Origin of the sequence: Candidatus Palauibacter sp., assembly GCF_965222475.1 — a bacterium.
Classification (GTDB): Bacteria; Gemmatimonadota; Gemmatimonadetes; order Palauibacterales; family Palauibacteraceae; genus Palauibacter.
Genome location: NZ_CBDCUB010000008.1, coordinates 1 through 57,671 on the forward strand (window position 1 = coordinate 1; position 57,671 = coordinate 57,671).

The following is a 57,671-nucleotide window of genomic DNA, read 5'->3' on the forward strand; positions in this document are numbered from 1 at the left end:
CCGCGGCCCGCTTCAGGAATCGTCGTCGGTCGGGCAGGTGGGGCGCGTTGGGCGTGCGAGTCGTCACGGAAACCTCCCGTGCTGAGGGCCGCCGCATCCGGGCGCGATCCCGGCGCGGCAGCCGCAGTCGTTCCGGGATCAACATACGACGCCTGACCGGGACCGGCATGGGGCGAACGCCGCGGTCTATACAGACGGAGAGGCGTTTGCCATGTTTCGAGGACGTGCCGGTGGTTCTCGCACCTGGAGGTATCATGAAGACCCGCGCCCCCGTCTCCCTCCCCTCTTTCTCCTTCCGCTTCACCTTCCGCGGCCTGTTCCAGAGCTTTGTCCCGCTTCTCGTGCTCGTTGGCGTCAGTGCGCCCGCCCCTGCGTTCGCGACCCAGCAGGCCGACGGGGCACTCCCGCTCGAGACGTGGCTCGACTGGGAGCGCCTCCAGGACCCGCAGATCTCGCCCGACGGCGGCTCCGTCGTCTACGAGCGCCAGTGGGTCGACAAGATGAACGACGCGTGGAAGACCTCGATCTGGATCGTGAACAGCGACGGGACGCGACCTCGTCACCTCCTCGACGGGTCCTCGCCGCGCTGGTCTCCCGACGGGAGCCGGCTCGCCTTCCTCGCGCCGGACGATGAAGGGAACACCCAGATCTTCGTCCGCTGGATGGACGCCGAGGGTGCGGTGTCACAGGTCACGCGGCTGACCGAGAGCCCCTCGAATCTCGCCTGGTCACCGGACGGCACCCGTTTCTCGTTCACCATGCGCATGGGGGCGGAGGAGCCGACCGCGCGTCACTGGTCCCTCTCGCTTCCCAAGCCGGAGGGGGCGACGTGGACCCCGGGGCCGCGGATCATCGAGCGCCTCGTCTATCGACAGGACCGGGTCGGATTCCTGGGGGACAAGTACCAGCACATCTTCGTCGTGCCCGCAGACGGCGGGACCCCGCGCCAGCTGACCGAGGGCGACTTCAACTACGGCGTCCCGACCTGGGAGCCCGACGGCGGGTCGCTGCTGTTCAGCGGTCTCATCATCGAGGACGCGGACTATCGCTGGCAGGAGAGCGAGATCTACCGGCTCGACGCCGAATCCGGCGAGCTGAGCCAGGTGACGACCCGCAAGGGGCCGGACACTCGGCCCGTCGCGTCGCCGGACGGGCGGATGATCGCCTACGTGGGGCACGACACGACGACGTTCGACTACATCGAGTCCGCCGTCTACGTGATGAACGCCGATGGGTCGAACCCGCGCGCCCTGACGGCGGACATGGACCGCAGCCCCGGGGCGCTGCACTGGGCCCCGGACGGGCGCGGCCTCTACTTCGACGTCACCGCGGACGGCTATCGCAACATCTACCACGCGTCGCTCGACGGCGAGGTGCGGGCGATGAGCGATGGCGCGCAGATGTTCGGCCTCAACGACGTGAGCGACGGCGGCACGGCGGTCGGGATGTGGGGCGACGCGCACGAACCCGGCGACGTCTACGCCTTCCCGCTGGACGAGCCGGACCGGCGCACCCGGCTCACCGACGTGAACGCGGACGTGCTCGCCGGCGTGACGCTGGGCGAGGTCGAGCAGATCTGGAGCGAGTCGTCCCACGACGGCCTCCCGATCCACGGCTGGGTCATCAAGCCCCCGGACTTCGACGCGTCGCGGGAGTATCCGCTCATCCTCATCATCCACGGCGGGCCGCACGGCATGTACAACGGCGGGTTCAACTTCTCCTGGCAGGAGCACGCGGCGAACGGCTACGTCGTCCTCTACACCAACCCGCGCGGCAGTTCCGGGTACGGGACGGAGTTCGGAAACGCGATCCAGTACGACTACCCGAACCACGACTTCGACGACCTCATGTCGAGCGTGGACGAGGTCATCTCACGCGGCTACGTGGACGACGGCAACATGTTCGTGTACGGGTGCTCGGGCGGCGGCGTGCTGACGTCGTGGGTCGTGGGGCACACGGACCGCTTCCGGGCCGCGTCGGCGAACTGTCCCGTGGTGAACTGGTTCAACTTCCCCAACGAGGTCGACGGCAACTACCTGCGCTGGTACGCCGACTTCCGGCAGTTCCCGTGGGAGGACCCAAGCGAGCACATCCGGCGCTCGCCGATCTCGTACGTGGGCAACGTCACGACGCCGACCATGCTCATGACGGGCGTCCTCGACCTGCGTACGCCGATGGCGCAGACGGAACAGTTCTACCAGGCGCTCAAGGCGCAGAACAAGCCGACCGCCATGGTCCGCTTCGAGGGCGAGTGGCACGGCACGTCGCGCCTGCCGTCGAACTTCCTCCGCACGCAGCTCATCCTGCGGAAGTGGTTCGAGCGCTGGGGCACCCACGACGACGATCGGACGGCCGCAACCATGCCCTGATCGTCGCTGTCCCTGAGTCGGGGCAGCCGCGCGTTCTCTGGCTGTGGGCGCGAAGCCCGCCCCGACCCAGGGAGGTGAAGGAATGCGACGAACGGTGGCCGGCGTGATGCACATTGTGCTCTTCGGTGCAGTGGCCATGGCCACCAAGCCTTCGCTCCTCGCGCAGGAGCCGGAGTGCTGGGAGGGTGAGCTCGACATGCAGGCCGTGACCCGTTTCCTGGAGGTGGGCTGCGGCATCCACGAGCGGGATGCCGAGGGGAAGACTCCTCTTCACCGGGTCGCGGCCGCGAATGACCCGGAAGCTGCCGCCGCGCTTCTCACGGCGGGTGCGGAGCTGGATTTGCGGGACGAACGGGGCGCGACTCCACTGCACAGCGCGTTCTCACCGGGCTGTGAGGCGCGGCTGGTGGAATTGCTGCTGGGACGATCGGCCAGCGTCGGTGCGGTCGATGACGAGGGCCTCACACCGCTGCACTACGCAGCGCGTTGGGGGCGGTGTACCGCTACCGTCATCAACCTCCTGCTCGAAGTTGGGGCGGACGTCGGTGCATTGGACGAAACGGGCAGGACGCCCCTCCATATGGCCGGCGACTACGGCACAGGAGCCCGCGGCACGGGCGCTCCTGGATGTGGGCGCGGACGTGAATGCTCGCGACTACGATGGGCGGACCCCTCTTCACGAAGCCGTCTTCCACGATCTCGGCATCGTACAAGCGCTCCTCGAAGCCGGTGCGGATCCTTCGGTGCACGATTTCCGGGGTCAGGCGCCACTTCACTTCCGCACCTATCACTTCGGCGACGCGATCGTCCCAAAGTCGGCCTCGGAGGAGGTCGTAAGGTCTATCGTAGTGGCTCTGTTGGAAGCGGGCGCGGACATCGGCGCACGGGACCGGAGAGGCGGCACGCCACTGCACGATGCGGCCTTTTGGGGGCCGCTGGAAGCGATCTCTGCCCTGCTGGCTGCGGGCGCGGACGTGCAGGCCCGCAACGAGTGGGGCGCCACACCCCTGCACCACGCCGCCTGGCGCTGGTCAAGCTCGGCACAGGACGCCGTCACACGACTGCTTGCGGCGGGCGCCGACATCGAGGCAAGAGATGACCAGGGCGCCACACCCCTGCGCTACGGCGTCGCGAACGGCGTTGCGAGTGCAGTCGAAGCGTTGCTGAACGCAGGTGCCGACCCGAATGCCCCTGACGATGTCGGCTTCACGACGGCGCAGACGTGTTGGAAAGAACCTCTCGACGTGCCCGCCGTTACGCGCTTCCTCGCCGAGGGTTGTGACGTGAACGCGCAGGACCGGGGAGGGCGGACGCCCCTCCACGTAGTGGCTGGACAAGCCTGTAGTGCCGAATCCCTGGAGATCCTGTTGCGCGCGGAAGCTCCGCCGGACGTGAACGCGAGGGACGAATCGGGGCGTACTCCCCTGCACGGGGCCGCTTCCTGTGGGCCGGAAGTTGCCTCATTGCTTCTCGCATATGGCGCCGACGTGAACGCCCAAGATGATGGGGGAGGCACTCCTCTTCACCTCGCTGCGGCAAGCGGGGCGGTGGGAACGGTCCAGGCGCTGCTGCAGGCGGGTACGAACGTGAACCAGCAGGATGTTCGCAGACGGACGCCCCTTCACGCAGGCGTCTATCAGGGGTTCGAGACGATTGAAGTCCTAGTGGCGGGAGGCGCGGATGTGAACGCCCGCAGCCGCGAAGGCAACGTGCCGCTTCATCTGACTTCGAATGCCCTGCCGGGCACGGCCTCCACTCCGCCTGAACTGAGCGCCTCGGAATTCGCATCCGTAGTCGAGGGGCTCCTCGCCGCCGGGGCGGACCCCGAGGCGCGGAACAACTGGGGAGAGACGCCGCTTCACACCGCGGCCGGCCGCGGGTACGCCGGGGCCGTCAAGCGCCTCCTCGAGGCCGGCGCCGATCTGAATGCACGGGACGAATGGGATCATACGCCGCTGTCCAGCGCGGCGTACGGGGGCAACCGCCCCGGCGCCCTCGACTGCCTTCTGCTGCTGTTACGGTCAGGAGCGGAGGTCGAAGCTCGCAACGAACGAGGCGAGACGCCCCTTCACCTGGCGGCGAGAACCGAGAACCCGGACGTCCTGCTGGCGCTGCTTGAGGCGGGTGCCGACATCAACGCCACGGTTGACCGGGGCGAGACCGCGCTTCACCTCGCCGTCAGCGGTCGAGCGGAACGCGACTTGATCCGGTCTCTGATCGACGGCGGAGCGGATGTGAACGCCTCGGACGAACGCGGCGATACGCCCCTGCACCATGCCGTGGACTACATGGCGCCATGGGAGGTGTTCGAACTCCTCCTCGAAGCGGGCGCGGATCTGAACGCCAGGAACGCGCTCAAACACTCCCCGTGTGAGGCCGCATACAGTCGAGAGGCTCGGGCGCACATCACGCAGCTGGACATCTGCCCGGGACGAACTTCCGCAAGTTGATCCGCGGCAGATTACCGTCCGACGGTCGGCTTGGCGGATGGAGCTTCACCGCAGGCTCGCCGCCAAGGCCAGCAGCCAGCGGATGTCAATGAACGCCTGCGTGGCCCCAGCGCCTCGGAGAGATCGCGTTATGATCGAAGGCCGATGGTCCGATCCGGAGGGCGGTCCAGGGGGAGGCGAGACCGGAGCCGCAACCGTCCTCCCCCTCGCCCGTGTCCCTTAACCGGGCAGGTCGCGCGTTGTCTTGCTGTCACGGAACGCCTGGTCCATCCGGGAGGTCATGTATGCGGAGGACGGCAGTTGGTTTGGGGCGACCTGCGATTCTGGTCGCCGTTGCAATGGTCACCGGCCCTTCGCTTGTCGCACAGGAGCCCCTGCCTCGTCCAGAGGCCATCGCGCCTCCGCAGCCCTGCTGGGAAGGGGTGCTCGATCTCCCCGACGTGAACCGATTCCTCGCGGCCGAGTTGATTCAGGTGCTCTTGGGGGCGGGCGCGGACCCGAACGCCAGGGACGACAGCGGATTATCGCCGTGCGAGATCACCCGGACGGTCGATGAGACGACCCGGGCGCATGCCGTGAGCGTCGGTCTCTGCCCCTAGCTTCACGGTCGCAGCCGGAAACACGGCAGAGTGCTTGCCACGGACCTGCTCCGCCGTAGATTGTTATACATGCGTAAAACGATCTTGGCCGTACGACTTGAGGAGGACCTGCGAGAGGCGATCAATCGTCGTGCCGCCGCAGACGGGACTACGGTGTCCGGCTTCGTGCGGGAGACGCTGCGCGCGGCCGTGGCGGACCGGCCCATCGGCGAACGGATCCGTCACCTCAGAGGCACCGTTCGTCTTGCTCGCGACGACGACGAGTGGCGGACTGCGCTTCGGAGCCGTAACTGGCGCCGGTGAGGGAATGGCTCGTCGATACGGGCCCGATTGTCGCCTATCTGGATCCGGACGATCCCGCCCATAGGGAGGTCGGCGCCCTCCTCGACCGTTCCCGGGGCATGCTCCACACGACGGGCGCCGTCGTGACGGAGGCCATGCATTTCCTCGCCCGCTCGCGCCTCGGCCCCTCGGCTCTCGCGGACTTCGTCACATGCAGCGACATGCGGGTCCACGATGCGTGCCAGCCCCCCGGGATCACGACTGCGGCGCTCCTGATGGGTCGCTACGCGGACACGCCCATGGACTTCACCGACGCGACGCTCGTCCTTCTCGCGCAGCGACTCGATGTGCGCGCGGTCCTGACGCTCGACCGCAGAGGCTTCCGCACCTACCGCACGAAGGAGGGCCGCCCCTTCCGTCTGGTACTGGATCGAGCGTAAGGGCGACGAGGCAGGGCCTCCGTTCCGCTTGCTTGACGATAGCGAATATCGATATCATAATACCATGAACCGACGCCATCAGAGAACCCTCGCCACGATCTTTGACAAGCAAACGAGAGGGAATCTGAAGTGGAAGGACGTCGAGGCGATGTTTCGGAGCCTGGGCGCCGAGATTCACGAGCGGCGCGGCTCCTTGGTGATCATCGAACTGAACGGCGAAGCGGAGACCGTCCACCGTCCTCACCCGCGTCCGGAATGCGGCAAAGGACTCGTGAAGCGGATGCGTAGCTTCCTGGAACGGGCAGGAGTCGCGCCATGATCGAGTACAAGGGATACACCGGCGTCTTCGAGTACGACGAGGACTACGAGTTTTTTGCAGGCCACGTCATCGATACCCGAGACGGCATCAACTTCGAGGGCAGGTCGGTGATGGAGTTGAAGGAGTCGATGCGACGCGCCGTGGACGACTACCTGGAGTTCTGTGAGGAGAAGGGGAGAGAGCCCAGTAAGCCCTATTCCGGTCGGGTTCTCATTAGAATCGACCCGGAACTTCACCGCGAGCTCGCCGCCAAGGCCGGCAGCCAGCGGATGTCAATGAACTCCTTCATCGCCGAGCGCCTCAGAGAGATCGCGCTCTGATCGAAGGCCTGCAGTATCCCCGGCCCGACGCTGGTGGCCGCTGTACGAACACAAAACGGTGTTTCCTGCTTGCATGTGGGTAACAATGCGGTAGATTTACCCACATGTACGACAGAATCCTGGTCCGATACCTGCAGACCACGGGTCGCAGCGCCCTTATGCTCGGGCCGCGACAGGTGGGCAAGTCTACCCTGCTCTCGTCGATCGGGCCGGACCTCTCGCTGAATCTCGCGAACCCGCGAACCTTCCGCGATTATGCGAAGCACCCGGAACGGCTGCAGCGGGAACTCGAGGCGGCACCACCGACGATGAAGACGGTCTTCCTCGACGAGGTGCAGCGCGTGCCCGCCCTGCTGGACGCCGTGCAGGTCTGCCTGGATGACCAGCCCGGCCGCTTCCGGTTTCTCCTCTCCGGATCGAGTGCGCGCAAGCTCCGGCGCGGGCAGGCCAACCTCTTGCCGGGACGAGTCCACGTCCACCACCTGCACCCGCTCCTCGCCGCGGAACTGGGACAGGATTTCGAACTCGACCGCGTCCTGGCACATGGGACGCTGCCCGGCATCTATTCGGAACGCGATTCCGCCACCCGCGCCGCCGACCTCCGGAGCTACACGGACACCTATCTTCGGGAGGAAATCCAGGCGGAAGCTCTGGTACGGAACATCGGCGGCTTTGCCCGGCTGCTGGACCTGATGGCCGCTTCGTCAGGCCGTATCCTCAACGTACAGGCGCTATGCAGGGACGCGGGTCTCGGCTACGAGACCACCCGCCGCTACATCGATGTCCTTGAGGACACGCTCGTCATGTTCCGCGTCCCGGCCTGGAGTGGTTCGAGCCGTGCGAGCCTCGTCCGCCACGCGAAGATCTTCCTGTTCGATATCGGGGTACGCAACGCGTTGCTGCGGCGGCCGCTGGACGCGCCGCTCCCCGACGAACGCGGCGTCCTGCTGGAGCACCTGATCGCCTGCGAGTTGTACCGGAGGCTGGGGACGCTCTGGCCCGAGGCCGCGCTCTACCACTACCGCACCCGGCACGGGGCCGAAGTGGATTTCGTGCTGGAGGTGGGGCGCGAGGTATGGGGCATCGAGGTAAAGGCAAGCCGGCAAGTGAGTCGGCGCATGCTGAGCGGACTGTCGTCGCTCAAAGACCGCTGCGACCGGGTCGCGCGCCGGATCGTCGTGTTCCTGGGTGAGCGCCCTCAACGGCTCGATGGGGTGGACGTGCTCCCGCTCGAGGACTTCCTCCTGCAACTCCCGACCTGAAGGCCGGCCCGCGGGGAGAAGCGAGACGGGGGCCGCAACCATCGTCCCCATCGCCCGTGTCCCTGATCCGGGCAATTCGCGCGTTGTAGGACGTAGGGATCCTCGCGCTATGATCGTTAGTCGGGAAGGGGAATCCCGGCCCCTTGCAACGGAGGCTCGACTTGCGGTTCAGCGTTCGCACCATCTTGAGGGTAGCGCTACTTCCGGCTTCCGCGGCAGCGGCTGGCGGGCCCCTCTTCGCGCAGGAGCCGGTGCCGCGCGAAGAGGTGGGTCTGCCTCGGCAGGCCTGCTGGGAGGGGGTGCTCGATCTCCCCGACGTGACCCGATTCCTCGCCGCCGGTTGTGACGTGGGGGCAAGGGACGCCGAGGGCCGCACACCGCTCCATCGCAGCGCGGGAGGTGCGGGGGGTTGGAGTGTCGTCGAGCGAGATCCGGCGGCGATCCGTGCGCTACTGGCTGCCGGCGCGGATGTACATGCCCGCGACGAAAGGGGTCGAACCCCCCTTCACGATGCGGCCGGGCAGGAAATCGTCGAGGTCGTCACGGCGCTGCTGGGCGCGGGCGCGGACATCACAGCCCAGACAGAAGAAGGGTCAACGGCTCTCCACCTGTCCGCGAGCGGTACTTGCAACCCGGAAATCGTCGCGCTCCTGCTCAACGCCGGTGCGGACCCTGGAGTGCGGGATGAGTTGGGATTCACGCCACTCCATCGGGCGCGGGCCGAACAGGTTCCACTTTTGCTGGCCGCCGGGGCCGATGCCAACGCCCGTAGCGAGGCTGACGGAACGCCGTTGCACGAGAATGTCTATGCGTCGTGCGACGAAGGCGGCTCGAGGGTCGAGGCGCTCCTGGCGGGTGGTGCCGACCTGCACGCGAGAAACGAGGAGGGCGACACGCCATTGCATCTGGCACTGGGGTGGAGTTCAGCCGCGGAACTGGAGAGTCTCCTGCGGGCGGGCGCGGCCACGGAAGCAAGGGGACATGGCGGCGACACTCCGCTGATCAGGGCTGTAAGCGGACGGCGGTCAAGATGGGGTCCCATGGAGCCCGACGAAGCCCTCGCGGTCCTCCTCGCCGCCGGTGCCGATCCAAACGCGAGCGACGACGACGGTCGAACGGCGCTGCACTTCGCCGCCGCCTTCGGCGCCACTGTGGCCATGGCGGTCCTCATCGAATCCGGGGCGGACGTGAACGCCGCGCCCGGCGCCGTCTTGGATGGGTCTGGGTTATCGTGGGGTCGTCCCAACAACGGCCGGACGCCCCTCCACGATGCCGTCGCCGGTGGAAGAGCGGCGGTCGTCGCCGCACTGCTGCGCGCTGGCGCGGACGTTGGGGCACGAGACAACGGCGGACGAACGCCGCTTCACTATCCGCACGAAGCTCGGAACGGGGCAGAACATCCGGCAGTCCTCGCCCTCATGCTGGCAGCGGGTGCGGACATCAACGCGCGTTCGGATGATGGTGTGACCCCGCTTCATTCTGCGGCCGAGCACCTGAGTCCCGAGGTCGTCGCGGCCATCCTCGCCGCCGGGGCAGATCCGCGGGCGTTGCCCGACGATGGGAGGACGGCACTCCATCGAGGCGCCGGGAAGTCGGGCGTCGTCCGGCTGCTCCTGGCTGCGGGGGCAGAGGTCGACATCCCCAACGACGACGGGTCGACTCCCCTGCATAACGCGGTCCGGTCCTGGCGAGGGCGGGCTCGTGCCCAGGCTCTCCTCGATGCGGGGGCGGACGCGAGGGCGCTGGATTCCGAGGCAAGGTCCCCCTGCGATGTCTTGCGGGACCAGGCCGAGATCACCGGCGATGTCGCCCGCGACCGGGCGGACCTGGTCGCCGCGCTCCTCGGGGCCGGCGCCGACCCGAACGTGAGAGATGTCGAAGATCACGCCCCGTTGCACCTCGCCACGCCCGGCAACGGAATTCTCGCCACTTCGCTCTGGTTCCTGGCGCCTGAGCGGCGCACCGGAGAGATCGCACGGACCGTCGAGTTGCTGCTGGAGGCGGGCGCGGAGGTGGATCCAAGAGACCGACGTGCAAGAACTCCGCTTCACACGCTGGCCGGCCATTACGAGGGGGGCGGAGCGGATGGCATCGCCGCGCTGTTGGCGACAGGGGCGGACCGCGCAGCCCGCGAGGAATGGGGTGGCACGCCACTTCATGACGCAGCGCGCGGGGGAGATCGGGAAGCGGTCTCGGTCCTGCTGGCGGCCGCCGCCGAGGTGGAGGTGCGCAACGACAAGGGTGAGACTCCGCTGCACCTGGCCGCAAAGCATAGCTGTGATTCCGGGGTACTGCGGTCCCTGATCGCGGCTGGTGCCGACGCGGGAGCGCGCGACGACTCTGGAGGCACGCCGCTCCACGGTGTCGCGACGGCGGAACACGTCACGGTACTCGTTGACGCCGGCGCCGACCCAGGTGCGCGGGCCGACGACGGCACGACGGTCCTGCACGCCGTCCCCGGATACTCAACCTGTTCGCCACGCGCCCCGGTGTTGAACGCGCTGCTCGCGGCCGGGGCGAACCCGATCGCGAGAGACGAAAACGGCGACACTCCCCTGGCGGCGGCGGCGCGCGCGGGGGAGCCCGCATTGATCGAAGCTCTGCTGGTTGCCGGTGCGGATGCGAACGTCCGCAGCCGCGACGAGGAGACGCCGCTTCACCGCGCCACAGGTGAGCCCGAGTTGCTCCGGACTCTGCTGGAGGCCGGGGGTGACCCGAACGCGCGCAGCGCCCGCGGGGAAACGCCGTTGCATGTGGCGACGAGGAACAGGAGTCCGGAGGCCGTGGACCTGCTGCTTGCGGCTGGCTCCGATGTCGCTGTTCCGGACTCCAGGGGCTCCACACCCCTTCATCACGCCGCCCGATTGACCCGGGCGGAACTCGGCATCGTCGAGGCGCTCGTGGCCGCGGGCGGGGATCTGAATGCGACTGACGGGAACGGCGACACGCCTCTCCACCGGACGGTGCACGACGGCGGCGACGCGGAGTTGATCTCCGCCCTCATCGCAGCGGGTGCGGACCCTCACATCAGGGGCGCACGTGACCTTACCCCTCTGCACCGAGCGGTCGGGATTCCGAAGCTGCTTGCGTCCTTCGTGACGGCGGGCGCCGACGCGAACGTGCCGGGGCAGAACGGCGACACGCCGCTGCACGCCGCGACGAGGGCGGAAAGCCCGGAGGCGCTTCGGATACTCCTCGAAGCGGGGGCCGACCCGAACCGCGGAAATGAAGCGGGCAAGAGCCCGGTCCACTATGCGGTGCGGCGCGGGAATCCCGTCTTCCTCGAAACACTGAGGTCGGCCGGGGGAGATATCCACCTGCGGGATACTGCTGGAGCCATGCCCCTGCACGACTGGGCCAGGGACGGTCACGATCCCGTCATTCTGCGGTTGCTTGTCACGGCGGGCGCGGATCCGAACGCGCGCACCGATGCAGGGTCGTCCCCCCTCCACCTGGCAGTGCCGAACGGGTCCAACAGTGCGACCCACGAGCAGGACACGCGCGCGGCCGTCGACAGGACTTCCGCTCTCCTCGCCGCGGGCGCCGACGTCGGTGCGCGGGACCATCGCGGGCAGACACCGCTCCACATCGCGGCGGTGATGTGGATGCCCGAACTGGTCGATGTACTGCTACAGGCGGGAGCAGATGCGCATGCGAGAGACCACAGTGGCGCGATCCCCCTCCACGAGGTACGCACCCCCGAGGCGATGAGGCTTCTCCTTCAAGCCGGCTCGTACGTCGCGGCCCGCCGCGAGGATGGCCGAACGCCCCTGCACACGGCCTGGGCGGCCGAACCCGAAGCGATCGCGATGCTCCTCGATGCCGGGGTCGATGTCACCGCGAGGGACAACAGCGGACGCACCGCCTGCGAAGTGCTGCAGGGGCGACCAAGGCTGCAGGAGAGCGACGTGTGGGAGCGCATCTGCGGTTTGCCATCGTCCTTAGGGGCCCTCCACGGGACTCGCCGACCTTGTCCGGACGGCTATTCCGCGCGGTCCCGGCGGTAACGGGAGGCTTGGTATTCCTCGATCCAGCGACGGGAGCTTCGCCAGCGGCCGTCCGGGCCTCGCACGGCCTTGAGCCGACCCCGGGCTGCCGCCATCCGCAGGGCAGGTGCCGTCAGGTCCTGATCTGCCAGTGCGGCCAGCGGGACCAGCCGGGCCGGGCCTGCTACGGCCGGTATGACGAAACGATAAAGGTTGTCGAGGATCGCCCGCGCGAGCATCTCGCCGAGTGGTCCGAAGTCGCCCCGGTCGCCTCTCCGCAACGCGGTGAGATACCGAGCGCGATCCCGCTTGTAGATGATCACCGGCGGATACCCCAGCCGCACAAGGATCAGGTTCAGGACGAGTCGGCCCGTACGGCCGTTCCCATCGAGGAACGGGTGAATCTGCTCAAAGCGGCAGTGGAGTTCCGCAAGTGCCTCCGGGAAAGCGACCGCGGCCGGGTTGATCGCGTTCGCCTCAGCCAGCCAACGGGCCATCCGGGCAGGTACGAGCGGCCACGACACCGGAATCATGCCTCCGGGAAACCGCCGGATGTCGTGCTCGCGGAAACTGCCGGGTGCCTCCCGGTCCGTCGCGTCGGGGTGTGGCGCAACCTCCCACACAGGGGCCATTGCCGAGTGGTGAATCTGGCGCACCTCCGCCAGGCTGAGGATTTCTCCGGGGTGGAACAGCCCGGCCGGGTCGAGTGCCTGCCGATACACCCACTCGGCCGCTGAACCGTATCCGCGCACCTCGAGATACTCTCGAAGTTCCCGGTTGCCGACCGCCACTCCATCCGCCAGCAGTCGTTCGACCTGCTTGAGGAGGAGCGTGTTACCCTCGATGGCGGTGGAGTGGTGAGCTTCCTCGTACCAGATTCCGCGCCAGATATCTCCAGCCTCCTCGGGTCGAGGGAGCCCGCCGAGACGTTCGCGGAGTTCGGACACCTCGGTGCGCAGCTGATGGTACAGATCGCGGCGAGGGGGACGTCCTCGTCGAGGCGTCGCGGAGTGGTTTTGTTCGTTCATAAGGCAACTAACGTAACAGAACACATTCCGGGTGCAACGTCCGGCTGGGACCTCCGACCCTCACAGCCGCAGCCGCGTCGCCAACGCCGAGCCGCGCGCGTCAGCGCAGGAAGGCGGTCTCCGAGAGGACCTCGTCGAGGTTCGAGACCAGCAGATCCGCGTCGGCCTCGGAGAAGACGAGCGGCGGCTTCATCTTGATCACATTGTGGTCGGGGCCGTCAGTGCTCAGAAGGATGCCGTGGTCGCGCATGCGCTGGACGGCGGCGTCCGCCAACGCGGCGGCCGGTTCGAGATCTTCTCCCTCGCGCACGAACTCGATCCCCGTGAACAGGCCGCGGCCCCGGGCGTCGCCGACCGGACCGTGCCGGTCGCGCAGATACTCGAGTCCGCGCAGCAGGCGTGTGCCGACGAGGGCGGCGTTCTCCCGTAGGCCCTCTTCTTCGATCACGTCGAGGACGGCCAGACCGATGGCGCAGGAGACGGGGTTGCCGCCGTACGTGTTGAAGTACTCCATCCCGTTGGCGAAGGACTCGGCGATCTCGCGCGTCGTGAGGACTGCGGCGAGAGGGTGTCCGTTCCCGATCGGCTTGCCGAGGGTGACGATGTCGGGGACGACGCCGTGCTCCTCGAAGGCCCAGAAGTGCGACCCCACGCGGCCGAAGCCGACCTGCACCTCGTCGGCCACGCAGACGGCGCCGTGCTCGCGGGCCGCCGCGTAGGAAGCCGCAAGGTATCCGGCCGGGAGCGGGATCTGACCCCCGCAACTCAGGATCGATTCGTGGAAGAAGGCCGCCGCGCCGGGCGGACGATCCCCGAACCAGGTCGGCTCGGTCTCGAGCGCCCGCGCCGCCTCTCGGACGTACCCGGCGTAGAGCGGCGCGACCTCGTTGTCCGGCCCCCGGTGAAGCCCCCGGAAGGTGTCCGGCATGGGCGCCATTCGGACCCAGGGCCGTAGGCCCTTCCCCCCGGGGCCGTTGAACTTGTACGGGCTCAGGTTCACGACCGAACTGGAGTTCCCGTGATAGGCGCCGTCGAGGACGACGGCACCGACCTTGCCGGTGTACGTCCGCGCCATGCGGAGGGCGAGTTCGTTCGCTTCGGTGCCGGAACAGACGAGGAAGCACACGTCCAGTGGGGCCGGGAAGAGGGCGGTCAACCGCTCGGTGTAATCGAGGATGGCCTCGTGCAGGTAGCGCGTGTTGGTATTGAGCGCGGCCATCTGCCGCCGCGCAGCCTCGTTTACTCGCGGGTGCGAGTGGCCGACGTGGGCCACGTTGTTCACGCAGTCGAGGAAGGGCTGGCCCTCGATGTCGTACAGCCAGCTTCCGCGCCCCCGCACGATGTGGAGCGGCCTTTGATATGAGAGACTCAGCGAGGGGCCGAGGCGGCGGTCGCGGTCCTCGATGAGCGCGGTGTGGGTGCGGGGACGGGACGCCGTCGTCTCGCCCGGGATCCGGAGCAGGTGGTCCGGGTCGGGACTCACCGCCGTCCAGGTGTCGCGCGCGCTCGGGGCACAGACGCCCGGGAACGTCCCGTCGTAGCCCAGCGGGTCGACGAAGATCTGGAAGTGCAGGTGCGGCGCCCAGTCGCCGTTGCCGGGCGGCGCGCCGATCCAGCCGAGCGTGTGCCCGGGGTCGACGAGGTCGCCCGGCGAGACGGCGTTGAGCGATTCGGGGGAGAGGTGTCCGTACAGCGTGCGGAAGCGCACCGACCCTTCGGCAACTTCCGTGCCGGGTTCGAGTTCGTGTTCGAGAATGACCGTCGGGCCGTAGTCGAGTCGCTCGGCGTTGTCGTGCACCGACACGACGCGACCGGCGAGCGGTGCGAGGACCGGTGTCCCCGGCTCCGCGAACAGGTCGACGCCGAGGTGGACGGTGCGCCACTCGTCCACCTCGTTGCCCGGCGCCCGGAAGGCCTCGCCCGTGTACCACCATCGGACCTCGTCGTAGCGCCCAATCCCGATCGCCCCGCCCGCGTCGCGCATCTGGTCGAACAACCGCTGCGAGAACGCCGAATGGTCGGTGGGATCGAAGCTCCCGCCGTCGTCGCCCGACTCGACGCTCAAGTCCAGAGTGACTATCGGTGCCACGCGCGGGTCCGGATCGAGCACAGGCGCGGCGTCCGGGGCGGCCCGCTCCAGCGCCGCGATCACGCGCCCCGTCTCGGGGCAGGGCGGGTGCCCGCACGCTTCGCGCAGCCGGTAGCGTCCCAGGTTCGGCGGCGTGCCGTCCAGCCGTTCGAGCACGTCCCAGGCGGGGGCCTGGCTGACGAGAAGGTAGTCGTTGTCCGGTTCCTGCGCGCCGCGGACCGACGACACCGTCACGCTGAGCGCGAGCCGGAGACGCGCCAACTCGTATACGACGTCGGCTTCCGCCTCGGTGACCTCGTGTTCGGCCGCATAGCCGCGGGCCACGTCGCGGAACGCGCGCAGCGGATCGCGCGTCCCGCATCCCGCGTACGCACAGGCCACCGCCAGATCGGCCACCGTCCAGGACCGGATCACGTCGCCGAAGTCCACCACTCCGACGATGTGCGGCGCTCCGTCCCGCATCCGCCCGGGGTCGACATGGATGTTGGCCGGGTTCGCGTCGTTGTAGATCACGCTCTCGCGCAACTCGGCGGCCCGCGGCTTCACGACCGCGGCGTGGCGTTCGAGGATGCGGGCGAGAATCTCTCGGCGCTCGTGCCCCGGAATCGCGGCCAGATTCTCGTCGATGAGCGAGGCCGCATGGCGCAGGTCCCAGATCATCGGTCGGTCCGCGCCGCTCACCCCCGCCGAGGATCGATCCAGGATCCCCACGAGTCGTCCGATCTGCTTCCGAAGTTCGGGACCCTGAGGCCGGAACCGATCCAGCGGGAGGCCCGGCACCGCATCCAGGAAACGGACGAAATGGCGGCTCCCGTCGAGGGCGCGTTCGATGAGCCGCCGACCACGCGCGTCGCCCTCGGATGCGGGGCGCCAGTGGGGAAGCGTGAAACAGGACTGGGACTCGGAAAGCGCCGTCAGCATGGCCGCTTCCTCCGCCAGGACCGCCCGGTCTTCGAGTGCGTTCGAGACCTTCAGATATCCGCAGACTCCTGACCCATCCGAGCCCCCGTCCGAAATCTCGAACACCCGGTCGCGCTCGCTCGCGCACTCGCGGGCCCGCCCGTCCACGCTCCAGTGTTCCAGGACGAGCCCTGCCGCAGTCTCCTCCGAGACGGACGGTCTCCCCGCCGCGTATCCGGCATCCAGCGTCTCCATGGTGGCCGAAGCTCCCACGCGGTTCATGCCCGGTCAACCGCCCCGGTTGTTGCCGCCCGGGTCCGTCGAACCGAGCTTTCGAGCCCCGGTCCAATCGCATCCGCACATGGAGAAAACGATGTCGCTCCGCTCCAAGCTTCTGGCTTCCGCCCTCATCCTGGGCGTCGCGGGCCCATCGGCCGTCACCGCGCAGGAGCGGGCGTACGCCGTCGCGTCGCCCGCCGAACTCGAACTGGAGGTCGGCGCGACCTTCCAGCTCACGGCGGAGATTCACGGGGCCGCGGAAGAGGACGCCGCTTCAAACGCCGCTTCAGAGGTGCGCTGGTTCGCGGCCGACGACGGGGTGACGGTATCGGACGTCGGCCTCGTGACGGCCGTGCGGCCGGGCGAGTCGCGAGTGGCGGCCATGTTCCGCGGCCAGCCGAGCTGGGTCACGATCCGCGTGCCCCGGCTCGAAGCCGCCCGGATCGAGGCCCGTGTCGGCGGCCCGGTCTACGTCGGGGCGACCGCCGCCCTCGAACTCGCCGCCTATACGGAGTTGGGCAGCGCCGTTGAGGACATCGAGTTCGTCTACGCGTCCGCCGACCCCGGCATCGCGGCCATCGATGAGGCAGGCCGGGTCCTCGGCCATGGACCCGGACAGACCCGCCTCACGATCTCCGCCGGAGACGCCGAGGTTCAGGTCGAGGTGACGGTCGAACCGAACCCGGCCGAGGATTACGAACTGGTCGCTGCCGGGGACGGCTCCCTTTCGACGGGAGATGTCGCCGCGCTTCAGGTCATCGGTCGCGATGGCCAAGGCCGGGAGATCGGCTTCCAGCCGTTGTGGAGCGTGACCCCGGGCGGGGCCGAGGTCCACCCCGTCGACGGCCGCGGGCTCTTCGTGGCCGAGGAGCCGGGGACGTACAGCGTGACCGCGATCGTGGGTCCCGCCATCACCCGCACGATGCCGGTCCGCGTCGAGCCTCGCCGCCACACCGCGCACCTCGAAATCGTGGGGAGCGGCATCGCCACCGCCCACCGGGCCGGCGACACATGGGTCTTCGAGGGCGTGGACGAGCGCGACTACGCCTATATCGGGACCTTCTTCCACGACTGGATGAAGGTGTGGGACGTGACCGACCCCACGCAGCCGGTGCTCACGGACTCGATCCAATTGGACGCCCGCCGCATCAACGACGTCAAGATCCACCCCAACAACCGGCTCGGGATCGTCACCCGCGAGGGGGCCTCGAGCCGGCGCAACGGCATCGTCTTCCTCGATCTCTCGACCCCGGCCCACCCCACGATCCTGTCGGAGTACACGGACACGGTGACCGGGGGCGTGCACAACGTGTGGATTCTCGGGGACGAGGATCTCGTCTATGTCTGCCACAACGGGACGAGCGAGATCGTGATCATGGACATCGCCGACCCCGCCAACCCGCGCGAGATCAACCGCTGGGTGCACGACGAGCCGGTCCGGAGCCTCCACGACGTCATCGTGCAGGACGGCTACGCCTACGCGTCGTTCTGGAACGAAGGCATCTACATCCTCGACGCGGGGGCCGGTACGCACGGCGGCACCGCGCGCGATCCGAAGCTCGTCTCGCGGTGGGTCTCGGGGCAGGGGAACACCCACGTCGCTTGGCGCCACGGCAAGTACCTGTTCGTGGCGGCGGAGATCTATCCCTCGGACTGGGACGCGAACGCGTTCGGCCCCATCGAGGCCCGCGGCTATGTGGAGGTCCTGGATATGACCGACATCGAGAACCCCGTGAAGGTCGCGCACTACACGGTGCCGGAGGCGGGCGCCCACAACCTGTGGAGCGACGATCGCGACCGGCTCTACGTCGGCTACTACCAGGCGGGGCTGCGGGTCCTCGACATCTCCGGCGAACTGCGCGGCGACCTCTACCGCCAGGGCCGCGAGATCGGCGCGATCAAGACCTCATCGCCGGAGGCCGCCGTACCGAACTGGTCGATGACCTGGGGCGCCCAGCTGTTCAAGGGCCGGATCTACACCTCCGACCTTCACTCCGGGCTCTGGATCGCCCGCCTCGTCCAGGAGGAACTCGTCCCCTGACGCACGGAGGATCGCCGCGCACTCCGGTCCGTTTGCTCCCGGTCGTCGCAGCGACTGTCGCCGCCGTCGGCGGACTCGCGGCGCAAGAGGCGTCGGACACGCTCGTTCTCGAGTCCAGCCTCACGGTCCCGGACAGTGCCCCTCACGTTCGTCCTGCAGCTCGTTCCCGGGGCGGATGGCTCGGTCTTTCTGCTCGACGCGCAGACAGACGGCGTACTGGCCTTCGGTCCGGACGGGGTGTTCCGCCGGCAGATCGGCCGGCGGGGCGAAGGTCCCGGCGAGTTGCTCTCTCCGTGGCGCCTCGGGTTGCTGGGACGGGATACGCTGTGGGTCACCGATGCGAGACGGTCGAGCGTCCACCTCTACGACGTGTCGACCGGGATGAGCCTCGAGGACTTCGGGTCGGCCGGATGGGAAGCCGCAGGCGGTGGGGGGCGGCTGCGGCCGTTCGCGGTTCTGGCCGACCATCGTGTCGTGGCGACCAGGCGGACGGAAAGCGATGCGACCGCCGAGGTGCTCGCGTTCGACTTGGCGGGACAACGGACCGGTCCCGCGGGAGTCTCGCTCTCGACCCTCGACCTGCGGGATCGATTGCTGGTGGTCCCGGTGCCGGCCGGGGGTGGCGGCCTCCAACTGCGCAACCCGTTTTCGCACAGCGACATGCTGGCCATCGATCCGTCCGGAAGACAGGTCGCCGTCATTCGGCGGCCGGAGCCGGCCGACCCCGGGGCATTCTTCGTCGTGGAACGCCACAGCGTGCCTGAAGGCGGCACGGGGTCGATCCAGGTGCCGTATACGCCGCGGCCTCTTTCAAGCAGGGATGTGCGAGCGTGGGCCGAGGCCCTCGGCCCCCTGGGGCGAATGGTCGAACTGGGCGTGTTCCCGAGCCGCGCGGCCGGGGTCGAGGCAGTCTTGGACACGCTCGATGCACCCGACTACTATCCGCCGATCGAGAACCGTGGACGCGGTATCGTAGACGAGAGCGTGCTGGTCGATTCCGGGGGCGTCGTGTGGCTTCAGGCCTCGGACCCGGCCGAGGGCGCGAACGACTGGATCGTCGTCTCACGCGAAGGAGACCAGGTCTCGCACGTGGCTGTGCCGGATGGCATCAGGCTCCTTGCCGTCCACGGTGACCGCGTCTGGGGTGAGGTGCGGGACGGTTTCGGCGTGCCGAGCGTTCACACGTACCGGATTCAGCCATCGCGCCGGTGACGAATCGATGCCTCCCGCTGCTGCACCAACCGTCCCGTGCGTGACGACCTCGTGACTTCAGCGGAGCTTTGAACGTCTACCCGGCATGAAAACGACGCCTCGGCCCATCCGTTCGGTCTGGCTCGCGAGCCTCGGCCTCGCGCCGATGTCGCTTCCCCTCGCGGCACAGGAGAGGGGGCCGCGCCTACGCGGAGTGCTCTTGGCACATTCCACCCGATCGAAATAGATGAGTCCCGCTTTGGCGGCGTGCTTTACTTCGAACGCCTCCCCGAACACGTCGCGCCTGGTCGGTGGCTGATGCGCGAGTGGAGGATTGCCCGTCCTGTGCTGGTCTTCAAGGCTCTGTACCGAGTGGGCAAATACGCCACGGTCTGGCCTCGAGCCGACCCGCTTGCGAGCAGCGGGGAGGTCCTGGCAATCGTCAGGCCCTGATACGGACGGTCGGGAGAAAGACGCCTCCGGAACGGCGATCGCGACCGACCCTCTCTACGGCTCCAACGCCTCCAGTGCGGCGAGGATGTCGGCGTTCTCCGGGCGGATGGTGTAGTCGACTTCGGTGAAGCTCCAGCGCACCGTCCCGTCCATGTCGATGACGTAGGTCGTGGGGTGCGGGATCTGGCGTCCGCGCCCGTCGTCCTCGTTGAGGAGTCCGTAGCGGTAGATGATCGCGGAGCCCTCATCGGCCAATAGCGGGAAGTCGAGCGCGTAGTCGTAGTCCTCCAGGACGCGGTCGGCCATCATCACAAGTTCTTCGGGCGTGTCGGGGGCGACGGCCAGGAGTTCGGTCCGCTCGCGCTGCTCCGGGGTCAGGAAGTCACGCAGCTCTCCGAGCTGCTTTGCGCAGTAGGGTCACCAGTGTCCGCGGTAGAAGAAGAGGACGACGTTCTTCTCTCTGCGGTAGTCCGAAAGGGTGATCGGCTCGCCGGTGCTCGCCAGGGCGGTGAAGTCGGGTGCGGCATTGCCGGCCGCCACTCGCCCGAGGTCCGCGGGTGGCAGGTCGCGGCCGTCCACGGGGCCAAGAGCGACCTGCGTAGCCTCGGCGGACTCGGCCGGCGCCTCGCCCTCCATTCCGGCTTCATCCCCCGGCGCGCAGCCGCCCAGCCCGAGGGCAAGAACTCCGCCCCCTGCGAGAAGTCGGAGGTAGCGTGCGTCCAACATTCCGTCGCTCCTTTCGAGTGTTCCACCTGCGACTCGAGTCCCCGTCCGCAGGTCCCGCAACGCTATCGATCCGCTGTCCCGGGCGACAGAAGCCTGCGGCTGCTGGCCCCAACCGCGCGGCATTCCGCGGTGTCCGCGTCGTCTTGCGCCCGCCACCGGCGGCTGGGACTATGCCACGGTTGTCCTGATCGAAGTCACTAGCCGGAGCCTGTACCATGCGTTTCAAGCCCCTCCCCTCCCGACTCGCCCTCCCTCTCGCGCTGATCTTTCTCGCGGCCACGACGGATCTCGCCGCGCAGGAAGGCGCCGAGGGCTACCAGACGCCGGCCGCAGAACTCACCGCGCTCGTTGACGCGCCCGCGACCCCGGGCGTCAGCCTGAGCCCCGACGAATCGATGATGCTGCTCACGATGCGGCCCAGCCTGCCGTCGATCGGAGAGGTGGCCGCGCCCGAACTGAGGATCGCCGGTCTGCGCATCAACCCGCGCACGAACGGCCCGAGCCGGGCCCGGCCGTCGAACGGTCTCGCGCTGCGAACGCTGGACGGTGACGAACGCGCGGTGACGGGCCGCCCCGAGAACCCGCGTATCCGGAACACGCGCTGGTCGCCGAACGGGAGTACGGTGGCGTTCACGCACGACACCGACTCCGCCGTGCAGCTCTGGGTGCTGGACGTCGCGTCCGCGGCGGCGCGGCGCCTGTCCGACCTCGACATGGTGAACGTGGGCTTCGGGGCCCCGTTCAACTGGTCGCCGGAAGGGGACTTCCTCTATGCCAGGGCGGTTCCGCCCGGCCGCGGCCCGGCGCCCGCCGAGCCGATGGTGCCGACGGCCCCGATGATCGAGGAGAGCTCGGGAGAGGCGGCCCCGGCCCGCACATACCAGGATCTGTTGCAGGACCAGCACGATGAAGCCCTGTACGAGTACTACTCGACGGCGCAGTTGACCCGCGTCGGTCTCGACGGGTCGGTGGCCATGATCGGAGAACCGTCGATCTTCTCGGGCGCCACGCCGTCTCCGGACGGCCAGCACCTGCTCGTCCAGACGACCCACCGACCCTACTCGTACCAGGTTCCGGCTTCCCGCTTCCCGAGGACGATCGAAGTGTGGGACGCGCAGGGGAACGTGGTCCACCAGGTCGCGGAACTGCCGCTGCAGGACGGCGTCCCCACGTCGTTCGGATCGGTCGCCACCGGCGTGCGCTCGATCTCGTGGCGTGCCGACGCCGACGCGACCCTCTACTGGACGGAGGCGCAGGATGGGGGCGACGCCCTCGCCGAGGCCAACATCCGCGACAAGGTGTTCACGCATGCGGCGCCCTTCTCCGGCCAGCCGATGGAACTCGCCGCGCTCCCGCTGCGCTACGGCGGCGTGATGTGGGCCGAGGAAGGCTACGCGCTCGTGAGCGAGAACTGGTTCTCGACCCGCCAGCAGCGCACCTACCGGATCGATCCGGACGCCCCGGGCGAGATGGAGCTGATCTTCGACCTCCAGACGGAAGACCGGTACAACGACCCCGGTTTCCCGATGTTCACGACCACCGAGCGCGGCCAGGGCGTCCTCATGACCGCCGACGGAGGGGCTTCAGTCTACCTGGCGGGGCAGGGCGCCTCCCCCGAGGGCAACCGTCCCTTCCTCAGGAAGCGGAACCTCGAGACGGGAGAAGAGGAGGAGTTGTTCCGCTCCGAGGCGCCGTACTACGAGGGCGTGGTGACGCTGCTCGAGGACGGTCGGCTGATGACCCGCCGTGAGTCGGTAGATGAGCCGCCGAACTACTTCCTGCGCGATCTCGACGGAGGCACGATCAGCGCGGTGACCGCGTTCCCGCACCCGTACCCGCAGTACGCCGGGATCCGCAAGGAAGCGATCCAGTACGAGCGCGGGGACGGTATCCCGCTCTCGGCCACGCTCTACCTGCCGGCGGACTACGATCAGGAGCGTGACGGGCCGCTCCCGACCTTCGTGTGGGCCTACCCGACCGAGTTCAAGAGCGCCGCGGCCGCCGGCCAACGCCGGGACTCGCCCTACCAGTTCACGCGGATCCCCTATGGAGGTGCCGTGCCGTACGTCACGCGCGGCTACGCCGTGCTCGACAACGCGTCGATGCCGGTGATCGGCGAGGGAGACGCCGAGCCCAACGACAGCTTCCGGGAGCAGCTGGTGGCGAACGCCCAGGCCGCGGTCGACGAGGGCGTCCGGCGCGGCGTGGTGGACCCGGACCGGGTCGGCGTGGGCGGACACTCCTACGGCGCCTTCATGACCGGCAACCTGCTCGCGCACTCGGACATCTTCCGGGCGGGGGTGGCGCGGAGCGGCGCGTACAACCGCACGCTGACGCCGTTCGGCTTCCAGCGCGAGCAGCGACTCTTCTGGGAGGACCCGGACCTCTACCTCTACATGTCGCCGTTCATGCACGCCGACAAGGTGAACGAGCCCATCCTCATCATCCACGGAGAAGACGACAACAACTCGGGCACCTTCCCGATCCAGTCCCGCCGCTTCTACGCGGCGCTCAAGGGGCTGGGGGCGACCGCGCGGCTCGTCTTCCTGCCCGCCGAGAGCCACGGCTACGCGGCCCGCGAGTCGGTGCTGCACGTGCTGTGGGAGACCGACCGCTGGCTCGACATGCATGTGAAGCCCGCGAAGCCCGTCACCACGACGGACAACGCCGAACGCTGACGTACAGGCCGGCCGCTCCACGAACCATGCGCGCCCGCCCGCTTGGAGGCGGCAGCACCGCCGCACTGATCATGCTGCTCCCCGTACCGGTTCAACCGGATCGGAACCCAGGCGGCGCTGCCGTACGTCACCCGGGGTTACGCCGTGCTGCACGATGCGGGGATCTCCGTGGTAGGGCGAAGGGGCGACGATCCGCACGATGACTGGGTTGAGCAGGTGGCCAAGGGCGCCAGAGCGGCGATCGACGCGGGTGTCCGGTACGGGGCCGTGGACCGGGAGCGCGTCGCGATCATGGGCCAGTCGCACGGGGGCCTGATGGTCGCCAACCTGCTCGCGCACACGGATCTGTTTCGGGCAGGCGTGGCGATGAGCGGTGGCTACAACAAGACGTTGACCCCGTTCGGCTTCCAGCGTGAGGAGCGCAGCTACTGGGATGTTCCGGAGGTGTACCACGCCATTTCGCCCTTCATGCACGCCGACGAAGTGGACGAGCCGCTACCCCTGTTCCATGGCGAGGCGGATGCCAATCGGGGCACGTTCCCGATACAGAGCCGTCGCTTCTTCCGTGCCCTCAAGGGGCTTGGCAGGGAAGCCCGGCTCGTCGTGCTCCCCGCCGAAGGCCACGGCTACCGGGCCCGGGAGTCGGTACTTCACGTGCTGTGGGAGACGGACCGCTGGCTCGAGAAACAGCTGAAGGGGGACCGATGAACACGGCGGCCGAAGTCCCGCTCCTGGTAGGGGCGGAGGGGCCCGTCCGGATTCTCCGCCTCAACCGTCCGCACCGCCTCAACGCCGTCAGCCTCCCCATGTACGAGGCGCTGGAGGCCGAACTCGCGCGCATCGGCGCGGACTTCGAGACGCGCGTCGTCATCCTCACGGGGACGGGCCGGGGGTTCTGCTCCGGCGCAGACCTCAAGGCACACCGCGACCACGAGGCGTCGCTGGCGGAGCGCCACGCCTACATCGACACGAGCCAGCGCGTGTATCGCGCCCTCCAGACGTTGCCGCAGCCGGTGGTCGCGGCCGTGAACGGACACGCGATCGGGGCGGGCTGCGAACTCGCGCTCTCGTGCGACTTCGTGATCGTGGCGGAGGAGGCCAGGCTCCGCATGCCCGAGGTCGCGCTGGGCACGTTCATCGGCGGCGGCACGGCCTACACGCTCAGGCGGCGCGTCGGGCACGCGCGCGCGGCCGAACTGATCCTGCTGGGCCGCTACTTCACCCCGGCCGAGGCCCTCTCGTGGGGGCTGGCCAACGAGATGCTCCCGTCGGCCGAAGTGCTCCCCGCGGCCCGCGAACTGGCGGCCCGCCTGGCCCGAAACGCGCCCATCTCGATGCGGCTCGCGAAAAGCCTCCTCGACCGGGCGGAATCCGTCGACGCCGAGGAGGCGCTGCGGCTCGAAGCCGAGGCGCTCTTCACCTGCATGGCCTCGGACGACTGGCGCGAGGGCCTCGAGGCCTTCGCGCAGAAGCGCGACCCGGCCTACCGGGGGAAGTAGCCGCACGAAGGATCCCACGCGTAGGCACGGAGTACAGACCCTTCTACCTTACTCGCGGTAAGGAAATTCTGTTCGGGGGGGCGGCTGCCATGGAAGCGACGATCACGAGCAAGGGTCAGGTCACGCTGCCGAAGCCCATCCGGGACCGGCTCGATCTCAAGGCGGGTGACAGGATCGCTTTCGCGCTGGAGGACGACGGGACCCTCCGGGTGACACCCATCACGGGGTCCGTAATGGAGCTGGCGGGCATGCTCCCGAGACCCGCCGTTCCGCTCAGCGAGGATGAGATGGACGAAGTGATCGCCCGGGCGGCCATTCGCCGAACGCTACGACGTTGATCGGACTGGACACCAACCTCCTGGTGCGCTTCATCACGGGGGACGATCCGGAACTCGCCACCGTGGCCACACGGCTGATCCAGGACCGTTGTACGTCGGAGTCGCCCGGCTACGTGGGCGTGCCCGTGCTCGTCGAATTGGTATGGGTGCTGAGGCGCGGCTATCGCTACGAGAGGGCCGCCGTCATACAGGCCATCCGCGCGCTTCTGGGTGCGGCCGAACTGATCGTGGAAAGTGCGGGGGTGGTTCAACTCGCCTTGCGGGATTATGAGTCGGGCACAGCCGATTTTGCCGATTACCTGATCGGGCGTGCCAACCGTGCATGTGGTTGCGCCCGGACCTGCACCTTTGATCGTCGGGCGGCGCGCAGCAGCCTGTTCACGCTCGCGAAGTGACCGCGTAGCCGCTCCGCTTACTTGGCGGTTCGCTCCTTACTTGGCGGTCCCCTTCCGGATCGCGCGGCCTCCAGCCCCCATGGCTTCGAAGTAGCCTTCGAGCCGGGCCAGACGCTCCTTGAGTTCGGCCTCGAGCTTCCCAATGCACCTCGTAAGCCGCGTCTCGACTCGCGCCACCTCCGTCCGCACCGCGGCGACCTCGCTCTCGACAGTGCCGAGGCGCTGCTCGACGGTGCCGAGGCGTTCCTCGACTCCGTCCAGCCGCCCCTCCATGCGGCTGGTGGTCGTCAACAGCTTCTTGATGTCGCTCCGCATGCCGCGCTGGCCAGGAACGAGTAGCGCGGCCAAGGCGATGGCCACCGCGATGATGGCGATCATCTCCCCGCTCATGGGCGTGCCTCCAGGGGGGGCGACGAGGCGTCACCCCGCCCACAAGATGGTCCGGCGTGATCAAGACGGGTCATTCGGAATCTCCGTGATCGTCGATCCAACGTAGGGCCTTGGCGCTACGCCGCGCGACCGCGCGACGACGACGCTTCCGAGACCAGGATGACGCGGCCGGTCAACGGAGTGTCATCGGGCCTCGGGACGCTTCGGGACGTTCCCGCGGGAACCTCTGCGCTCAATCCGCCGCCATTGCCGCCCCGCCAGTACGCGCCGCACGTTTGACGGATTCATCGACCCAGCCCGCGCAGGCAGAGGAGGACATGATGGTTTCCGCCCGCCGCTCCGCCCGGATGACCGGGGTTCTCGCGCTCGCGGTCTTCGCCGCTCTGATCGCGGTCTTGCCCGCAGCAGCCCAGGGCCGGACGATCGCGCTCGTCGGGGGCCAGCTGCTCGACGGGTACGAGGCGAACCCCATCCATCACGCGGCCGTCGTGATCGAGGGGAACCGGATCGTCGCCGTGGGACCCGCGGCCGAGATCGAGATTCCACCCGACGCCGAAGTCATCGACACCCGGGGCAAGACGATGATGCCGGGAATGGTCGACGCGCACGTGCACATCATGATCCTCGGTCACGGGGACTACGCGGACTGGTTCCCCTGGTTCGAGGGGAATGATGACCTCGTCTACGAGACGTCGGCGAAACAACTGCTCATGGCCGGGGTCACGGCGGGCGTCGACCTCTCGGCACCGATGTCGAGCCTCGCCTTCCGCGACCGGGTGAACCGTAACGAGGTGCCCGGCCCGCGGCTCCTCGTCAGCGGCCCCTGGGTGACGCGCTACGCCTGGGATTTCCTCCCGGACGAACTCCGCGTCCTGCACCGCACGCCCGAGGAGGCGGCGGAGCGGACGCGGATGCTCATCGACGCGGGGGTCGACGTCATCAAGACGTGGATCGGGACGACCGAGGAGGACATGCGCGCGATCAAGTCCGTGGCTGGCCCTGCCGGCGTTCCCATCCACTGCCATGTCTATGAAGAGGAAGTCGTGTGGGGCGCGATCCGCGGCGGGTGCGACGTGCTCCAGCACGCGGGTTCGGGAGGCAGCGTCCCCGCCTACTCGCAGGAACTCGTCGACCATATCGCGATGGAGGGGATCCCGGTCGTGCAGACGATCTCGCACCGGATCTGGGTCTACCCCGCCACGCTCGAGTTCCCGGAGCGGCTGTGGGACCCGGACATCATCAACAGCTTCCCCGAGCCGATCCGCGAGCAGGTGCTGAGTTCCTACACCAAGGACGACTTCTGGCGGAAGCCCTACTTCCGCAGCACGCCGCGCCAGATCCGGAACAGCGAGCGCGCCGCGCGCCAGTTCATCGACGCGGACGCGGTCATGGCCATGGGCACGGACACGGGATCGCCACTCAACTTCCACGCGGAGTCGGCGTGGCGGGAGGTGTCCGCGCTCGTCGACATGGGGATGACGGAGATCGAGGCGATCTCCGCGGCGACCAAGGTCTCCGCCCAGGTCCTCGGGCTCCGTGAGACCGGCACGATCGAGCCCGGCAAGCTGGCCGACATCATCGTGGTCGACGGCAACCCGCTGTTCGACATCAACGTGCTCGGCTACGTGACGGACGTGATCAAGGACGGGATCATCTACAAGCGGAACGGCGTCCCGGTGTGGGAGATGAACCGCGCGCAGACGAGCACCAGCGGTTCATGATCCGCCGTTTCCCGACCCTCGCGGCCGGGCTGGCGCTCGCCGCTTGCACCGTCGTGCCCGAGTCGGCGGACGATCCGTCGTCGGCGGGCACCGGCCACGCCGCCTTCGACCTGGTGATCGTCGGGGGCACCGTCGTTGATGGGACGGGCGCCGACCGCTTCACCGCCGACCTCGGGATCCGAGACGGCCGCGTCGTCGAGATCGCGCGGGACGGCGGGCTGGCGGGACAGGGGACGGAGGAGATCGACGCGACCGGCCTCATCGTCTCCCCCGGGTTCGTCGATCACCACAACCACGTCCAGAACCAGGTCCACCGGCGCCCGCTGGCCGAGAACTTCATCCGCCAGGGGATCACCACCATCCTCCCGTCTCTCCACAGCGGCGACCAGCCGTGGCCGCTGCGCGACTACATCGGCGACCTCGAGGTCGCGCCCAACATCGGGTTCTTCGCGGGCCACAGCTGGACCCGTAGGCAGGTGATCGGGATGGAAGACCGGGCCCCGACCCCCGAGGAACTCGACGAGATGCGGGATCTCGTGCGCGAGACGATGGAGGACGGCGCGCTCGGGTTCTCGACCGGGCTCCTCTACGTCCCCGCCAACTACGCCGAGACCGAGGAGGTCATCGAGTTGGCGAAGGTCGCGGCGGACTACGGCGGCATCTACTACACGCACATGCGGGACGAGGCGCGGGGGCTCCTGCCGGCCGTGCGAGAGGCGATCCGGGTCGGCGCCGAGGGCGGGCTTCCGGTTCACATCAATCACTTCAAGGCGATGGGGGTCGACAACTGGGGACAGACCGTCGAGTCGCTCGCGCTGGTGGATTCCGCGCGGGCCGAAGGGATCGACGTGAAGGTCGACCTCTACCCGTACATGGCGGGAAGTACCGGCTCCAGCGTCCTCTTCCCGCAATGGGTGCTGGCCGGCGGCATAGACTCGTTCCGGGTGCGCGTGACCGATCCCGAGACCCGTGCGCGGGTCGAGCGGGAGACGGAGGAGTGGATGAACCGCGACTGGACGGGCGGCGACCTGTCACGCATCCAGTTCCGCACCCTGCGCGCCTTCCCCGAGTACAACGGGAAGCGGATGTCGGAGCTGGCCGCGGACCGGGGGCTGCCGAACAACGACGCGACCGGCGTCCAGCTCGCGATCGAACTCCAGTTGGCCGGCGGGTTCAGCGCCATCTACCACTTCATGGACGAGGCGGATGTCGTCCGAATCATGCAGCACCCGCAGGCGATGTTCGAGACGGATGGTGATCCGGTCGGCTACGGGCTCGGCTTCCCGCATCCCCGCAGCTACGGGACGTTCCCGCGCATCCTCGGGCGCTACGTGCGGGAGATGGGCGTGCTCACGCTGGAGGAGGCGATCCGCAAGATGACCTCGATGTCGGCGGACGAGATCGGACAGTCCGAGCGGGGCCGGATCGCGGACGGCATGTGGGCCGACATCACGATCTTCGACGCCGACCGCATCATGGACCAGGCCGACTATGTGGACCCGCACCGCTACTCGGTCGGCATCCACCACGTGATCGTGAACGGCGTCCCCGTGATCCTCGACGGCTCGGTCACGGGCGCCAAGCCGGGGCAGGTGCTCAAGGGTCCAGCGCGACAGCTCACCGAGAACCGCTAGCCGCTTCGTGGATTAGCCGAGGCTTGGTTGCCGGTCTTCGCTGGCCACGGCTATCGTTGCCGCTCGCGGCCGGGGCCACCTTCGCGATTCCCGAGGCTCCGGCGATCTCAGCCGATTCCGCCGCCGCGCCCGATGCGCGCGGCCGCCACCGATATCCATGACCGACGAAACGAATACGGAACCCAGCGCCGATTCGGGCCATCCGCCCGGTTTGATGGACAAGCTCGTGTCCCTCGCCAAGCGGCGCGGGTTCGTCTTCCAGTCCTCCGAGATCTACGGAGGCGTGGGGTCCGTCTACGACTACGGCCCGCTCGGCATCGAACTCAAGAACCGGATCCAGCAGCTCTGGTGGCGGGAGATGGTGCACCGCTACCCGAACATCGTGGGCATCGACGCGGGCATCCTCATGAACCCCGAGGTATGGGTCGCGAGCGGGCACGTGGGCGCGTTCACGGACCCGCTCGTCGAGTGCCGCAACTGCCACCGCCGCTTCCGGGCCGACGACCTTCCGCGGCTGGAGGCGGGAGATCCCGAGGCGCAGCAGTGTTCGGTGTGCGGAACCACGGGCCAGTGGACGGACCCGCGCCAGTTCAACCTCATGTTCAAGACGTTCATGGGGGTCGTGGAGGACGACGCGGCGACCGTCTATCTCCGTCCGGAGACGGCGCAGGGAATCTTCGTCAACTTCCGCAACGTACAGGAGTCGGTGCGCCAGAAGGTCCCGTTCGGGATCGCGCAGGTGGGAAAGGCGTTCCGGAACGAGATCACGCCCGGGAACTTCATCTTCCGTACCCGAGAGTTCGAGCAAATGGAGATGCAGTTCTTCGTCGCGCCCGGGACCGAGGACGAGTGGTTCGAGGAGTGGAAGACGCGCCGCATGGCGTGGGTCGAGTCTCTGGGGATCCGCCAGGACCGTCTCCGCTTTCACCGGCACGGACCTGACGAGTTGGCGCACTACTGCAAGGACGCATCCGACATCCAGTACCGGTTCCCGTTCGGATGGCAGGAGTTCGAGGGGATCCACAACCGGACGGACTACGATCTCGGGCGTCATCAGCAGCACTCGGGGAAGAAGCTGGAGTATTTCGACCAGCCGGCGAACCGGAAGTACGTGCCGTACGTGATCGAGACCTCGGCCGGGCTCAGCCGCACCCTGCTGGTCGTGCTGGCCGACGCCTACGATGAGGAGGAGGTCGGGGGACACAAGCGGGTCGTCCTGCGGCTCGAGCCGGCGCTGGCCCCGTTCCAGGCGGCGGTCTTCCCGCTCGTGAAGAAGGACGGAATGCCGGAGATCGCCGACAAGCTGGCCGGCGAACTGCGGGGCCGGTTCAACGTCTTCTACGACATCGCGGGGTCGATCGGCCGGCGGTACCGGAGGCAGGACGAGGCCGGGACGCCGTTCTGTCTCACGATCGACGGCCAGACGCTCGAGGACGAGACGTGTACGGTGCGCGACCGCGATTCGCTCGAACAGATACGGGTGCCGCTGTCGGGCGTCGCGGCCTGGCTGGGGGCGGCGGTCCGCGGCGCCTCTCCCGGCGCCTGACCGGCTAGCAGGGTCATGCCGTTCCGCGTCGAGGAGATCCGGGATCGGGCGCAGCGGCTGCAGAGCGCCGTGGCGCGCGCCCACTACCGACTTCGCAGCGGACTCGAGGAGCGGTCTTCGCTGGCTGCGCTGTACCGCGAGCACCGGATTCTCCTCGATCCCGCAGTGCTTCCGGCCATCCAGCATGAACTCTCCGAGGCGTACGGTGACGAGCGCCAGTGCCTGAAGGCGCTTTTCAACTGGGTGGCCGGACAGCAGATCGAAGCCGAACTGGCGCCGCTCGAGGACGAACTGCGGTCGTGGGAGACCGGGGCGACCGTGTCCGTAGCCGAGCGGGAGATCCCGCTCAGGCGAGTGCCGGACTGGATCGTGCGGGCGGAGGACCGAGGAGAGCGGCTCGCCTGGGAGGCGGCGCGGCACGGCCGGATCGAAGAGGCGGCGGCGCTCCGCCTCGATGTCGTCCATCGGGAGCGGGAGGCGGTCGCCCGGCTCGGTCTGGGCGACTACATAGCGGCCCGCGAACGGCTGGTCGGTCTGGACCTGCGGCAAGTGGGGCGCACCGCGTCCGCGATCCTGCGGGGTACGGACGCGCCTTATCGCGAGGCGTTCGCCGAGGAAACCGACCGCCGGATCGACACAGGGTGCGGGCCGGCGTCCCGCTCCGACGCCCTGTGGTTGATGGGGATGCGATGGCTGGGGCGGCCGTTCGAGATCCAGCCGCTGTACCCGCATGTGAGGCGGACCCTGGAAGGCATGGGGCTTCCCCTCGCGCAGGACGGGTCCGTGCGGGTGGACTTCGATCGCCGTCCGCTCAAGGATGAACGCTCGTTCACGGCGGCGATGGAAATCCCGGGTGAAGTCGTCCTCGTCGTGTGTCCGCTCGGCGGCTGGCTCGACGCCCGCGCGCTCCTCCACGAACTGGGACACACGCTGCACCACGCCTACTCGTCTCCCGCGATCCCCTGGGAAGAGCGCGCGCTGGGCGACGACTCGGTGGGTGAGTGCTTCGCGCTGCTGTTCGAGGAGCTTGCGCTGAAGCGCGCCTGGATCGAGGCGGCCACCGGGCTGAGCGGGGATGCCCTGGCGGAATACGGACCGCTGACGGGCTTCCTGCGCCTGTACCGCCTGCGCCGCGAGGCGGCGCGGCTCCTGTGGGAACTCGAACTGGCGAGCGCCGAGCGGCCGGGCCAACTGGCGGATCGCTACGCCGAACTGATGAGCGATGCGACCGGATTCGCGCACCACCCCGTTACGTACCTCACGGATCACCTGAGGGGATTTCGCTCGGGACGGCGGCTGCGCGGCTGGATGCTGAGTGCGATCGTGCTCGACCGTCTGGAGAAGCGCTTCGGAGGGGAATGGTACCGCAACCCGGCGGCCGGGCAGTTCATGACCGAGATCCTCTCGGCCGGGCAGCGGGAGAACGCCGCGCAACTCGCGACCCAGCTCGGCGCAGACGGTCTCACGGCCGACCCGCTCCTGGCGCGTGTAGAGCGCTGGCGGTGAGCGTGACGCGCCGGCTCGGCCTGCCCGGCGGGTTCGCGCTCGGCGCGCTCGCGGGTGCGGCCGGCGCGGCGTACTGGTGGACCATGACGCGCCGGAACGCGGCGCTCGTCCGGCCGCCCGTCCGCGACCTCTCCGGCGAAGCGCTGCCCACCGGCACGATCGAATACTCGGATGGCGAGTCCGTGGAGTACGTCGACGTCGGATCCGGCGATGTGCTCGTCTGGATCCCGGGCGCCGACGGACCGAAGGAGACGTTCCGTTACCAGCTGCCGCATTTCGCCCGCGGCCATCGCGTGGTCTGCGCCGATCTGCGCCGGAAGTTCGCCGGCGACGCGGGGTTCGATCGTCTGGTCGATGACGTGGCCGAACTGGTCGAGGCGCGCAATCTCGATCGCTTCGTCCTCATCGGAACGAGCCTCGGAAGCGCGATCTCGCTGCGCTTTGCGAGCAGGTTTCCGGAACGGCTGGGCGGGCTCGTTCTCTGCAATCCGGTCGCGCGTGTCTCCTACGATCACGTCGGACTCAACCGGGCCGTGCTGACCCCGCTCGCCATGGCCACGACGCGGTACCTCCCGACGAATCTGGCCCGCGAGCTGGCGCGGAGCTGGAGTCGGCTCGGCGTGTGGATCTTCGACGACTCGCCGGGCCGCGACGCCCTCATCGAGTACGCACTCTTCACCGGGCCGCGGACCGTACCCCCCAGCGTCTCCGATCGCCGAGTCGGCCGCCTGCGGAAGTTTGACATCCTGACCGACCTGGGCGGGATCACGGCGCCCGCGCTCGTGGTGAAGGGTCCACACGACGTGTATTGTCCGGTGGAGTGGGCGCGGGAGATCGTGGAATTGCTGCCCGACACCGAGTACGTCCCCATCCCCGGCACCGGGCACTGCTCCCATATCTCCCGGCCCGGCGCGTTCAACGAGGCGCTGGAAAGCTGGCTGCGGAAGCTCGCCGAGGCGCAGGGGGCAAAGGGGACACCGATACCCGACCCGCCACACGAATCGGACGGAGGCGACGCATGACGAAACCCGTCTTCAGTTCCCGGGCCGCGATGATGCTGGCCATGCTCGGGATGGCGGTCGGAACCGGCAACATCTGGCGCTTTCCGCGCATCGCCGCGTCTAACGGGGGCGGCTCCTTCCTCGTCGCCTGGGTCGTCTTCCTCTTCCTCTGGTCCGTGCCGCTGATCCTCGTAGAGTTCGCTTCCGGGAAGGAAGCCCGCTCGGGGCCGATCGGAGCTTTCGCAAGGCTTGCGGGGAAGAGATACAGCTGGATGGGCGCTTGGGTCGCCTTCGTCTCGACCGCGATCATGTTCTACTACACGGTCGTGATGGGCTGGACCCTGCGCTATCTGTTCGGCGCGGTGACGGGGACGGTTCCCACCGCCGCCTGCGAGCCCGGCGCGGCGGGTTGCGTGGGCCCCCAGGAGTTCTGGGACGGATTCATCGGGTCGCCGTGGCCCATCCTCACACACGCCCTCGCGATCGGGCTTGCGGTGTTTGTCGTGCTGCGGGGTGTACGCGGTATCGAGCGGGCCGCCCGTTTCCTGATCCCGAGCCTCCTCCTGCTCGTCGTCGTGCTGGCGATTCGGGCGGTCACGCTGCCGGGGGCGAGCGCGGGTCTCGCGTTCCTCTTCACTCCGGACTGGGGGAAGTTGGGCGATGCCAACATCTGGCTCGAGGCCCTCACACAGAACGCGTGGGACACGGGCGCGGGCTGGGGGTTGATCACGGCTTACGCGATCTACATGAGGAAGCGGGAAGACACGACGCTAAACGCGTTCATGCTCGGATTCGGCAACAACTCGGTGTCGCTGCTGGCCGGGATCATGGTGCTGTGCACGGTGTTCGCCATCCTGCCGGGCGCGGCCGACCAGATCGTAGGGGCCGGGAACGAGGGACTGACCTTCATCTGGGTCCCGCAGCTGTTCGGGCTCATGCCGGGCGGATCAGTGTTCATGGTTCTCTTCTTCCTGGCGCTCGTGTTCGCGGCATGGAGCAGCCTCATCGCGATGATCGAACTGCCCACCCGGGTTCTCACCGATGCCGGGATCGAGCGGCGAAGAGCGGTGCTGACGATCGGCGGGCTCGGCTTCGTACTCGGCCTCCCGTCGGCGATCTGGATCGAGGTCTTCCGCAACCAGGACTGGGTCTGGGGCGTCGGGCTGATGCTGAGCGGCCTCTTCTTCTCGATCATGGTCATGCGGCACGGCGTCGACCGCTTCCGCACGAGGTTCGTCAACAGCGAGGGCAGCGATCTCGTGATCGGGAAGTGGTGGAACGTCGTCATTCGACTCGTCGCCGTGCAGGCGGTCGTGATCACCGTCTGGTGGCTGTGGCAGGCTATCGACCTGAACGATCTGGCCGCCTCCTTCACGCCGCTCTCCGAGTTCAACGTCGGGACGGTCCTCGTCCAATGGGCCATCGCGATCGCGGTCTTCCTGGGCCTCAATCGCTGGCTGGCCACGAAGGCCGCGGGTTTGCCGGCGACGGCCGACGACGCCTGACCGCGCGGCCCCGTGTCCGTCTCGGCCCGGGACTACCGGGGCGCGCTGGCGAACCTGGCCGGCGGGGTCGTCGTCGTGACGACCTCGGACGGGAACGGGCGGCCGAGGGGGATGACGGCGACGGCGGTGTGTTCCGTGTCGATCCGGCCCCCGCTCGTCATGGCGTGCGTGCATCGCGAGGCGGCGACGCATCGCGCGATCCACGACTCCGGCGCTTTCGCGCTCAACCTGCTCCCGGAGCACTCGGAAGCCCTCGCGCGGCGCTTCGCCTCGAGCCGGCCGGGCAAGTTCGTGGGCCTGCGCACGACGCCCGGGGAGACGGGCGCGCCGATCCTCGCGGACGCCATGGCGCACTGCGACTGCACGGTCGAGAGGGCGGTGGACGCCGGCGACCACACGATCTACATCGGACGGGTCGTCGGGGTCGCGTACCGGGAGGACGAGGACTGTCCGCCGCTCCTCTACTTCCGGGGCGGCTACCGTTCGATCGCGCCTTGAACTTCCGGCGCTTCCAGGCGGCGGCGCGCCGGATGTGGAACGACATCCCCGAGGAGGCGCGCGAGGGGGTGGACGGGCTGACGATCGAGACGGAGGCCATCGCCCACCCCGAGTTCGACTGGGTGTACACGATGGGCGAGTGTCTGACGGAGACGTGGCCGAGCGGCGCCGGCGGTGACGGAGACGTGCGCTCGGAACTCGTCCTCTACCACGGTTCCTTCCGGGCCCTGGCGGATCAGGATCCCGACTTCGACTGGGAGGGCGAGTTGTGGGAGACGATCCTGCACGAGTTGCTCCACCACCGGGAATCCGCCGCGGGGGAGATGGGGCTGGATGAGGTGGACTGGGCGCAGGAGCACAACCTCCGCCGACTGGCCGGGGAGCCGTTCGATCCGGACTTCTACCGGGCGGTGCCGACCGGCCCGGACGGCGTCGTAAAGCTCGAGTCGGAGCTGTTCGTGGAATCGACCGTTCCGGAACGCGCGGTGGAAGCCGTCTTCGCGTGGCGCGGGCGGCGTTACACGGTGGAGGTGCCGGCCTCCGCGGCCCGCGCGTTCGTGGAGGTAACGAACCTGGCGGGAGGGCGCCTGTGCGTGGCCGTGCGCCGACGCCGTCCGTGGTGGCGTTTCGGAGTGCGCGCCGGCCGCCAGCCCGTGCAACTCTCCGGCCCGGCGGGCCCCGCCCCCGCGAAGGGCGGCTGAGCGTTGCCGCTCTTCGGCAGCTTCCGGATCGGACGCTGGTTCGGATTCCCCATCCGGATCGACTACTCGTGGTTCCCCGTCGCGGCCCTCGTGATCTGGACCTTCAGCACGCGCGAGTTCCCGCGCGCGCTGCCCTTCCATCCGTCGTCCACGTACCTCGCGATGGGCACGGCGGCGGCGCTCCTCTTCTTCCTCTCGGTCCTGCTGCACGAACTTGGACACGCGCTGGCGGGCCGGCTGCGGGGGGTGACGTTTGAGCATATCACGCTTTTCATCTTTGGCGGCATCGCGCAGGCCCGCGATGAGGCCCGGCGTCCGCTGGACGAGTTCCTCCTCACCGCGGCGGGCCCGCTCACGAGCCTGGCGCTGGCCGGCCTCTTCCACGCGGCTCGGCTGGCCGCGGAAGCCTGGTACGCTTCGCCGCCCGTCATCACCGTGCTCGGCTTCCTCGCCCTGCTCAACTTCGTCCTCGCCGTCTTCAACATGATCCCGGGCTTCCCGCTCGACGGGGGGCGCATCTTCCGCTCGATCGTGTGGGCCGTGACCGGCGATCTCCTGCGCGCGACCCGCTGGGCCACGCGCGGCGGCCGGCTGTTCGGCGCCGCGCTCATCGCTCTCGGGTTGTTCAACCTGAGCCGGGGACAGTTCATCTCGGGCCTGTGGGCGGCGTTCATCGGCTGGTTCGTCGTCAACGCCGCGGCCTCGAGCCTGCGGCACTTCGAACTCCGCTACCTGATGCGCCAGATCCCCGTGGCGGCGGTCATGAGCCCTCGCCCCCGCTCCATCGAGGCGGGTCTGTCCGTCGAGCGGGCGATCTCCGACTTCTTCCTGCGGGGACGGCAGGAGGCCTACGCCGTGGAACGCCATGGCGGCCTGATCGGGGTCGTCGACGTGCGGGCGGCCTCGCAGGTGCCGGCGAACCTTCGCGCCGGGACGCCCGTGTCCGCGGTCACGAGACCCGCGGAGGAGTTCCCCGTGGCCCATCCCGACGAGTCTCTGGTGGACGCGCTCTTCCGGGCGCGAGGCGGGGCCTCGAGCCTGCTCGTAATCCGGGATGGATTCGTCGTCGGCGCGCTGGATCCCCGCGAGGTCGTGGCGCGGGTGCGCCGGATGCAGCGGCTGGGCCTCGTGTCGCCCGACCAGGTCACCGCGCCGGAAGGCCCCGACGGAGAGGGGGTCCGGACGCCCCCCGCGAAGAGCGCCTGACCGTGCGCCGGCCGCGTTCCTGGAAGGCCCGCTCCGAGCTTGCCGCGTCGCTTTCGCCGCGACTCGCCGCCCTCTACCCGGACCTCACCGTCTCGCTGGACTGGGAGACGCCGCTCCAGTTGATCGTCGCGACCGTGCTCTCGGCCCAGTGCACGGACGAACGCGTGAACCAGGTCACGCGGACCCTCTTCCCGCGCTATGCCGACGCCCTGGCGTACGCCGACGCGCCGCTGGAAGAGTTGAAGGAAGCGGTGCGCCCCACCGGCTTCTTCAACAACAAGGCGCGCCACCTCCAGGGCCTCGGCCGCCGGCTCGTCGAGGCCTACGGAGGCGAGGTGCCCTCGACGATGGAGGATCTGCTCACCCTCCCCGGGGTCGCCCGCAAGACGGCGAACGTCGTGCTCTCCAACGCGTTCGGGATCCACGAGGGCGTCGTCGTCGACACCCATGTGAAGCGGGTCGCCCACCGCTTCGGCCTAACGAACGAGGTCGATCCGCCGAAGGTCGAGCGCGACCTGATGCGTGTGCTGCCGCAGGAGGCATGGCACCCCTTCGCCTGGCGGTCGATCCTCCACGGGCGCACGGTCTGTTACGCCCGAAGACCCCGCTGCGCCGAGTGCCCGGTCGCCGACCTCTGCGTCAGCGCCGGGAAGTTCGGGTGACATGGCCCCCTCCGGCACGGGCGACGAGGGCGTCCCGGGTACAGCTGGCGCCGACGCGCTGAAGGAAGAGATCCGCGCCGCCGCCCGGGCCTGCGGATTCGACCAGATCGGCTTCGCCCCCGCCGAGCCACCGCGGCACGCGGACGAATACGAGGACTGGCTGGCCCGCGGCTACCACGGCGAGATGGCCTACCTCGCGCGCGAGGACGCCGTGCGCCGCCGCCTCGACCCGGGAGAGGCGTTCCCCGGCTGCCGGACGCTCGTGGTCGTCAGCATGCTGTATGGCTCGACGCCGGGTCCGCCGCCGCCGCCACCGCCCGCCCGCCGACTGCCGATCGTGGCGCGCTACGCGCTGGGCCGCGACTACCATGGCGTGTTCGAGGAGCGGCTCGAAGAACTCTCCGCCGCCATCGCGCGCCTGGCACCCGGCACGCGGACGAAACGTTACGTCGACTACGGTCCCGTCCTCGAGCGTGACCACGCCCAGCGCGCCGGCCTGGGCTGGATCGGCAAGAACACGATGCTCATCCACCCTGAGTTCGGGTCCTACCTCATGCTGGGGGAGTTGCTGACCGACCTCGAAATCGAACCCGACCCGCCCTTCGTCCACGACCGCTGCGGCACCTGCCGGCGCTGTATCGACGCCTGCCCAACGGACGCGATCCTCGACGGCCGCCTGCTCGACGCGCGTCTCTGCATCTCCTATCTGACGATCGAACTCAGAGGGTCGATCCCCGAAGCGCTGCGCCCCGCGATCGGCAACCGGGTGTTCGGGTGCGACATCTGCCAGGAGGTATGCCCCTGGAACTCGGATGCGCCCTCGCCGGCCCCGGCGCCGTTCGCGCCGCGACCCGGGCAGCCGATGCCGCCGGCGGACATGGTCGCCTGGGCCGAGGAATTGGCGGGCCTGGACGCGACCGAGTTCCGGACCCGCTATCGGGGCACGGCGTTTAGCCGCCCGGGCCGCGACGGGCTGCTCCGCAACCTGGCCGTCGGCCTCGGCAACGCCGGAGGCCCGGCCGCGCGCCCCGTCCTCCGGCGCCTCGAAGCCGACCCGGCCCCACTCGTCCGCGAACATGCTCGCTGGGCCCTCAACCGCCTCGAATCCTCAGGGACGGCATAGCGAGGTGGCCTCCCCCCGGGGGGGGGGCGCCGGTCGCGTCCCGGCGTTAGCTTGGCCACCCCCCGAAGAGATCGGACCCCAAAATTCGGAGCGAAGCGCATGCCAGGTTACGCGACCCTGGGTGAACCGTGGTGGATCGCCCTCATCTGGATCCTCGTCGCCGGTCACCTCACGAACATGGTCAACACCCTCTACCTGCATCGCTCCGCCACGCATGGCGGGGTCGTCTTCCATCCGGTGGTCGAGCACATGATGCGCTTCTGGTGCTGGCTCACGACGGGGATCGTGACGAAGGAATGGGTCGCGATCCACCGGAAGCACCATGCCTACGCGGACCGTGAGGGCGATCCGCATTCGCCCACCCTCGAAGGTCTCGCGAACATCGCCTTCGGCGGGCTCTTCTTCTATCAGAAAGCCGCGAAGGACGAAGCTCTGCTCGAGAAGTACGGCAAGGGGACGCCGGACGACTGGATCGAGCGCAACGTCTACACGAGGCGCCGGGGCCTGGGGATCAGGATCGTGCTCGTCCTGAACCTGTTCCTGTTCGGGATCATCCCGGGACTCATCGTCTGGACGTGCATGGTGTTCTGGATGCCGCTCACGGGGAACATCATCAACGGTCTCGGGCACGCGCTCGGATACCGGACGTTCGGCACCCGCGACGACAGTCACAATCTGTATCCGTGGGGCATCTGGATCCTCGGCGAGGAACTGCACAACAACCACCACGCGGACCCGCGCTCGGCAAAGTTCAAGGCCCATTGGTGGGAGTTCGACATCGGCTGGTTCTACATCCGGATCCTGAAACTCCTCGGTCTGGCTAACGTGCTCTACGCGCGCACGGCGCCGCCCCGGGAATTCGCGGCGCGGTTCTACCGAGACTCCGCGGACCGCGTGAGCCGGCGACTCCAGCGCGCGGCGTCGCGCATCCAGAGGACCCGGGAAGCCGGCCTGCGGCGCATCGAGCGCGCCCGCGAGGAAGGCCGGTCCCGGCTCGAGAAGCTCCGGATGGGCGAACGGGCGAGCCTCGATTCCTCCCGGCACGCCCGTCTCGATCGAGTAAAGGCCAAGTGCCTCGCCCGCCTCGACCGTGCCGCCGCGAGAGGCCGGGCCCGGCTGGACCGCGTCGGGACCGGAAAATTCCCGCGGCTCGACGCCGCCAAGTCGGAAGCCCGCACTGAACTGGAGAGGGCTCGCGAGGCTGCCCGCACCCGCCTCCTTCGCGCCGTCGAAGCCATCACGCTCGAGAGGCAGCCCGCCACGGACTGACCCCGACGAGTTGACGAACGGCAGGCCGATCCCCATCTTGCGGAGAAATTTTTAGCGTAGGCTAAAAATCCTCCCGGGCGCATCTTCCCGGGTCGCTGCGAGACATGGAGGACGAGGTTGAAGCCGGAGAAGTTGAGTCGGCGCGATTGGCTGAAGCTCGGTGCCGCGGGCGTGGCGGGCGTTTCCGGCGCGACGGTGCTGGACCTCGCCTCGCGGGGCGGTGCTCGCGAGGCGCTGGCGGCCAGCGGCATCGCGCCGCGGGGGCCGCGAGGGGTTGCACCCCCGGCGGGAAGCCACGCGGCGCACCAGGAAGCCATGGGCATCGTCGGCATGCCCCGGCCCGACGAGAGCTTGGATCCCACCGCTTTTCTGACCGACTTCGACTACGGCGAGGTCACGACCCGCGCCGACGGACGCGTCGTGCGCCGGTGGGAGATCGTCGGACTCGACCGGGAGATCGAGATCGCCCCCGGTGTCTTCTTCCCCGCCTGGACCTACAACGGACAGGTGCCGGGGCCGACGCTGCGCTGTACCGAGGGGGACATCCTGCAGGTCGAGTTCACGAACGCGGGCTCGCATCCGCACACGATCCACTTCCACGGCACGCACCCGCCCGAGATGGACGGCTTCGAGCCCATCGTCGAGCCGGGGCAGCGGTTCACCTACGAGTTCGAGGCGAAGCCGTTCGGACTTCACCTCTACCACTGCCACACGATGCCGCTCAAACGGCACATCCATAAGGGTCTGTACGGGACGTTCATCGTCGATCCGCCCGAAGGCCGGGAGCCGGCGCGGGAGATGGTGATGGTGATGAACGCCTTCGACAGCAACCTCGACGGGGACAACGAGGTGTACGCCGTCAACACCTCGGCGTTCTACTACCACCATCACCCCGTCCGCGTCGGCGTAGGCGATCTGTGCAGGATCTATCTCGTGAACGTGACCGAGTTCGACCTCATCAACTCGTTCCACCTTCACGCCGGCATGTTCAAGGTGTTCAAGACCGGGACGCAACTGGACCGATACGAGCTGGCCGACACGATCATGCTGTGCCAGGGCGAGCGTCACGTCCTCGAGTTCCGGCTCGAGAACCCCGGCATGCACATGTTCCACGCGCACCAGAGCGAGTTCGCCGAGCTGGGGTGGATGGGCTTCTTCGAAGCCGTCGACCGCCTCGCCGCCGACGAAGGCGTTCCCGTGCGCGGCCATGTCTGACGACCGACCCGCCGGGCCGAAGGGTCGGCCCGGCCCCCCGCGCTGGGTCCTCGGCCTGTTGCCGCTGGCGCTCCTCGCGGGACTCGTGGCCTTCTTCTTCGGTGCCGACCCCACGGCGCCCTTCCGCGCCGCGTTCCCGCCCGTGGAGGATCTCACGATCGACCGCGTGAGCTTCCCCGAACGCGGGATCATGCGCGTACACGTCGTGAACGGCGGCCCGGAAGCGGTCACCATCGCGCAGGTGGTCGTGGACGACGCGTACTGGCGGTTCGAGATGGACCGCGATCCGACTCTCCCGCGGCTGGCGCGCGCCACGCTGTCGCTGGACTACCCCTGGGTCGAAGGCGAAGTCCACGTGGTGCGGATCGTCACTTCCACCGGGCTCACCTTCGACCGCGAGGTGGCCGTCGCGACGCTGTCGCCGCGCCCGAACGCCCGCTACCTGACGACGTTCGGCCTGCTCGGGGTGTACGCGGGCGTGATCCCCGTCCTCCTCGGTCTCCTGTGGTATCCGTTCCTGCGCCGCATCGACCGCAAGTGGATCCACTTCTACCTCAGCCTCACCGTCGGCCTCCTCGCCTTCCTCGCGGTCGACGCGTTCGAGGACACGCTGCAGGCGTCGGCGCTCGTGCCGGAGGGGTTCCAGGCGGCGGGCCTCATCGCGGTCGGCGTCATCGGCGCCATCGTGGGTCTGAGAGCGATCGGGAATTTCGGACGCGGGCGGGGGGAAGGCGGCGCGAGCAGCGGCCTCACGGTCGCGTACCTGATCGCGACCAGCATCGGGCTCCACAACCTGGGTGAGGGCCTCGCCATCGGGGCGGCCTTCTCGCTCGGGGAGATCGCGCTCGGGAGCTTCCTCGTCATCGGCTTCGCGCTCCACAACACGACCGAGGGGCTCGCGATCGTCGCGCCGGTAGCGGAGAAGCGGCCGGCGCTCCGGCACTTCGCGTTCATGGGCGGCCTCGCGGGCCTTCCCACCGTGCTCGGCGCGTGGGCGGGCGGCTTCTCCTACTCGCCCACGCTGGCGACGTTCTTCCTCGCGCTCGGCGCCGGAGCCATCCTGCAGGTGATCGTCGAAGTCACGCGGCTGGTTCGGAAGAGCTGGCCCCGCGGCCTGTTCACGCCGCTCAACGCGACCGGCCTCCTGCTCGGCCTGCTCGTGATGTACGGAACCGCCCTCATGGTGACGGCGTAGCTTTCCCGAAGACGGACCCTACGCCGCGGGAGGCCGGGACCCCCCCGGTGACCCGCCGCTTCCCCAACAGAGGAGGCAGCATGCTCGGCGGCAGAAAGCCCGGCCTCGGCCTGTTCATACTCCGCGTCGTCATCGGACTGATCTTCGTCATGCACGGCTGGCCCAAGCTGGCCGGAGGCATCCCGGACACCGCGGCGTTCCTCGGATCGCTCGGTGTTCCGCTCTCGGCCGTCGCGGCCTGGGGCATCGCCCTGCTCGAGACCGCGGGCGGCGCGTGCCTGGTCGTCGGCCTGTTCGTGACACCCGTTGCCCTCCTCCTGGTCGCACACATGCTGGCCGGAATCTTCCTCGTGCACCTCGCGAACGGCTTCTACGTCGTGGGACCGGGGCAGGGGGGCATCGAGTTCAACCTGCTTCTCGTCGCCGGCCTCCTGACACTGCTGTTCGCCGGCTCCGGCATCGCGACCCTCGCGAGCCGTTTCCAGCGAGACATGCAGGTCATCTGAACCGCGCGACTCCCCGTCCCGCGGCACGTTGATGCCTGAGACGTTCCCGCGGGAACGTGCCGCGGCCGTGGAGGACGCGAGAGGACGGCGATGAACGAGACCAGGCGGCCTTCACCGTGGAAGACGCACGAGGCGATCCGGACCTACGTCTCCGGAGTGCTCTGGGTCGTCGGCCTCGGCCTCGTGTTCGTCATCGGGCACGGGCCGGACCAGGCCGGTTGGTGGCGCATCCGGACGGACGCCGCCGGCTGGACTTTCCTCACGGGCGCGCTCGTGGGCGGGTGGAACTTCTTCCCCAAGGGCGTGCGGGCGGCGCGGACGCTCCGGCTCGACATGAACTTCCTGATGACCGCGGCCATCGCCGGTGCGGTCCTGATCGGGGAGCCGCTGGAGGCGGCGGCGATCGCCTTTCTGTTCTCCCTGGCCGAACTCCTCGAGTCGAGCGCGGTCGTGCGTGCCCGGCACTCCATCGATGCGCTGCTGCGGCTCGCGCCCGAGGTGGCGACGCTGGTGGCCGGGGATGGGTCGGAGAGGACCGTTCCCGCATCGGATCTGCGGGCGGGTGAGCGGGTGCGCGTACGTCCGGGCGAGAAGGTGCCGATCGACGGCGTCGTGGTCGAAGGCCAGTCGGGAGTCAACCAGGCCAACGTGACAGGGGAGTCGGTCCCCGTCGCCAAGGGCGTCGGCGATCCCGTCTTCGCGAGCACGATGAACACGGACGGGTTCCTCGAGATCGAGGCCACGACCGATGCCGGCGACACGACACTGCATCGGATCGCGCGGCTCGTCCGCGAGGCCCAGTCGAAGCGCTCTCCCACCGAGCAGTTCGTGCAGAAGTTCGCGCGTTACTACACGCCGGCCGTCACGGCCGCCGCGGTGCTCGTGATGGCCGTCCCGCCCCTCCTCGGTCTCGGGACCGGGCTCATGTGGTTCGAGCGTGGACTGACGCTGCTCGTCATCGCCTGCCCCTGCGCGCTCGTGATCGCCACGCCGGTCACGATCGTCAGCGCGCTCACCTCCGCCGCGAGGCACGGCGTGCTCATCAAGGGCGGGGAGTACGTCGAGTCGCTGGGAGCGACGTGCGCCATCGCGTTCGACAAGACCGGAACTCTGACGCTCGGCGAGCTGGAGGTGACCGATGTCGTTCCGCTGGGGGATATGTCCGGGGATCGGCTGCTGGGGCTCGCGGCGGCCATGGAACGGCGCTCGGAGCACCCCATCGCCGAGGCGATCATCCGCTACGCCTCGGAGGCGGGCGGCCTCCGGGAGGATGGGTGGACGGTCGAGGATTTCCGGGCGCATCCGGGCCTCGGAGTCACGGCCACCGTGGACGGCGCCCGGGTCGCGGTCGGAACGATCGAACTGCTCGCACCTGCCGGCGACGCCCGAGGGTTCGGGGACCACTTCGACGCCCTCCGGCGGGCGGGCGGGACGGTCGTCGTCGTCTCCCGGGACGGCGTTCCACTCGGTCTGATCGGTCTCGCCGACACCCTGCGCCCGGAGGCCCCGAGGGTCCTGGCGCGGCTCCGGGAGGAAGGGGTACACCACCAGATTCTGCTCACCGGCGACCAGCCCCACGCCGCCCGGGCCATCGGCGAGGCGGTCGGCATGGACGAGGTGCGGGCGGACCTGAAGCCCGAAGGGAAGGTGGAGGCGGTTCGCGAAATCGTCCGCGCGCACAGGGGCGCGGCCATGCTCGGCGACGGCGTGAACGACGCCCCGGCCCTCGCGGCGGCGGATGTCGGGATCGCGATGGGCGGCGCCGGCTCACCCGCGACGATCGAGACGGCCGACATCGCGCTCATGGGCGACGACCTCGGCATGCTCCCCTACGCCCGTCGCGTGTCGCAGCTGGCCCGGCGACTCGTCCGGTTCAACATCGCCTTCGCCCTCGGCATCAAGGTGGTACTGGCGATCGGGGCCGTGGGCGGCTTCGTGAGCCTGATCGTCGCCGTACTCGTGGGCGACATGGGGGCCAGCCTCGCCGTGACGCTGAACGCCATGAGGCTGGCCCGCCTGAAGCCGCGTTAGACGACCGCCCTGCCGGCGTCTTGAACCGACCTCTCCCGCAATGGGTTGCGTATATTACCCTAGTTGACCACGTGAACAACCATGCTATTTTGTGCAACCATGAAATTCAAAGAGATTTCCTCCCTGATCCCTGAACTCCTCTCCGGTGCCATGGGTCTGCCGATTGACTCTGTCCAGGCGCAGCCGCCTGGAAACCCGCGCCCGGACCTCCGAGTTCGCTTGGGCGAATACAGTTTCGTCGTCGAGTTCAAGCACGCGGGCACCGCAGAAGCCGTCGGTGCCGGCGTTCGTACGCTCGCACGATACCGCACTGTTGCCGATGACCTCACCATCCCACTGCTCGTTGTTCCTTACATGGGCGATGTCGGCCGCCGGATAGCGGAGAACGCGGGTCTGAGTTGGCTTGATCTCTCCGGGAACGCATCCATCCGCGCCACAGGCCTCAACGTCAGGCTGCTCGGTCGACCGAACCGGTTCCCGCGGAGGGGGAAGCCAAGAACGCTCTTCGCACCGCGCGGCTCGAGGATTGTACGTCACCTCCTCCTGCATCCGAACGAGCACTTCTCTCAACAGGAACTGTGGCGCGCAACAGGGGTCGACAAGGGCTATATCAGCCGTCACGTGAGGAGCTTGGCCGAGGCAGGGCTGGTTACTCGCGAGTGCGGGTCTAGCGACCGAAAGACAAACAGAATCCGGGCGAAAGACCCCGACCTGCTGTTGGATGTCTGGGCTGAGGTCTATCGCTTCGAGGACCACCGAATTTGGCGGGGCGCGATGGCGTCAAGATCTGGCGAAGAGACGCTTACAAGGGTTGGCGAAACACTGACCAACTTACGCGTGGTCCATGCGTTCACCGGACTAGTCGCCGCGTGGCTCTATTCTTCGTATGCCAGCTTTCGCCTTGTCACGGCGTACGTGAAGGACTCATTGCCCGTTGCGTCGCTGGAGACTGCGGGTGTACGGGAACAGAGTGCCGGAGCCAACGTCTGGATCGTAGTACCGAACGATGATGGCGTCTTCCATGGATCGAACGTCCTGGACGGAACGCGGTGCGTCTCAGCTGTTCAGACCTTCCTCGACCTCAAGGCCCAGCCTGAGCGAGCCGCCGAAGCCGCTCAAGAGCTACGGCGCTCCGCGTTACCGTGGTCGATGAGATGAGGGAAGAGCTGCATCCAACCGCCGCGGACTACAATGACAACGCCACCCGCCTGATCGAGAGTTGCCTACTCCATGTCGCCACGGTTCTCGGCGATCTCATGCGTGACAGCGTCGTCGTCGTCGGAGGCTTGGTACCTCGCCTGCTGATTTCCAGGGAGCTACTGCCTCCGGGCGCCGAAGTCCACCCCGGAACGATGGATCTCGACCTCGGTCTCCGACTCGAACTGCTCGCTAACGAACGATATCGAGAGATCTCCGCGCGGCTTCGAGAGGCGGGGTTCACGATGGACGAGAATGAGGCCGGCAATCCGACGCGTCAGCGCTGGTGCCGGGCATCCCAGGCCTTGGGACTCGCACGCGTGGACTTCCTGATGGAACCGAGTTCGGCTGACGCTACGCCCGGTGGCACTCAGCACCTTGAGAGCGACTTTGCGGCGTTCGTCACCCCCGGCGTCGAAATGGCCTTCGCGGATCGAGTGTCCGTACGGCTCAACGGAAGAACACTCGACGATGAAGTGGCTCAGCGAGACGTTTGGGTGTGCGGTCCGGCCGCGTTCGTGGCGCTCAAGGCACTGGCTTTCGCGGGAAGAGGGTATCCGAAGGATGCATACGACCTCTTCTACGTACTTCGGAACTACGGGAGCGGCTCCCGGGATGTGGCGAGTCGATTCGGCCTAGTCGGGTCAAACGAGAAAGCGATAGAAGCCTTGGGCATCCTGGAGCGGGATTTCCTGGATCACGAGGGCCTCGGGCCAGTCCGCGCCGTAAGCTTCGTTGCCGGGATCCCGGACGAGGCCCTGCGCGCTGACGTCGCAGCTTTCGTCAGAGAGTTCCTGCACGCTGTTCGGAATGGCTGAAGGATGTCAAACGCTGCAGTTTGGGGCGGATCCCCCTCACGACCGACCGCCTTCATTTCCGGCGCCGTGGCCGGTGCGATCGCTCTGTGCCCTGGGCCACTCATCGGCCAGCGGTGCGACATCTCACTAGGTGGGGGTGTGGCCATCGGGTTGCAGGGCCTGGTTAGTCCGGTGCGCGTGGTCTCGGTTGACAACGGACCCGAACTCGCGGCTCGGGTGGGGTGCCGGACGTCCCCATCATCGAGGGTTGAGGTCGGAGTTCGCGGTTTCTCCCTGGGGGCATTGCTGGTGACACAGTTCCTCGTGGGAGCCGGCCACCGAGTGCGCGAATGGAGAGGCTTCGGGGAGCCGTGGATGGAAGTCCTGGTACATGCGGGATATGGACGTTCCGAGAGGATGGGATCCGTCGAACTCCTGCAGCCCGACATCGGGTACGATGGCCCTGTACTCGGGCTGGGAGCCCGTGGCGGCCTCGCGTTGGGGGCTCCCACGGCCCTCGTGGCGGATGTCACACTCCACCGCATGTTCACGAGAAAAAGCGATGGGAACTACCCTCCGGGATGGCCAGGCGATGCGCCACAGGAACTGGATGGCTGGACAGGCGTCACCTCGCTGGCCATCACCGTCGGCCTCGAGTTTTCGCCGGGCGGAGTGTGAGCCGAGATTTCCTGAGCGCTGTTCGCGCGGCATGAGGGCCGCCGGGCCGCGCTCTCAGCCGCCGGGCGGGCCGAGGGGGCTCGGGGCGCAGCCGTCCCGCTCGCGGGTGTAGGCGATGCTCGAGATCTTCCAGCCCTCATCCGTGTGCACGAGGCTCACCGCGTCGATCCCGCAGTGGCTGAACTGGCCGTCCACATGGAAGTCGTAGGGCGTCCATACGACGGCCATGGGACCCTGGACCATCACGTGCGGATCCCACATCCGCTCCAGCAGCACGGGACCCGGCTGGCCGATGGAGGCGGCGAACTGGGCGCCCGTGCTCTCCCCGACCTGGACACCGTCCGCAGTCTCGACCATGCTCGTGAAAACGGCTCCGTCGGTCAGCAGGTCGCGGATGGCGTCACCGTCCCGGGCGGCCATCGCGTCGAACAGGGCCTGCACTGCCGCGACCGCTCCGGCCTCGGCGTCATCCTGTGCCACGACATAGGCAGGCGTGGTCGTCGCCACCGCGGCGAGAAGCACTGTCGCTCCGAACTTTCTCATGAGATTCCTCCGGATTTCTGTGGTCTGTCGCTCAATATGACGGCGTCCGAAACACCGGCTGGAACAGCTCCGTTCGGTGCGCGCAGGCCGCGTCGGCAGGACAGGCCGGACAGTCGGGTTCGCTCATCTCGGGACACCGCGTCCGGTTCTGGAAGAAGAACCAGTCCACGGCCCCCATCGGACGCCCACTCAGGCGGCGGATCTCCGCGACCGCCTCATGGCAGGCGGCGCGCACGGCCTCCTCCTCGTCCGCACTCACAACCTCCCGGTTCGCGAGCTTCGCGGCCAGCGCCTCCTCGACCACCGTGACGACGCCGAGCCGCAAACAGCTGCGCTGGCAGTGATAGTCGATGATCGGCGGCACATCCTCCCCGTCACCGAACCGCAGGAAGCGCTCCGGCCGCTGGCTCAGGATAGCGGTGAGGAGGGCGGATTTCTTGCGCCACGGGTCCTCCTTGTAGCCGCCGAGCTGATCCAGCCGGCGCAGAAAGCGGGCCAGAGGCCGCTCCGTGGCGTCGGCTTCGGCCAGAAGCGAGGTGGGCGTCAGGCCGAGGGCGAGCATGTCGCGCCCGTACGCTCGCGCGCACGCCGGGTGAAGGGGGCCCTGGGGCAACGGGTTGACCCCGTCCTCGTCGCGGAGCCGGTGGTTGAAGTCGGCGTCGGCGAGGGCCGCCTGGCCGCCGGGGGTGAGTTCGTCCCGTGCCTCGGACGCCCAGCGCCGGAAGGCGGTCCACAGGTAGTCGCTGCCCTTGAGCGCACGGCCCCCGAGCGACGCGATCATCGGCGCGTCGTAGCGCCCGCCCCGCTCAGACCAGAAGCCGAACTGCTGGAGGGTGCCGGCGAAGAAGAAATCGAGTGCCACAGGGTCGCCCGGCTCGGGGAAGGGCGGCCCGGTGAAGTCGAACGCCGTCGCCTCCGGGGCCGAGGCGATGATCTCGGCGACGCGCCGGGTGCGGTCGGGATCAAGCCGGAGGCGATCGTCCCGCGGCGTCAGCGGCGGCGGTTCGTCCGAGAGCAGGGCCGCCGGGCCGATGCGGGTCACGGTCCGTGCCGCACAGGCCGCCGCGCCGCGGGCCGCGATGGCGGGGTGGTCTCCGGCGGCGATGCGGGCCAGCGCCGTCCCGCAGAAGGTGTCCCCGGCGCCCGTCGGATCCAGCTCGTCAACCGTGGGCGCCGCGATGTCGATCGCGTGGTCGCCCAGAATGACGCGGGCACCCCGCGCGCCGCGCGTGACGAACACTACACGCCCCGGCGCGACCGCCACGTCGTCGATCGATCCGAACAGCAGGCCGGCTTCCTCCTCGTTGCAGAAGAAGTAGTCGGACGCCCCGACCACCCTCGCGACGATGTCACCGTGCTGACGAACCCCCGGGGCGTACGTCCCGCACCCGACGCGTACCCCCGCGGCGGAGAGCCTCCGGGCGAACCCCAACTGAAGCGCGGGGTCGAGAAGCGGGACGACATACGCGAACGCGCCCGGCCCCGCGTCCGGAACGTCGTCGTAGCGGATGTCCCCTTCCGAACCGCGCACCGCCTGGTGATAGACGGTCTCGCCGCCGGGCAGATACTCGATCTCGAAGTGGGGCAGCGCGTCCGGCGGGATGCTCGGGCCTCGCCAGTCGAGCAGACGATCCGCCGGCTCGAGTTCGAGCGGCATGGGATCGGGCCGCGGCGACACGACCGTGACATCCGCGCCGGCCCGCTGCGCGGCCAGCGCCGTGTAGAGCCCAGCGCCGCCCGCCGAACGCACGGACCGGCCCCCGAAATGCAGCAGGTCCAGGGAAGGGCTCCCGACCACGAGGAGCCGCGGCGGGGAGGCGAGCCGTGGCCGGGAGGCCTTCCGCGACCCGGAGGCCAGCCGCGGCTGGCGGGGGGCGACGGGGTCAGCCTCCCTGCTGATCCGTCGTGATGCGCGCGGCCGCGCCGGCCGGGCCATTGTCCCAGTCCTGGGCGCTGGAGATGTTCGGCATGCCCCAGTCCTCGCCGTTCCATCCCTGGAACCCCTCCATCCGGAACGTCCACAGGCCGGTCGTCATGTCGCTCACGACGATGAGTCCGTCCTCGTTCCGGATATCGACCCCGAACGTCCCGTTGAACACCGGCGTCCGGTCGGCGTTGGGCGGCCCGAGGTAGGTGTCGTAGTGCGCTACCGTCATGGGGTTCGTCGGATCCATCATGTTGAACACGACGAGCCCGTCCAGATAGCCGGACACGAACACGTACGGCCACCGCACCTCGTGGTTGTGGACGAGGTTCTTCCAGTTCGCCGTCCAGGCCGCGATCGGGCTCCGAATCGCGGGCACCTCGCCGTTCAGCCCAGGCTTGAGGTCGAAGATCCTGAGCGGGGCGTACTGATACTCCGTCTCGGCGATCGCGAAGTTGCCGTCCGGCGTGGGCGTGAACGTGTGCCCGCTCCGGATCCCGGACACCCCGACGATCTGCGTCAGAAGCTCCGGGTTGTCGAGATCTGTCACGTCGTAGATGTAGTAGCCGCCGGTGCCGCCGCCGTAGAAGCGGTCCGTGCCCGTTTCCGGGTGATAGCCGAGATAGAAATCGTGGTATCCCCGCCGCCGGTTCCCCGCCATCCCCTGATCCGGGACGGGGATCTGCGCCACCATGGCGTCGCCGCGTCCGTCCACGAGCGCCCCGAGATCGTACACCGCCGCGTACGGTCCCGAGACCGTGGCGACGAGGTACACGTTCATGTTGGAGTGCTTGTAGACGAAGATGTTGTGGAAGCCGCCCGGCAGATCGGGCTCCTTGATGCGGGCGACCTCACGCACCGTCGAGGCGTCCGGCAGTCCGGTCACGTCGAGCACCACCGCGCCCATGTCCGAATCCGGGCCGCCCTGGCCGAACTGGAGCGACTGCACGACGTAGTAGCGGTCGCCCCACTTGAAGTGCTTGACGTCCATCCCGCCGGTGCGCTGGTGCAGATCCTGGTCTTCGATCCGCCACTCGTAGAGCACCTCGGGCCTCTCCGGGTCGGCGATCGAGACGATGTCCAACCCCTTGGGACCGACCGGCCCGTACTGCATGCGCGCCACGTAGGCGTAGGGCCGGTGCATCTCCTGTTCCATGTCCATGTCCGCGATGCTGAGCCGCGGTCCGAGAGGAACGTGCCCGAGCACGTCCATGTTCCGGCTGCCGCGTTCGACGACCCCATCGATGACCTGCGCGCAGAGCGCCCCCGGCGCGGCGAGACCCGCTCCGAGCGCGACGACCGCGGCCAGGGCGAACGTGCGATTTCCGAACTTCATTGCTTTCCTCCGTTCTTGAGCTGGCAACCCGCCGGGGCCCGGCTGGCGGCCCGCAGGGGTCCCCGCTTGCGGCCCGCGGCTAGCCGGGGTCCACCGTGAACACCATGGACATGCCGGCCTCCAGATGCTCCGCAATATGGCAATGCGCCATCCAGCGGCCAGAGTTGGAGGCCTCGAGCAGGATATCGAACGTCGATCCGACCGGGATCACCGTCGTGTCCTTCCACGCGAGGTTGTCCGACGGGACCCCGTCCCGCGACAGGATCAGGAAGCGCTGCCCGTGGATGTGGATCGGGTGCTGCATGGGGTGGAACGAGCGGCGCTGGTTGTGGATGCGGATCTTGAGGATGTCTCCCTCCGTGAAGCGCCAGTCGATGTCCCGGTTCTCCTTCCCCGTGCGCGTGTCGCGCATGACCCACGTCAGGTTCTCCGATGTCGAGAGGTAGTTCATCATCGGCATCGCGTCGGTCCACTCGACGGGCGGGAAGTAGAGCGTGTCGAGCGCCATCACCGCGACGATGTCGCTGGGGAGGTCTCCCACGCGGGCCGTGAGTTCGATCTCGTGATCCACCGGACGGCCGAACTCGCCCCGGTAGCGGTCGATGTCTTCGATGACGTCGGCGTGCTCGCGCAGGGTGGAGAACGCGGCCCCGTGGTCCTCCGCTACCGGCTCATCGAGCACCGTGACCAGTCCCAGCGTATCGGTGTGCGGGTAGAAGCGGCCGTTGAAGTGGTCGATGGCCTGGATCGGGTTGAGGAGGGCGTACGTGCCGGGCTCCTCGAAGCGCGCGTCCACGATGTACCGCTGGGCCGGGGCGAGGACGACGTTGGAGACGAACCTCTCGCGCTCGAACTTGCTCACGTCGGCGCCCACGAGCTTCAGAGCGGCGCCCTCCAGGACGAGGTTGAAGGTGCGGGTGTTCGCGACGTTGGTGAGGTAGAGACGCCGCACCTCGCCGCGGCGAACCGTCGTCTCCCAGCGGGGCTCGCCGTTCACGAGCAACTGGTTCCCGAACCGTCCCATCAGCGTCTGGATGGCAGCCTCCCGTCCGTACGGGAAGAGCCCGGCCTCGTCGACGAGCAGGTCGTCGAGCATGAGGAAGTCCTCGCCGTTCGCCGGGCCGTAGTAGTCCGGGGCCGGCGCGTCGACGAGCATGTTGCCGTACAGGCCGAGGTCCTGCTGGATGTCCTCGCGGTGGTGCGGGTGGTACCAGTACAGGCCCGCGTCGCGGAAATGGACCCGGTACATGAACGACTCGCCGGGCTCGACCGGGTCCTGGGTGACGCCGGGCACGCCGTCGAACCGGTTCTCGAGCCGCACCCCGTGCCAGTGAACCGCAGTCGGGAGGTCGATGTTGTTCGTGAACAGGACGACGATCTCCGCTCCCTGCGGGACGCGGATGAGGGGCCCCGGATACTGCCCGTTGAACCCGTACATCGTGAAGGTCCGCATCCCGATCGTGCGCCGGACGAACCCGGCCTCGAGGCGGAGCGTGTCGCCGTGGGCCATCTCCACGACTTCGCGGAAGACCGCCTCCGGGAGCATCGCGGGGTCGTGGCCGGGGTCGGGCAGGAACGGGGTCACGCCGGGGATGGCGCCCATCAGGCCCGGCAGCATCATCGGCATCGGGATCGGCTGCGGCGGCATGCGCCACACGACCCCCATGCTGTCCGCCGCCATCACGTGGCCCTCGTGCTGCTGCCCCGATGCCGGCGTGCCCGCCAATCCGACAAGCGCGGGGAGGGTCGCTGCGACGGCAAAGTATCGGGCCAGCCGCACGCCCGGTCTGCTCACCGCTCGGCTCAGTAGTAGAGCTGGCAGTTCATGGCCTCGAAGGGGCCGTGGCCGGCCATCGTGTGGAGCCGGCCGGAGGGGGAAAGGCCGGTGAGCATGATCGGCCCCTGCCAGCGCTCGACGTCTGCCGACGCCTCCTCGCTCACGAACACGAGGAACTGGTTCCAGGCGACCCGCGCCTCGAGCCGGTTCTCCTCGGAGAGCGTGCCGAGCTGCATCCACTCGTCGAGTTCGGGCTTCGCGGCCCACGCGACGTAGACCGCCCCGTGGCGGCGGCGCATCCGGTCGACCTGGATCTCGATGTCGAACGTCTGGAAGCCGCCCTCGTCCACGGTGATCTCGAACGGCGAGCCGGGCTGCGTGAGCGTCATCGATCCGCGGCTCCCGGGCGCGCTCTGGGTGCCCGACAGCGGAACCACTTCGGGCGTGAGGAGGCAGGCGCCGACCCACGGCATCGCGTCCACAAGCCGCGGGATGTCGGGTGTAACGGCGGCCCGCGCCTCGTCGGCGACGAGCGTGCCGAGGGCGACCGCGAAGACGGCGGCCGCGCCGATCGTGCTGGTGGGCTGCTTCATGCTGTTCATGCGTCAAAAGGTTGCTTCCCGCGTCCCGCCTTGCAAGCGTCGGCGTGGCGGCGCGCGTTCCGGACTATCGACCCTTCGCTGTACTTCCAGTACGGCCTGTTTCGCATTCACTATACACTATTCATAGGCAAGCATTTACGTGATCTTGCTTGGCGCCATTCCCACCATTTTTCCCGCCGAGATGAAGGCGATCTTGACTAACCGGACACGCCTCCCCATGCTATCGGTATTCTATGCATGTAGGTATTCTACCCTATTGACCCAACCTCAGTGGCCTCCGGTTCGGTCGCAAGGACCGCGTGTCTTGACTCGATAAGTCCAGTTATCGCGAGTAACGGGCAAGGAGGAAGAATGGCGAGCAACGTCGTCCAAACGGGTCGCTGTAACGGGGTTGTCCGGGAGCGCCATGGCGAACAGTAGTTCGGCGATGTGGCCGAACGGTCGCGAGCAGACGTAGCGCGGATGGGATGGACCATCGCGGGGGCCGGCTGGCGGCGCGCCGCGGGGGGCGTGGCGCTGGCCCTGGCCGCACTGGCCGGAAGCCACGACAGCGTTCGGGCACAGACAGTGGCGGACAGCGCCGGGACGACGCTCTCGTCGCCCTACAGTCTGACCCTGGCCGCGATCGACGGGCTCGCGATGCGGACGAGGACGGCAGCCGGGGACGTACGGAAAGATCCCGGGGCGGCGCTCGAGATCACGCCGAGCCGCAACACGGTGACGATTACCAGGAACACGGATGTCTGCGACCGCACGGAGCAGGTGCGGGACGAGATCGTGGCGGCGGCGGTGGGGGTGACCGCCTGCGCCGACGTCACGGACGCGCACCTGGCCGCGATTACCAGACTCAATCTTCGGTCAGGCAGCATCATGGCCCTGGCGGCGGGAGATTTCGCGGGGCTGACCTCGCTGGAGTGGCTGCTTCTGGACGAAAACCAGTTGACGTCCCTGTCGGACGGCGTCTTCGCGGGGCTGGCCTCGCTGGAGACGCTACATCTGGACGGCAACCGGTTGACCTCCCTGCCGGCCGGCGTCTTCGGGGGGCTGACCTCGCTGAAGAGGTTGTATCTGGACGGCAACCAGTTGACCTCCCTGCCGGCCGGCGTCTTCGGGGGGCTGACCTCGCTGGAGTGGCTGTGGCTGTACGAAAACCAGTTGACCTCCCTGCCGGCCGGCGTCTTCGCGGGGCTGACCTCGCTGGAGGCGCTGTGGCTGAGCAAGAACCAGTTGACTTCCCTGCCGGCCGGTGTCTTCGCGGGGCTGACCTCGCTGGGGACGCTGGGTATGACCCAAAACCGGTTGACCTCCCTGCCGGACGGCGTCTTCGCGGGTCTGGCCTCGCTGGTGACGCTGGTTCTGTACCGCAACCAGTTGAGCACGCTGTCGGCTGACGTCTTCGCGGGGCTGACCTCGCTGGAGATGCTGGTTCTGCACGGCAACAAGTTGACCTCCCTGCCGGCCGGCGTCTTCGCGGGGCTGGCCTCGCTTGAGACGCTGAATCTGAGCTGGAACGCCACCGATCCGCTGCCGCTGGCTGTGACGCTGGAGAAGGTGGGGGAGAGCCGGTTCAAGGCGGTGGCGCCGACCGGCGCGCCGTTCGAGTTCGTGCTTCCGGTGAGCGCCGCCAACGGCTCGATCGAAGGCGACTCGACCGCGATCAGGATCCCGGCGGGCGCGGTGGAGAGCGGCCCGCTGGACATCACGCGGGCGGCCGACACAACGGCGGCCGTGACGGTGGACATCGATTCGCTGCCCGGTCTGCCCTCGGGCCATTCAGGCTACGCGCTGGAGAAGGACAGCAGCTTGCCGCAGGCGATCTTGCTATCGGCGTCGACGGGCATGACGCTGTCGGTGTCGCCGGACCAGGTGGGCGAGGAGGCGGGCGCGACGACGCTGACGGTGACGGCGACGCTGAACGGGATCGCGCTCAAGGCGGATACCGCGGTGGCGCTGACGGTGCACGCCCTCACAGCAGGCACGACCGACTTCACGGCCGACACGGTGACCCTGACGATCGCGTCGGGCCAGACGAGCGGCACGGCGGACCTGACGCTGACCCCGGCCGGCGACGATGTGGACGAGGGCGACGAGACGGTGGCGGTCGAGGGCGCGGTGGCGGAGCTCACGGTGACCGCCGACACGGTGACGATCGCCGACGACGACACACGGGGCGTGGACGTGTCGGCGACGGCGCTGGCGGTCGGCGAGGGCGACAGCGCGACGTACACGGTGGCGCTCGAGTCGGCGCCGACCGGCACCGTGACGGTCGCGGTGACGGTGACGGGCGACTCGGACGTGACGGCGTCGCCGGATACGCTGACGTTCACGAAGGCAGACTGGAGCACGGCGCAGACCGTGACGGTCAGATCGGCGGCCGACGACGACGCGGCCGACGACGCGGCGACGGTGAGCCACGCGGTGAGCGGCGGCGACTACGGCGCCAACAACGTCGCGGCGGACCCGGTCGCCGTGACGGTGGACGACGACGTCGGGAACCATCCGGCCACGGGGCTGCCGGCGATCTCCGGAACGGCGCGGGTGGGCGATACGCTCACGGCGTCGGTGGAGGAGATCGAGGACGAGGACGGTCTTGAGAACGCGACCTTCGCCTACCAGTGGCTGTCGAACGACGGGGTGGCGGACACGGATATCGCTGGGGCGACGGACTCGATCTACACGCCGATCCCGGCGGATGCGGGCAAGACGATCAAGGTGCGGGTGACGTTTGCCGACGGCGGCGGCACGCGGGAGACGCGCGTCAGCGCCGCGACGGACCCGGTAACGGCGGCCATTTCGAGTCAGCTGTCGGTGGCCGACGCCGAGGCGACCGAGGAGGACGACACCGCGATGGAGTTCGTGGTGACGCTCAACCCCGCCGCGAGCGACACCGTGACGGTGGACTACGCCACCGCGGACGGCACGGCCACGGCGGGCTCCGACTACACCGCGACGAGCGGCACGCTGACGTTCGCGGCGGGCGATACGACGAAGACGATCTCGGTGCCGATCACCGACGACACGTTGGACGACGACGGCGAGACGTTCACGCTCATCCTCGGCAACGCCTCGGGCGCCGATTACGGCGATGCGGAGGCGACGGGGACCGGCACGATCAACGACAACGACAATGCGGCGCCATTGACGGCGAGCTTCAGCGACATGCCGTCCTCGCACACGGGCGACGAGTTCACGTTCGGGCTGGCGTTCAGCGAAGAGGTCGAGCTCAGCTACGTGACGCTTCGCGACACCGCGTTCGCGGTGACCGGCGGCGAGGTGAAGACGGCCCAGCGCCAACAGCAGGGCAGCAACCGGGCATGGAACATCACGGTCGACCCGACTTCGGCGAACGACACGGTGACCATCACGCTGCCGGAGACGACCGACTGTGGCGCGAGCGGCGCCATCTGCACCGAGGGCGGGGACGGCCGGCCGCTGTCGCACTCGCTGTCGAGCGTGGTCGCGGG

45 protein-coding genes and 1 pseudogene (1 of these 46 running past the window's edge) are annotated in these 57,671 nt (G+C 68.5%); 37 read left to right on the forward strand and 9 right to left on the reverse strand.

Features of this window, described 5'->3' with window-relative positions; translation table 11 throughout:
* Positions 1-254: 254 nt before the first annotated feature.
* The 10 genes and pseudogenes from ACOQPP_RS15375 (at position 255) to ACOQPP_RS15420 (ending at position 12,048) form a co-directional block, all read left to right on the forward strand.
* Positions 255-2,369 carry a prolyl oligopeptidase family serine peptidase gene (locus ACOQPP_RS15375; protein WP_419167789.1) on the forward strand — a complete coding sequence of 705 codons (2,115 nt, stop codon included), beginning with the start codon at positions 255-257 and terminating at the stop codon, positions 2,367-2,369.
* A 196-nt stretch (positions 2,370-2,565) separates the two neighbouring features.
* Positions 2,566-2,943 (forward strand): annotated as a pseudogene (locus tag ACOQPP_RS15380) (ankyrin repeat domain-containing protein); the annotation flags it as partial.
* Positions 2,915-4,819: an ankyrin repeat domain-containing protein gene (locus ACOQPP_RS15385; RefSeq protein WP_420636861.1), complete on the forward strand. Its 1,905-nt coding sequence runs from the start codon at positions 2,915-2,917 to the stop codon at positions 4,817-4,819. The pseudogene ACOQPP_RS15380 and the gene ACOQPP_RS15385, both read left to right, overlap by 29 nt.
* Before the next feature lie 440 nt (positions 4,820-5,259).
* Entirely contained in the window at positions 5,260-5,418 is a 159-nt protein-coding gene (locus tag ACOQPP_RS15390; protein WP_420636862.1) for a hypothetical protein, read from the forward strand.
* An 84-nt stretch (positions 5,419-5,502) separates the two neighbouring features.
* A complete protein-coding gene (locus tag ACOQPP_RS15395) occupies positions 5,503-5,721 on the forward strand; it encodes a hypothetical protein (protein ID WP_420636863.1) in 219 nt (72 codons plus the stop codon).
* Positions 5,718-6,140: a type II toxin-antitoxin system VapC family toxin gene (locus ACOQPP_RS15400; protein WP_420636864.1), complete on the forward strand. Its 423-nt coding sequence runs from the start codon at positions 5,718-5,720 to the stop codon at positions 6,138-6,140. Before ACOQPP_RS15395 ends, ACOQPP_RS15400 begins: the two co-directional genes overlap by 4 nt.
* A gap of 64 nt (positions 6,141-6,204) precedes the next feature.
* A complete protein-coding gene (locus tag ACOQPP_RS15405; protein WP_420636865.1) occupies positions 6,205-6,459 on the forward strand; it encodes a type II toxin-antitoxin system HicA family toxin in 255 nt (84 codons plus the stop codon).
* Complete coding sequence (locus ACOQPP_RS15410) at positions 6,456-6,779, forward strand: type II toxin-antitoxin system HicB family antitoxin (protein WP_420636866.1); 324 nt, start codon at positions 6,456-6,458, stop codon at positions 6,777-6,779. Before ACOQPP_RS15405 ends, ACOQPP_RS15410 begins: the two co-directional genes overlap by 4 nt.
* Before the next feature lie 104 nt (positions 6,780-6,883).
* Positions 6,884-8,041, forward strand: coding sequence for an ATP-binding protein (locus ACOQPP_RS15415; protein ID WP_420636867.1), 1,158 nt, complete (start codon positions 6,884-6,886; stop codon positions 8,039-8,041).
* Between the two features lie 251 nt (positions 8,042-8,292).
* Positions 8,293-12,048 carry an ankyrin repeat domain-containing protein gene (locus ACOQPP_RS15420; RefSeq protein ID WP_420636868.1) on the forward strand — a complete coding sequence of 1,252 codons (3,756 nt, stop codon included), beginning with the start codon at positions 8,293-8,295 and terminating at the stop codon, positions 12,046-12,048.
* Here the strand turns inward: ACOQPP_RS15420 and ACOQPP_RS15425 are convergent.
* Both ACOQPP_RS15425 and ACOQPP_RS15430 read right to left on the reverse strand, forming a co-directional pair.
* Positions 12,024-12,974: a Fic family protein gene (locus ACOQPP_RS15425; protein ID WP_420636869.1), complete on the reverse strand. Its 951-nt coding sequence runs from the start codon at positions 12,972-12,974 to the stop codon at positions 12,024-12,026. The genes ACOQPP_RS15420 and ACOQPP_RS15425 overlap by 25 nt on opposite strands.
* A gap of 181 nt (positions 12,975-13,155) precedes the next feature.
* Positions 13,156-16,326 carry an aminotransferase class III-fold pyridoxal phosphate-dependent enzyme gene (locus ACOQPP_RS15430; RefSeq protein WP_419167786.1) on the reverse strand — a complete coding sequence of 1,057 codons (3,171 nt, stop codon included), beginning with the start codon at positions 16,324-16,326 and terminating at the stop codon, positions 13,156-13,158.
* Positions 16,327-16,417: 91 nt separating this feature from the next.
* On the opposite strand from ACOQPP_RS15430, the gene ACOQPP_RS15435 reads away from it, so the two are divergent.
* Together ACOQPP_RS15435 and ACOQPP_RS15440 are read left to right on the forward strand one after the other, a co-directional pair.
* Positions 16,418-18,364 carry a hypothetical protein gene (locus ACOQPP_RS15435; protein WP_420636870.1) on the forward strand — a complete coding sequence of 649 codons (1,947 nt, stop codon included), beginning with the start codon at positions 16,418-16,420 and terminating at the stop codon, positions 18,362-18,364.
* Positions 18,365-18,499: 135 nt separating this feature from the next.
* Positions 18,500-19,576, forward strand: coding sequence for a 6-bladed beta-propeller (locus ACOQPP_RS15440; protein WP_420636871.1), 1,077 nt, complete (start codon positions 18,500-18,502; stop codon positions 19,574-19,576).
* Between the two features lie 486 nt (positions 19,577-20,062).
* Here ACOQPP_RS15440 and ACOQPP_RS15445 read toward each other — a convergent pair whose 3' ends face one another.
* Entirely contained in the window at positions 20,063-20,857 is a 795-nt protein-coding gene (locus ACOQPP_RS15445; protein ID WP_420636872.1) for a peroxiredoxin family protein, read from the reverse strand.
* A 92-nt stretch (positions 20,858-20,949) separates the two neighbouring features.
* Between ACOQPP_RS15445 and ACOQPP_RS15450 the strand changes: the two genes are divergently transcribed.
* The 5 genes from ACOQPP_RS15450 (at position 20,950) to ACOQPP_RS15470 (ending at position 25,644) form a co-directional block, all read left to right on the forward strand.
* Positions 20,950-23,412 (forward strand): S9 family peptidase, encoded by a 2,463-nt coding sequence (locus ACOQPP_RS15450; RefSeq protein ID WP_420636873.1) that lies wholly within the window; start codon positions 20,950-20,952, stop codon positions 23,410-23,412.
* 144 nt (positions 23,413-23,556) lie between these two features.
* On the forward strand, positions 23,557-24,120 hold the full coding sequence (locus ACOQPP_RS15455) for an alpha/beta hydrolase family protein (protein WP_419167782.1): 564 nt from the start codon (positions 23,557-23,559) through the stop codon (positions 24,118-24,120).
* Positions 24,117-24,911: an enoyl-CoA hydratase/isomerase family protein gene (locus tag ACOQPP_RS15460; protein WP_419167781.1), complete on the forward strand. Its 795-nt coding sequence runs from the start codon at positions 24,117-24,119 to the stop codon at positions 24,909-24,911. The genes ACOQPP_RS15455 and ACOQPP_RS15460 overlap by 4 nt, the downstream gene beginning before the upstream one ends.
* Positions 24,912-25,000: 89 nt before the next feature.
* Complete coding sequence (locus tag ACOQPP_RS15465; protein ID WP_419167780.1) at positions 25,001-25,249, forward strand: AbrB/MazE/SpoVT family DNA-binding domain-containing protein; 249 nt, start codon at positions 25,001-25,003, stop codon at positions 25,247-25,249.
* Entirely contained in the window at positions 25,246-25,644 is a 399-nt protein-coding gene (locus ACOQPP_RS15470; RefSeq protein WP_419167779.1) for a PIN domain-containing protein, read from the forward strand. Before ACOQPP_RS15465 ends, ACOQPP_RS15470 begins: the two co-directional genes overlap by 4 nt.
* 36 nt (positions 25,645-25,680) lie before the next feature.
* On the opposite strand, the gene ACOQPP_RS15475 is transcribed toward ACOQPP_RS15470, so the two are convergent.
* The gene (locus ACOQPP_RS15475; protein ID WP_419167778.1) at positions 25,681-26,034 is read right to left on the reverse strand and encodes a hypothetical protein; all 354 of its coding nucleotides are present in this window, start codon (positions 26,032-26,034) and stop codon (positions 25,681-25,683) included.
* Between the two features lie 317 nt (positions 26,035-26,351).
* On the opposite strand from ACOQPP_RS15475, the gene ACOQPP_RS15480 reads away from it, so the two are divergent.
* The 19 genes from ACOQPP_RS15480 (at position 26,352) to ACOQPP_RS15570 (ending at position 48,025) form a co-directional block, all read left to right on the forward strand.
* Positions 26,352-27,755, forward strand: coding sequence for an amidohydrolase family protein (locus ACOQPP_RS15480; RefSeq protein WP_419167777.1), 1,404 nt, complete (start codon positions 26,352-26,354; stop codon positions 27,753-27,755).
* Positions 27,752-29,389 (forward strand): N-acyl-D-amino-acid deacylase family protein, encoded by a 1,638-nt coding sequence (locus ACOQPP_RS15485; protein ID WP_420636874.1) that lies wholly within the window; start codon positions 27,752-27,754, stop codon positions 29,387-29,389. The genes ACOQPP_RS15480 and ACOQPP_RS15485 overlap by 4 nt, the downstream gene beginning before the upstream one ends.
* A 157-nt stretch (positions 29,390-29,546) precedes the next feature.
* Positions 29,547-30,935, forward strand: a complete 1,389-nt coding sequence (locus tag ACOQPP_RS15490) for a glycine--tRNA ligase (protein WP_420636875.1) — start codon at positions 29,547-29,549, stop codon at positions 30,933-30,935.
* A 15-nt stretch (positions 30,936-30,950) separates the two neighbouring features.
* A complete protein-coding gene (locus ACOQPP_RS15495; RefSeq protein ID WP_419167774.1) occupies positions 30,951-32,441 on the forward strand; it encodes a hypothetical protein in 1,491 nt (496 codons plus the stop codon).
* 2 nt (positions 32,442-32,443) lie between these two features.
* Positions 32,444-33,463 carry an alpha/beta fold hydrolase gene (locus ACOQPP_RS15500; RefSeq protein ID WP_420636876.1) on the forward strand — a complete coding sequence of 340 codons (1,020 nt, stop codon included), beginning with the start codon at positions 32,444-32,446 and terminating at the stop codon, positions 33,461-33,463.
* Entirely contained in the window at positions 33,460-34,947 is a 1,488-nt protein-coding gene (locus ACOQPP_RS15505; RefSeq protein WP_419167772.1) for a sodium-dependent transporter, read from the forward strand. Before ACOQPP_RS15500 ends, ACOQPP_RS15505 begins: the two co-directional genes overlap by 4 nt.
* A gap of 12 nt (positions 34,948-34,959) precedes the next feature.
* Complete coding sequence (locus ACOQPP_RS15510; RefSeq protein ID WP_419167771.1) at positions 34,960-35,445, forward strand: flavin reductase family protein; 486 nt, start codon at positions 34,960-34,962, stop codon at positions 35,443-35,445.
* Complete coding sequence (locus tag ACOQPP_RS15515) at positions 35,442-36,146, forward strand: hypothetical protein (RefSeq protein ID WP_419167770.1); 705 nt, start codon at positions 35,442-35,444, stop codon at positions 36,144-36,146. The genes ACOQPP_RS15510 and ACOQPP_RS15515 overlap by 4 nt, the downstream gene beginning before the upstream one ends.
* Positions 36,147-36,149: 3 nt before the next feature.
* A complete protein-coding gene (locus ACOQPP_RS15520) occupies positions 36,150-37,352 on the forward strand; it encodes a M50 family metallopeptidase (RefSeq protein ID WP_419167769.1) in 1,203 nt (400 codons plus the stop codon).
* A gap of 2 nt (positions 37,353-37,354) precedes the next feature.
* Positions 37,355-38,014: an endonuclease III gene (nth, locus tag ACOQPP_RS15525; protein ID WP_419167768.1), complete on the forward strand. Its 660-nt coding sequence runs from the start codon at positions 37,355-37,357 to the stop codon at positions 38,012-38,014.
* A gap of 1 nt (position 38,015) precedes the next feature.
* On the forward strand, positions 38,016-39,137 hold the full coding sequence (gene queG / locus ACOQPP_RS15530) for a tRNA epoxyqueuosine(34) reductase QueG (RefSeq protein WP_420636877.1): 1,122 nt from the start codon (positions 38,016-38,018) through the stop codon (positions 39,135-39,137).
* Positions 39,138-39,236: 99 nt separating this feature from the next.
* Positions 39,237-40,406, forward strand: coding sequence for an acyl-CoA desaturase (locus ACOQPP_RS15535; protein ID WP_419167766.1), 1,170 nt, complete (start codon positions 39,237-39,239; stop codon positions 40,404-40,406).
* Between the two features lie 132 nt (positions 40,407-40,538).
* A complete protein-coding gene (locus ACOQPP_RS15540; protein ID WP_419167765.1) occupies positions 40,539-41,621 on the forward strand; it encodes a multicopper oxidase domain-containing protein in 1,083 nt (360 codons plus the stop codon).
* On the forward strand, positions 41,614-42,816 hold the full coding sequence (locus tag ACOQPP_RS15545; RefSeq protein ID WP_419167764.1) for a ZIP family metal transporter: 1,203 nt from the start codon (positions 41,614-41,616) through the stop codon (positions 42,814-42,816). Before ACOQPP_RS15540 ends, ACOQPP_RS15545 begins: the two co-directional genes overlap by 8 nt.
* Positions 42,817-42,896: 80 nt before the next feature.
* Positions 42,897-43,322 (forward strand): DoxX family protein, encoded by a 426-nt coding sequence (locus ACOQPP_RS15550; RefSeq protein WP_419167763.1) that lies wholly within the window; start codon positions 42,897-42,899, stop codon positions 43,320-43,322.
* A gap of 90 nt (positions 43,323-43,412) precedes the next feature.
* Positions 43,413-45,353 carry a heavy metal translocating P-type ATPase gene (locus ACOQPP_RS15555; RefSeq protein WP_420636878.1) on the forward strand — a complete coding sequence of 647 codons (1,941 nt, stop codon included), beginning with the start codon at positions 43,413-43,415 and terminating at the stop codon, positions 45,351-45,353.
* 99 nt (positions 45,354-45,452) lie between these two features.
* Positions 45,453-46,511: a MarR family transcriptional regulator gene (locus ACOQPP_RS15560; protein WP_419167761.1), complete on the forward strand. Its 1,059-nt coding sequence runs from the start codon at positions 45,453-45,455 to the stop codon at positions 46,509-46,511.
* Positions 46,496-47,368 (forward strand): nucleotidyl transferase AbiEii/AbiGii toxin family protein, encoded by an 873-nt coding sequence (locus ACOQPP_RS15565; protein ID WP_419167760.1) that lies wholly within the window; start codon positions 46,496-46,498, stop codon positions 47,366-47,368. The genes ACOQPP_RS15560 and ACOQPP_RS15565 overlap by 16 nt, the downstream gene beginning before the upstream one ends.
* A gap of 321 nt (positions 47,369-47,689) precedes the next feature.
* A complete protein-coding gene (locus tag ACOQPP_RS15570) occupies positions 47,690-48,025 on the forward strand; it encodes a hypothetical protein (RefSeq protein WP_420636879.1) in 336 nt (111 codons plus the stop codon).
* Between the two features lie 54 nt (positions 48,026-48,079).
* On the opposite strand, the gene ACOQPP_RS15575 is transcribed toward ACOQPP_RS15570, so the two are convergent.
* The 5 genes from ACOQPP_RS15575 to ACOQPP_RS15595 all read right to left on the reverse strand — a co-directional run bounded on the left by ACOQPP_RS15575 (position 48,080) and on the right by ACOQPP_RS15595 (position 54,207).
* On the reverse strand, positions 48,080-48,568 hold the full coding sequence (locus ACOQPP_RS15575) for a nuclear transport factor 2 family protein (RefSeq protein WP_419167759.1): 489 nt from the start codon (positions 48,566-48,568) through the stop codon (positions 48,080-48,082).
* Positions 48,569-48,599: 31 nt separating this feature from the next.
* The gene (locus ACOQPP_RS15580) at positions 48,600-50,366 is read right to left on the reverse strand and encodes a carbohydrate kinase family protein (RefSeq protein WP_420636880.1); all 1,767 of its coding nucleotides are present in this window, start codon (positions 50,364-50,366) and stop codon (positions 48,600-48,602) included.
* Between the two features lie 85 nt (positions 50,367-50,451).
* The gene (locus ACOQPP_RS15585; RefSeq protein WP_420636881.1) at positions 50,452-51,828 is read right to left on the reverse strand and encodes an LVIVD repeat-containing protein; all 1,377 of its coding nucleotides are present in this window, start codon (positions 51,826-51,828) and stop codon (positions 50,452-50,454) included.
* A gap of 79 nt (positions 51,829-51,907) precedes the next feature.
* Positions 51,908-53,623, reverse strand: coding sequence for a multicopper oxidase family protein (locus tag ACOQPP_RS15590; RefSeq protein ID WP_420636882.1), 1,716 nt, complete (start codon positions 53,621-53,623; stop codon positions 51,908-51,910).
* 8 nt (positions 53,624-53,631) lie between these two features.
* A complete protein-coding gene (locus ACOQPP_RS15595; protein WP_419167755.1) occupies positions 53,632-54,207 on the reverse strand; it encodes a hypothetical protein in 576 nt (191 codons plus the stop codon).
* Between the two features lie 462 nt (positions 54,208-54,669).
* On the opposite strand from ACOQPP_RS15595, the gene ACOQPP_RS15600 reads away from it, so the two are divergent.
* A protein-coding gene (locus ACOQPP_RS15600; protein ID WP_420636883.1) for a Calx-beta domain-containing protein crosses the window boundary here: on the forward strand, positions 54,670-57,671 show its 5' portion. 2,392 nt of this gene lie beyond the right edge of the window; 3,002 of the gene's 5,394 nt are visible here — the first part of the coding sequence; the start codon lies at positions 54,670-54,672; its stop codon lies beyond the right edge, outside the window.

Coding starts and splice junctions, on each gene's coding strand:
- ACOQPP_RS15405 (WP_420636865.1), top strand. CDS start 6,205: ATGAACCGACGCCATCAGAGAACCCTCGCCACGATCTTTGACAAGCAA.
- ACOQPP_RS15550 (WP_419167763.1), top strand. CDS start 42,897: ATGCTCGGCGGCAGAAAGCCCGGCCTCGGCCTGTTCATACTCCGCGTC.
- ACOQPP_RS15535 (WP_419167766.1), top strand. CDS start 39,237: ATGCCAGGTTACGCGACCCTGGGTGAACCGTGGTGGATCGCCCTCATC.
- ACOQPP_RS15480 (WP_419167777.1), top strand. CDS start 26,352: ATGATGGTTTCCGCCCGCCGCTCCGCCCGGATGACCGGGGTTCTCGCG.
- ACOQPP_RS15460 (WP_419167781.1), top strand. CDS start 24,117: ATGAACACGGCGGCCGAAGTCCCGCTCCTGGTAGGGGCGGAGGGGCCC.
- ACOQPP_RS15545 (WP_419167764.1), top strand. CDS start 41,614: ATGTCTGACGACCGACCCGCCGGGCCGAAGGGTCGGCCCGGCCCCCCG.
- ACOQPP_RS15595 (WP_419167755.1), bottom strand. CDS start 54,207: ATGAACAGCATGAAGCAGCCCACCAGCACGATCGGCGCGGCCGCCGTC.
- ACOQPP_RS15490 (WP_420636875.1), top strand. CDS start 29,547: ATGACCGACGAAACGAATACGGAACCCAGCGCCGATTCGGGCCATCCG.
- ACOQPP_RS15450 (WP_420636873.1), top strand. CDS start 20,950: ATGCGTTTCAAGCCCCTCCCCTCCCGACTCGCCCTCCCTCTCGCGCTG.
- ACOQPP_RS15435 (WP_420636870.1), top strand. CDS start 16,418: ATGTCGCTCCGCTCCAAGCTTCTGGCTTCCGCCCTCATCCTGGGCGTC.
- ACOQPP_RS15375 (WP_419167789.1), top strand. CDS start 255: ATGAAGACCCGCGCCCCCGTCTCCCTCCCCTCTTTCTCCTTCCGCTTC.
- ACOQPP_RS15560 (WP_419167761.1), top strand. CDS start 45,453: ATGAAATTCAAAGAGATTTCCTCCCTGATCCCTGAACTCCTCTCCGGT.
- ACOQPP_RS15585 (WP_420636881.1), bottom strand. CDS start 51,828: ATGAAGTTCGGAAATCGCACGTTCGCCCTGGCCGCGGTCGTCGCGCTC.
- ACOQPP_RS15485 (WP_420636874.1), top strand. CDS start 27,752: ATGATCCGCCGTTTCCCGACCCTCGCGGCCGGGCTGGCGCTCGCCGCT.
- ACOQPP_RS15415 (WP_420636867.1), top strand. CDS start 6,884: ATGTACGACAGAATCCTGGTCCGATACCTGCAGACCACGGGTCGCAGC.
- ACOQPP_RS15465 (WP_419167780.1), top strand. CDS start 25,001: ATGGAAGCGACGATCACGAGCAAGGGTCAGGTCACGCTGCCGAAGCCC.
- queG (WP_420636877.1), top strand. CDS start 38,016: ATGGCCCCCTCCGGCACGGGCGACGAGGGCGTCCCGGGTACAGCTGGC.
- ACOQPP_RS15555 (WP_420636878.1), top strand. CDS start 43,413: ATGAACGAGACCAGGCGGCCTTCACCGTGGAAGACGCACGAGGCGATC.
- ACOQPP_RS15410 (WP_420636866.1), top strand. CDS start 6,456: ATGATCGAGTACAAGGGATACACCGGCGTCTTCGAGTACGACGAGGAC.
- ACOQPP_RS15495 (WP_419167774.1), top strand. CDS start 30,951: ATGCCGTTCCGCGTCGAGGAGATCCGGGATCGGGCGCAGCGGCTGCAG.
- ACOQPP_RS15430 (WP_419167786.1), bottom strand. CDS start 16,326: ATGAACCGCGTGGGAGCTTCGGCCACCATGGAGACGCTGGATGCCGGA.
- ACOQPP_RS15475 (WP_419167778.1), bottom strand. CDS start 26,034: ATGAGCGGGGAGATGATCGCCATCATCGCGGTGGCCATCGCCTTGGCC.
- ACOQPP_RS15575 (WP_419167759.1), bottom strand. CDS start 48,568: ATGAGAAAGTTCGGAGCGACAGTGCTTCTCGCCGCGGTGGCGACGACC.
- ACOQPP_RS15505 (WP_419167772.1), top strand. CDS start 33,460: ATGACGAAACCCGTCTTCAGTTCCCGGGCCGCGATGATGCTGGCCATG.